The organism is Mucilaginibacter roseus (genome assembly GCF_021215455.1).
GTDB lineage: Bacteria > Bacteroidota > Bacteroidia > Sphingobacteriales > Sphingobacteriaceae > Mucilaginibacter > Mucilaginibacter roseus.
Genome location: NZ_JAJPWV010000006.1, coordinates 115,343 through 173,013, shown reverse-complemented (window position 1 = coordinate 173,013; position 57,671 = coordinate 115,343). Strand labels below are relative to the sequence as shown.

Here is a 57,671-nt window from a genome sequence, read left to right as displayed (position 1 = left end):
CTTTAACATATTTCAACACCACACCTGATAAATTAACGCCCGATCAGGCGGCATTACTGGTAGGTATGGTAAACGGGCCGGGCATCTACTCCCCTATCAATCACCCGGATAATGCCATTAACCGCCGTAACCTGGTGCTGCGCCGCATGGCACAGGTAGGTTACCTGAGCGATGGGCAGGTTGAAGAATTTAAGCAAAAACCGCTTGGCCTGAGCTTTCACCCCATTAACCATAACGAGGGTTCGGCACCGTATTTCAGGGCGATACTGAAAAGAGAAGTACAAAAGATATTAGTCGACAAATCAATATTTAAAGAGGGCGACGTTCCGTATGATCTGGATCGCGATGGTTTAAAAATTTACACCACTATTGATGCTACCATGCAGCGCTATGCCGAAGAGGCACAGAAGGAATACATGCGTAACCTGCAGGCCCAATTCAATAATCATTGGAAAGGCCGCAGCCTGTGGAAAGGTATCAATAATTTCCAGCTACTGCTAAAACAGGGCATGCAGCGCAGCGACAGATACAAAGCGCTTAAACTGGCCGGAAAATCAGACGAAGAGATAAAGGAAGATTTTAATACTCCTGCTAAAATGAGCCTGTTTACCTGGAAAGGTGATATCGATACCACGATGAAGCCTATTGACTCCATCGTTTACCATAAAATGATGCTGCGCAATGCCATGATGAGCATGGACCCAACAACCGGCTACATTAAGGCCTGGGTTGGTGGCACCAACTTTGAGCACTTTAAGTATGACCAGGTGCGTATGGGTACCCGCCAGGTGGGCTCTACGGCCAAACCATTTACTTATGCAGTTGCTGTTGATGCCGGCTTTTCACCTTGTATGGAGGTAGCCAACGTACCCGTAACCATCACCGGTTACGGCGAACCGTGGACACCGCGCTCAACAGGCACTATACCGGGAGTACTAACCCTGCGCAAGGCTTTGGCGAACTCTCAAAATTACATTACCGCATATGTAATGAACGAGGTTAAACCACAGCCGGTAATGGATCTGATCAAAAAAATGGGGGTAAATAGTCCGGATATAGGGCCTTACCCATCTATATGTTTGGGTACATTTAATGCCTCAGTATTTGATATGACCGGCGCCTATTCAGCCTTTGCCAACCATGGCGTATGGACGGAACCAACCTTCCTGTTGCGTATTGAAGACAAGAACGGTAACGTATTGTACGACCACCACGCTACCGTACGCCAGGCGCTTAACGAGCAAACCGCTTACGTAATGACCTATATGCTGAAGGGCGTGGTTGATGAAGGTACAGGCTGGCGCTTGCGTTCAAAATATAAACTAACCAACCCTATAGGCGGTAAAACCGGTACTACGCAATCAAACTCCGATGGCTGGTTCATCGGCATAACACCACAATTGGTAACCGGCGTTTGGACAGGTTGTGAGGACCGCGATATACACTTCCGCTCAACCAACCTGGGTGAAGGGGCAAATACCGCGCTGCCGATATTCGCATTATACATGCAAAAGGTTTATGCTAACCAGGCATTAGGCATCAAAAAGAATGTCGACTTTGATCCGCCGAAATCGGGAGTGAGTATAACGCTGGATTGTAAATCGTACCACCAGCAGCAGCAACCTGATAGCACCGGGGTAGAAGAGCGGCTGGAATTTTAGGCTCCGAATTTTATATTTTTGCATCAAACACCGCTTTTTTGCGTTAACAATATTATTTATCTGATTCCCCCTTTAGGGGGTTAGGGGGCTAATGGAGCGATTTGATTACAGAGCAGCACTAAAGAATATACCACACCGGCCGGGTGTATACCAGTTTTGGGATAGCGAGAACGAACTGATCTACATCGGCAAGGCTAAAGATTTGCGCAACCGCGTTACATCCTACTTTAATAAGGATTTGAACGTGAATGCCAAAACGCGGGTGCTGGTATCAAAAATACGCAACATCACCTTTACCATTGTTGATACCGAGGTGGATGCCTGGCTGCTGGAGAACAGCATGATCAAGAAGCATCAGCCGCGCTACAATGTGATGCTGAAGGATGATAAGACCTATCCCTGGATCATCATCAAGAACGAAAACTTTCCACGCATCTTTTGGACCCGCCGCATTGTGCGGGATGGCTCTAAATACCTTGGCCCTTACGCCTCGGTAAGCATGATGCACACCATACTGGATCTGATACGTGAAACTTATCCCCTGCGTACCTGCAACCTTGCGCTAACCCGCGAGAACATTGACAAAGGAAAATTCAAGGTTTGTCTGGAATACCAATTGGGTAACTGCAAAGGCCCTTGTCAGAATTTTCAGACGGAAGAGGACTACGATAACAGCATAGAGGAAATAAAGGACATTCTGAATGGCAAGATCAACAATGTAGTACGTGAAATGAAAGCCGAAATGGATGCCGCCGTTGCTGACATGAATTTTGAGCTGGCGCACAAGCTCAAACGCAAGTACGATCTGCTGGAGAAATACCAAAGTAAATCAACCGTAGTAAACTCGTCTATCACGGATGTGGATGTATTCAGCATCGCGTCCGAAGAGAAATATGCCTTTGTTAACTTTTTAAAGGTGATGAATGGCACCATTATCCAAACGCAAACCATTGAATTGAAAAAGCGCCTCGATGAAAGCGACGAGGAGCTGCTTACCCTGGCCATATTTGAGTTTAGAAGCCGATATAACAGCCATTCCAAAGAAATCATTGTTCCGTTTGATGTGCACCTGGAAGATGCCAGCATAAAATTCACTGTACCCAAGCTGGGAGAAAAGAAAAAGCTGCTTGACCTGTCGCAAAAGAATGTACAATTCTTTAAACGCGAAAAGATAGATCAATACGAAAAGCTGAACCCTGAAGTACGCACCGAGCGCCTGCTTACGCAGATGATGAAGGATTTACGGATGAACCAGCTACCACGCCATATTGAGTGCTTTGATAACTCTAACTTTCAGGGTAAGTACCCGGTTTCGGCCATTGTGGTATTTAAGGATGCAAAACCATCAAAAAAGGATTACCGCCACTTTAACGTAAAAACCGTTGAAGGTCCTAATGACTTTGCAACCATGGAAGAGGCCGTACACCGCCGTTACCGCCGTATGCTGGATGAGGGCACCGAACTACCACAGTTGATTATTATTGACGGTGGCAAGGGCCAGTTATCATCGGCCATGAAAAGCCTCAAGCTGCTGGGTATCGAAAAACAGGTAACGGTTATAGGCATTGCCAAACGACTGGAAGAACTCTATTATCCCGGCGATCAATACCCGTTATATCTCGACAAAAAATCGGAAACGCTGAAAGTAATTCAGCAACTGCGCGACGAAGCACACCGTTTCGGTATCACCTTTCACCGCAAAAAGCGGGATAAAGGTACCCTGGCCACCGAGTTGGAACTGATAGAAGGCATAGGCAAAACCACTGCCGAGAAACTGCTGAAATACTTTAAATCCGTTAAAAAGATACGTGAGGCCAAGCAAGAGGAATTAATGGAAGTGGTGAATCTGAAACAAGCTAAAGCTATACTTACCTACTTTGCACCGAGGTTACCGGAGCATGTGGAAAATGCGAATATGGAATAGACATACTACATTAAATAATATGGTTTTTGAGAGGGGCTTGATTCACCATTGATAATATGAAAGATTATATTCTGTTTATACCACCAGAGGAAGTTTCAGCGATTAAGGCCCGTCTGTGGACCACAAAACAAGCTAAGACTTATTTTGATTGGCTTATGTCTGTAAAAGATGATAGGGTAGATTATTTACTTACTTGTATCGATGAAAGTTTAACAGGCGATCATAAAAATGATATTGAAAGAGTATCTAAAAAAATAACTTATATCCTTAAGAAGCCCGTATTTTCAGAGTTAAAAGAGGGAGATGCCATTATTACAAATAGGGGATTGGCGATAGTTGCTGATTTATCGCTGCTTATTTCAAAATTAATAATCAACACGCACCCGCAACTAAAATGGAAAATTGTTAAGCAACCTAAAAGGGATATTTCTTACAACTTACCTGCACTATTTGAATTTCCAATAATTAGGCATATCGAGCTGATGGGAGGCTGTATAGCAGAAGCTAAGGCAATATTGAGAGGTGAAAAATCGGAATCGATATGGTTAGAAATATATGAGTACGCAACAGGCTTAATTAAATAATTGATTCACTATATTGAGGTGCTTTGATCAACGGATTTACTTTAATTATCGTTAGCCTGCTCTTGGCCGCATAGGCCAGTTACTTAGTTTTAGACACAAAGTAACCGAAGTCAACCTTCATCCGCACAGGCCATACTCCCGGCCCGGTTTTCCGGCAGGCCCACGCTTTTTTATTTGATTCTATGACTGAAGTTGAATGTATTAATCACAAACCGTAAATAAGCTCAATGTCCGGCATCAGGAATGCCCGGAGTAGCACAGGCGTAGCCAAAGCAGAAACTTTCACCGGGCAGGACGTAGCCGGCGATTTTTGTTTCTTTTGATCGCTCAAAAGAAATTCAGGACAGGTAACGAACTGTAGGAATACCTCAAGAGATTTCTCGCTGTCGCTCGAAATGACAGGATAATTAATTTTTTAAAAGCTTTTTATAAGCCCTTGTCAAAATAAAATCGCCGTAAAAAGTTGCACTTGCTATAGCGTTATATCCATGTAAGGCAAAAACCCTGCTCACGTCAGGCAACTTACTTACCGGTATCGGGCTGAACATTTTGAAAAATGTATACATGCTTTTCAGTAACAACGGCTGCCACCATTTGCCGGTAAGCTGAAAATCGGTATTGAGCCACAGGCCGCCGGGTTTTAAAGCGGAATTGATATGATCAAATGTTAAGGGCAGATCAGCATCGGGATAATTATCAAATAAAAAGCCGGTAATTATCACATCAAAATTGGCGGCTAACTGCACTTGCTCTATAGCGTCCACAATAAAAGTTACCCGGTTATTACCTGCATTACGTTTTTGCGCAAGGGCAGTCATGTTAGCGGATATTTCCACGAAAGTGATATCCAAACCTTCATATTGCAGGTTGGCCAGATCTTCGAGCGTTTGCCCGGTGCCGCCGCCTACAATTAATATCCGTGCGTTTTTAGGCACCAGCGGTAGCAAATGCTTTTGCGAACTTTTTAGCGTGCTGCCAAACACCAGCCGGGCAAGGCTATCATAAAACCAGGCCGTGTTGTTATAGTTAGCCGCCATAGGTTTTCAGCATGCTAAAAGCGAGCACCATTACATATTGCAATATGAGCACCCCATCGAGATAAAAGAAATAATAGTATTCGTTTTTCTCCCAGGTTGATTTAAATATAAGCCAGCCGGTGAGCAGGGCGGTTAGTGTGAGCCCGAAAAAGTCGGCATTGAAACCATTATGCCGGAACATGAACAGCAGCAATATGTAACCCGCCAGCAAAACCTGACAAAAGAGATAAGCCTTCCGTTCGCCCCAAACAACGGGGATGGTTTTAAGCCCGGTTTGCCTGTCCTGAAATAGATCGCGGATATCAAATGGTACGGTTAAAGCCCCGATGAACAAAAAACGCTTAGCAGCCAGGATCACCGTATCGCGCATGGAAATATCGGTAAGATGCCGACCCTGCGCTTCTAACACAGGCAGCAGCACACAACTGGCTACCCACACTACGGTTATCAATATGGCCTTTAAGCCGGGTATATTGCGTAAGCCAAACTTTTGCGAACCCAGTGTAAACAATGGCAGTCCATATAACACAGATAACGTTCCCATAAAAACCAATAACAATTTTGACGGCAGCGTTACCATAAAAAACAACGGAATAAGTGACAGCAGGCAGATAATGGTGAATGAAACCATTAACCTGTAATGACTAAAAAACCAGCGTACCCGCACATATGGCGATTGCATGGGCGCTTTAGGCCGGGTTATCAGGATACAGAAGTTATAAATGCCAAGTGTTGAAGTGAACAGCAGCGCCAGCACCGGGTAAACAGGTTTTGAGCCGATTAAATGAAACGTTACTAACGCCTGGGCCACGGCGCACAAGGCCATAAATACATTGCTGAAAAGCAAAAAGTTGAGCACCGGCTGGAGCAGTTTTTTCATTTGGTTGATACGGCCGGTGGCGGTTTTATATCCACGCAGGGTTTGGATCGTGCCCGGCTTTTAATTCAAATATCGTTATCTCGGGCAAAATACCAATACGCCCGGTATAACCAATAAAGCCGTAGCCCACATTTACATATAATTGCTGGTTATTTTCATGGTAGTGGCCGGCCCACTCGTTATACACATATTTTATCGGGCTCCACTGGTACTCCTCGGTACGTACGCCGAATTGCATCCCGTGGGTATGGCCTGAGAACATGGCATCAATCTGCGGATATTTTGGCAACACTTCGGCGCGCCAGTGCGAGGGGTCATGCGAGAGCAGTAGTTTTACCGGCAAGTCATCAGTATTTTTTGTAGCCAGATCCATACGGCCATAACGCGGAAAACGGCTGATAGCCGCCCAATTCTCGATCCCTAAAATGCCTATTTCCTCACCATCAACCTTCAGGCGGCGATGGGTATTCATCAGCAAATCCCAACCCATATTTTTGTGCGTGGCTTTCAGGTCGTCGAGGTTCTTCTTTTTCGCCGCGGCATCAGGCCACCAGGCATAATCACCATAATCATGATTACCCAGCGTGGAGAACACACCCAGCGGTGCTTTTACTTTGCTGAATATGTCCTGGTAATCGCGCATTTCGGGCGCTATGTCGTTCACCAGGTCTCCGGTAAAAAATATCAGGTCAGGTTTTTCGGCAAGCAGCATTTCTACACCGCCTAAAACAGCCTTCTTTTTATAAAAACTACCGGAGTGAATGTCTGATATCTGCCCTAACAGTAACCCGTCAAATTTTTTGGGCAAATTGGGCAGGTATAATTTGCGGCGGCGTACCTGGTAGTCGTACACGCTTGTCATGGATGAATAGCCCATGGCCGCCAGCGGTACCATACCGGCCAGCAAACCGGCTTTCAACAGAAATTCTGAGCGGGGTATAGCTGGCAGCTTATTCTCCGGCTCGTTAACCGGCGCGGGTACTTCCTCCGGTTGCTTTTTATCGCGAATGAACAAGCGTTTGATGAAACGCCTGATATCATCCATAAAAACAAACAGCACAAATACCGCCTTAACAATAGCCTGTAAAAAAAACACCAGCATCAGTGCGGCACGCACGCCAACGTTTATTTTTATATAAACCCCCACATACAGCGCAATAATGAGCAGTACCGAAAGGGTTAAAAAGATGGTAGTAAAACTCTTTTTTTGTACAAACCGCCATTTAGGGAATGCCCCCCTTATACCGCTTATTACGTATACATCGGCTACTAAAAGTACAATACTAATTAAGGTGACGGTCAGGATCTTTGCTTGCATGTTAATTGTTATACCTATCGTCGTCGAGGTCTAAATCATCGTCCTCGTCGTCGGGCTGCAAATTAAACAAACTGTTGAACATGTCCGAAAAGGCAAAGCCATTATCCAGAAAACCTTTGTTCAATTGCGAAAACTCGGCCAAACCATGCAGCACAAACTCCATCAGCAGCAATTGCTGGTTTTCGCTCAGTCGAGGATGGAACTGTTTCACAAATGCTTTCAATCCCGGCACTTGGTTGAGCAGTTTTTTGTATTCAGCAGCGGGCAAGTCATCAATCAATGCAATAGTGTTTCCGTTACCAAACCAATTCACTATTTCGGCATACGGGTTAGGCGATTTCGATTTTTTGGCTTTCTCCGGATCAGGGAAGAAGGTCAGCATTAAAGTTTTGATGGCTTTGCCGATCAGCAGGTTGGCCACTTTCGCCGGGCCTTCCAACTCGCCCTCGTAAACCAACTCTATTTTACCGGTAATCGCCGGGATAACCCCTAAAAAGTCGGTAATGCGTACAAAGGTACTGGCTTCGCGGTTGATAATCATGCGTCGCTCGGCATTACTGATCAGGTTTTCATAAGCCGATATAGTTAACCGTGCAGACACGCCCGATTTTTTATCGATATACTCGGAGTTACGTGCCTCAAAAGCGATCTGCTCTACCAGGTCTTTCACCAATCCGTCGGCTTCAATAGCTGTTTTTTGCTCCGAAGTCAGCAGCGCTTCCTGCTGGGTAATTTTACGTGAGATCTCAACAGAACGCGGATAGTGCGTCAGTATCTGGCTTTCAATACGGTCTTTCAGCGGCGTTACTATCGAACCACGGTTGGTATAATCCTCCGGGTTTGCGGTGAACACGAATTGCAAATCAAGCGGCAGGCGCAGTTTAAAACCACGGATCTGTATATCTTTTTCCTGCAGGATGTTGAACAGCGATACCTGGATGCGTGCCTGTAAATCGGGCAACTCGTTAATCACGAAGATGCCCCGGTGCGCACGCGGTATCAAACCGAAGTGGATCACCCGCTCGTCCGAATACGTGAGCTTCATGGTAGCGGCCTTGATAGGGTCAACATCACCAATTAAATCGGCAACCGTAACATCAGGTGTAGCCAGTTTCTCAGTATAACGCTCGGAGCGGTGCAGCCAGGCAATCGGGGTATCGTCGCCCTTTTCGGTAACAATGCTATGGCCGTACCAGGAGATCGGGTTCAGGGGATCATCGTATAATTCTGATCCCTCGATGTACGGCGTATACTCATCAAGCAAGTTAACCAGCAAACGTGCGATACGCGTTTTAGCCTGCCCGCGTAAACCTAATAGTAATATGTTATGGCGCGACAGAATAGCCGTCTGCAGGTCAGGAATAACGGTATCCTCAAAACCGATAATCCCTTCAAATCCATCCTCACTTTTTTGTAGCTGTGCTATCAGATTAGCCCTTAACTCATCCTTAACCGAGCGGCTGCGGTAATCTGTTTGCTTTAGCTGGCCAAGTGTTTTTATTTCCAGTAATTTACTCATTATTATTTTATGATTGCACCGATTGATTTTTGATTTCACCGATGCGCTTTTATAGGCAGTGTGATTCTATGATTATTATAAATTTTTTAAATCCTTCATTCAAACAAGGAGCTCAAAAATTCTGCCCATTCCAAAATTCTGTAAATTCAGGTTCAGACTATCTCACTGTCCTTCTTCTGTTCCTGATATAATCTTCAAATATATATTCGCCTAAACCATTCAGCGAGCTGTAGAACGCCTTGCCGCCGTTAGTTTCGGTAAACTGGCGAACGAATTGCTGCAGGTATGGGTCCTTAGCGATCATGAACGTAGTGATCGGTATTTTCAGGCGTTTGCACTGGGCGGCCATATTCAGCGTTTTGTTTACAACCTTTCGGTCAAGCCCGATGCTGTTTTTATAATACCGCGTACCTTCCTTTAAGCAGGTAGGCTTACCATCGGTTATCATAAAAATTTGCTTGTTGTGTGTTTTGCGGCGGCGCAGAATATCCGTTGCCAATTGCAAACCCGCGTAGGTATTGGTATGGTACGGGCCAACCTGCAAATACGGCAAATCCTGTAAATTGATTGGCCAGGCATCGTTGCCAAAAACCACAATATCCAATGTATCCTTAGGGTATTTTGTACGGATAAGTTCCGCCAAAGCCATGGCTACTTTCTTGGCGGGAGTTATCCTGTCCTCTCCATACAATATCATGGAGTGCGATATATCGATCATCAGCACGGTTGAGGTGAGGGTTTTGTAGTCCATCTCCTCCACTTCGAGGTCGCGCTCGGTCATCATAAAATCGCCAATGCCATGGTTAACCTGGGCATTGTGGATGCTCTGCGTCATATCGATCTGGTCGAGACTATCGCCAAACTCAAATTCACGGCGTTCGGCGTTCTTTTCATCGCCCTGCCCCGATTGGGGCGAGCGGTGATTACCCTTACCTGATTTTTTTAGCTTGCCGAATATTTCCTCTAATGCTGACTGGCGAATGCTCTGTTCTGTTTTAGCGGTAATGCTGAACTGCCCGCTGCGGCCGTCTTCGTTTAAGTAGCCGCGATCCTTGAGTTCGTCAATAAAATCACCCATGCCATATTTGTCATTGGTGATGTTGTATTGCTTATCCAGCTCGTTTAACCAGGCTAATGCTTCTTCGGCATCGCCCGAGGTATAATTGAGCAACTCAAGGAATAATTTCAGCAGTTCGTCAAAGCCGCCTTTGGGCACCTGCCGGGGTGTAAACTGTGAAAAACCATAACCACGCATAATTGTCCTTTCCTTGAACTTAAATTAACGGATATTTTTTCTGAAAAGTTTAAGCCCCCTGCTTTTGTTAAACAGGTATGACAATGCCGCGGTTATTTACCTTCAGACAGCGCCGCGCGTATTGCCCGTATCTGCTCTTTAGTATATTCCGGGTTAGCGCCACGCCTGGTGGTTACGTAAGCGCCTACTGCGCAGGCTTTTTCCAATACCTGATCCATCGGCTTTTCTTTTAACAATCCTTTTATAAAAGTTGCTAAAAAAGCGTCGCCTGCACCAACGGTATCTTCAACCTCTACCTTAAAGCCCGGGTGTTCATAAAACTTTTCATCGTGCAGCACCATTGCGCCTTTGCCGCCACGGGTTACACATATAGTTTTAACATGATATTTCTTTTTAAACTCGATGATGCGCTCCTGCAGGTTCTCGCTATCCTTAGCACCCACCAGTAAAATGGCTTCTTCCTCATTCATCTTCACCACATCGGCCTTGGCGGCCAGGTTCTCAATGGTAGCCAACTCAAAGTGCGGGGCACGCAGGTTAACATCAAATATTTTTAGTGCTTTTGAATCATCAAGCAAGGTGCGCAAGGTGTCGCGGGTGGTTTTGCCGCGCGATGCCAGGCTGCCATATACAATGGCCGATACCTTTTTAGCGTGCTTGCGAAGCCCTTTTTCAGCCTTGATATTATCCCACGATACTGGCTCGGGTATAATGTATGTTGCCTGATTATCGGCATCCAACTCAACGGTCACCTCGCAGGTTGGCAGTTCATTATCAAATTGTATGCTATCGCCAAAAAGCTCGTTCTCCTTTAAGAAATGCGCAAGTTCCTTTCCGGATTGATCGTTACCGATGCGGCTTGCAAACGAAACTTCAACTTTTTGCTGGGCCAGGTGGCGGGCCACGTTCATGGGTGCGCCACCGGCTTTTTTACCATCGGCAAAAGTGTCCCACAAAACCTCTCCAAAACAAAGTACATGTTTCTTCATACCATAAACCAATTTGGTACAAAGCTACAAGGTTAATGTGAATTAATTGTTTTATTTTAGGGCATGAAACGTTTTTTGACGCTATTTATACTTCTTCTAAGTGTAATTGTTACACACGCACAGGACAAGCAGGCCATCCTCAAAGTGATGGATAAACAGCGTGAAGCCTGGAACAACGGCGACATTGAGGCGTATATGCAAACCTACTGGAAATCAGATTCGTTGACCTTTGTTGGCAAAAGCGGCGTTACCTACGGCTGGCAAAACACCATGGATAACTATAAGCGCGGCTACCCCGATAAAGCAGCAATGGGTTTCCTGACCTTCAAAATATTAAAAGTTAACCTGATAGATAAAACCAACGCCTTTGTATTAGGCGGCTGGAACTTGAAACGCGAAAAGGATGCGCCCGGCGGCTACTTCACCTTATGGTTCCGCAAAATAAAGGGCGAGTGGCTAATCGTGTGCGATCATTCATCATAAAACAATGGGGCAATTTCTTACCGAGCTATTTTTCGGCCCTCTGATTATTAACATGCTGGTTGGCGCCGTGCGTTTTATCGGTATATGTGTCCTTTACTTTTGGGGGGTGATAAGGCAATTATTTCAGCCTGACAGAAAATTATACTCCGTTAAAGAACTATGGAACGCCGACTTCAATAAAAAAGACCCGGTTATGATGAGCGCTGAAAAATCAGGACAAATCATAACCGGGCTATATTTTTCAGGCATTTGCCTGTTTGTTATACTTTATTGATCCACGTTAAAGCGGCAAGCCGTCAGCAAGCGCGCGTTCGGCACGTTTAATGGCTACGCCCTCACGGTATCTGGCATATTTTTCTTTAAAGGCCATTTTCAACACACTATCCAATCCACCTTTTACGGCCAGGTTATAAACGCTGGCCGCTTTACGGGTTATAGAGGCATCCCAAGCGCGCAGACTGAGTGAGAATGATCCGTCCAGGTACTTCATCCAGTGCCAGTAACCGGTTGGCATAAACAGCGTATCGCCGTGTTCTAAAAATACTTCCTGCCCCTCAACCCCATCCAATGCCGGGAATTTGCTGATGTCGGGATTAGCTACATCATAGTCTTCCAGTGCATAAGTAGCGTTAGGTAAACAGTATAAACGATCTTTCCACTTATTCTCAAATAATATAATATGCTTGTGGCCACCAAAATGAGTGTGGAAGATGTGCGGAAGGTCGATATCGTAATGCAAAAAGGTAACCGAGTTTGATCCACCGAAGAACATGGCCGGCATACTTTCTATAAAACCACCCATCAAATCCTTCGGCAATACAATATCGTCCAGCAGTTGCGGGGCGTGCTTAAAAATGTTAAAAAAGAAGATGCGCAGCTCAGTTGGTTGCGATTTGATCAGATCGATATACTCATTAAAGGGCATTACCGCTGCCGAAGTATTGATTGGCTTTGCCGGATCAGCCTTCGAATTATCATAAAGCGGAACGGTTTTGCTGCCTACAATTTCTTTCATGTACCCAGCGGTCCACTTTTCGCGCGCAGGCCAGCTATTGGTAAGGCCTTTGATCACCAGCGGACGGCGAGCGTCAAGATAATGCTTCTTAAAATCGGGAGCGGATATATGCTCAACCGTATCAACACCTGAAAGTTTGAAACCCATACAAATAACCGGATAAAATGTTTTTCCGGATTGTATAAAATTAGGCTTTTTATATTATCAAATAGTTAATTCCGAAAATAAAATAGGGATATCACCTTTAAATGACATCCCTATTACAACTATTATGTTTAAACTTTTCAAACGGGTTTACCTTCAGCCAGTGCCTTGTTAGCGCGTTTAATCGCAAGCTCTTCCTTCCAGTCCATATAACGTTTTTTAAAACGGCCTTTCATAAAATCGTCAAACTTGCGCTGTACGGTGAGGTTATATAAGCTATGCGCTTTAATGGCCCATGATTTATCCCAGGCGCGCAACGAAATGGAAAACGAACCGTCCAGGTACTTCATCCAATGCCAAAAACCGGTAGGCATGAACAGCGTTTCGCCATGCTCCAGTATGGTTTCCTGCCCTTCAATTCCATCCAGCGCCGGGAACTTTTCAAAGTCAGGGTTCGAAATATCGTAGTCTTCCAATGCGTAGGTAGCAAACGGCATACAGTATAAACGCTCGCTCCACTTTTGCTCAAACAAAATAATGTGCTTGCGCCCGTGAAAATGCGTATGGAAAATATGCGCCAAGTCAATATCGTAATGCAAAAAAGTTATTGAACCTGCGCCGCCAAAAAACATATTGGGGTATTTATCCAAAAAGCCGCCCATCAGGTCAGACGGTGAACGGTAATCATCCAGCAATTTGGGCGCAAACTTTATCGGGTCGAACAAAAATATACGCAGGTCTGTAGGCTGCTGTTGTATCAGATCAATATAATCCGCAAACTTCATTTCAGCGGCCGAGGCGTTTATCGGTGCCGCCGGATCGGCCTTTGAGCTATCATAAAGCGGCACGGTACGGTCGCCTACCACTTCCTTCAAATACTCAAAAGTCCACTTTTGCAGGGCAGGCCAGGTTTGTGTGGCCTTGCGTATAACCAAAGGTTTACGCGGTATTAAATAGTTGTTAATAAAATCGTCTTTCGTGATCGTATCAACCTTATCAATTTGGGTAAGAATAATGCCCATGTTCACAAATAATTAACAAGCAAAAATAATTAATTTACATACAACACTTGTTAGCGAAGGTAGTTTTTGACTTATGCCCAACAAAAAAGGGCCGGCAAAATACCGACCCCTTACTACGCTTATATTTGGTTAATTAAGGCATTAAAACTGTGTTTATTACGTGGATAACGCCATTGCTTTGGTTAACGTCAGCAATCGTCACCCATGATTTTCCACCTTTGGCATCAACCAGGTAAACTTTACCGGCATCAACCTTAACTGTTAGCTTTTCGCCCTGCACGGTGGTTAAAGTCGGGTTGGCTGATTTAGCTTTAGCCATTAAATCCTTAGCGCTCATTTTACCGGCAACCACATGATAAGTTAATATTTTGGTAAGCGTTGCTTTGTTTTCAGGCTTTACCAGGTTATCAACCGTACCGGCAGGCAGTTTATTAAAAGCCTCGTTAGTTGGGGCGAACACGGTGAACGGGCCTTTGCCTTTCAACGTTTCAACCAGGCCGGCGGCTTTAACAGCGGCAACAAGCGTAGTATGGTCTTTTGAATTTACGGCATTGTCAATAATATCCTTTGTAGGATACATGGCCGCGCCGCCTACCATTTTTGTTTGAGCATAAGTTTTAGGCGCAATTGCAATAGCTGCTATTGCAAACGCCGCGATGATTAGTTTTTTCATTTTCATTATAGATGTTACTAATCAATGTACGCCAGTGACGGCCGAAATGGATTTAACGAAAGATCGACAATATCTCAAAATTCTGATTTACAGATATTTATTACAACTCCCAAATAGAATAGTCGCTAAAAGAATAATTCAGAAGCAATGTGGTCGGCATATAGCTTGCCTTGAGGTGTGAGGTATAATGTATGCTCTTTTCGGGTGAGCCATTCCCGTTCAAAAAATTCGGCGGCACGCGGCAGCAGTTCGTCGGTGGCACCCGGGGCTATCAGGTTTAAGCTATCTAAACTTAAACCCCACATGGTGCGCAGCGAGGTCATGATGTATTCATTCAACCGGTCCTTTTCAGTAAGCACCTCGGTTTCGGCAGGTATAGTACCTAACTCCAACGATTGTATGTATTTGGCGTTATTGGCTACGTTCCACTGCCTTGTTTCGCCATTAAAAGAGTGGGCTGAAGGGCCAACGCCCAAGTATTTTATGCCTTTCCAATAATTAGAGTTATGGCGCGAGTAATGCCCGGGTTTGCAAAAGTTTGATATTTCGTATTGCTCAAAACCCTGCTTCTCCATCGCCTCTATCAGATAAGTAAATTGGGCGGCGCTTTGCTGCTCGTTCATCGGCGGCTGTTTCTTTTTACTGATGAAGGACGCCAGGGCAGTTTGCGGCTCCACCGTCATGGAGTAGGCTGATACATGCGGAACATCCAGCCCGAAAACTTTTTCGATATTGTGCTTCCACTTGGTATCGGTAAGTAAAGGGTAGCCGTAGATCAGGTCGACCGTGATATTTTCGAACCCGGCATCCTGCGCCCGCATTACCGATGCTTCGGCTTCCGATGCCTGGTGCGCCCGGTTCATCCAAAGCAGGTCATCATCAAAAAAAGATTGTATGCCGATGCTGAAGCGATTAATGGCTGTTTGCCGCAGGTCGTTCACTTTTTGCCTGTCCAGGTCATCGGGGTTGGCTTCCAGCGTGATCTCGGCATTAGCAGCAACCGTATGCAGGCGGGTAACGGCATCCAGCAAGCGATTGATCTCCGCGGCGCTTAAAAGAGACGGAGTACCACCACCGAAGTATATGGTTTCAATAGTTTCGCCTTGCAGATACGCTTTTTGCAGCTCCAGTTCCTTAAGCATGGCCTGCAACAGATCATCCTTGTACTGCAGTGATGTACTGAAATGAAAATCGCAGTAATGACATGCTTTTTTGCAAAAAGGTATGTGTAGATAAATTCCGGCCATTTGAACCACAAAAGTACCGATTGGCTGCCAATTAAAAGTTAATACACCGTCATTTACAAATAGCAGCCTAAACGCTTACCTTTGTGCCGGTTTGACACGCATATTCACCATATTATTTTTCGTCATGACGCTGTGCGGCTCCGCCTTCGCGCAATCGGACAGCACCGAAACGGAATACACGCCGGAGCCTGACACTGTTTACTACCAGGCACCGCGGCAATATCACATGCTCGATTCTGTAGCTTATGCCGCAAAATTGCAGGAACAGGCCGTGTCAGATTCATTGGCTATGGTCTTTATCAAAACACCAGACCCTGACCGCCCAAACCAGTTCGTTGAGCAAATGCTGGATAAGTACCTGTATAAAGGCTATGGTTTTTATGACATCAAACCCACCTCAAAAGCAACCGCGGGAACCGGCATTGGCCGGGCGGTACGCGGCCGCTGGGTAATAGGCATTGTGGTGGCCCTGCTTTTGTACGCGGGTATACTAAGGCTTACCATAGGCCGTGATGTTGACAACATTTTGCGTTCCGCATTTAAAATGCAGCTTTTTTCGCAAACAGATGAAGGCACCCCCATCACCTTTTGGACGTTTACCGGCTTGGTTGTTTTATTGGGCTTTACGTTTGGCTTGTTCCTGTACCAGCTATCGGTTTATTACCAGGTGTATTATGAGCTGGCTGGCATGGCGCTGTACTTATCCATTTCTATTGCTGTTTTGCTGCTGTTTGCCTTTAAAATACTGCTGTTAAAGTTTATAGGCTGGGTGTTTGTTATAAAAGAGATTGTTGAGCGCTACATTACCATATTGTGCCTTACCTATTTTACGGTAGCCATTTTGTTTTTACCGGTAGTGGTTTGTTTAACATTAATTAATCCGCAGTTAACACAAATAGTATTATTAATTGCGTTAGTGATGGCAGGCATAATTTTAATTTGGTTGTACCTGCGTAACAGCGTTATTATTATTTCAAGCTTTAAGTTTCCGAAATTTTATTTATTTATCTATCTTTGTGCCCTCGAAATTTGCCCTGTTTTAATATTGATAAAGGCACTTAATATATAATATAATTAGTTAGTTATTACGGAGATTGACTTTGGAAGACAGAAAAAAAAGGGTTAAAAGCATTTTGGTGACGTTGCCAAAACCCGAAAATGATAAAAATCCATACGCGGAGCTGGCAAAAAAGCTAAACCTGAAAATAGATTTCAGATCTTTTATCCACGTGGAGGGTGTACCGGCGAAAGATTTTCGTAAGGAGAAAATTAATTTAGCAGACTTTACTGCCGTTATCTTTACAAGCCGAAATTCAGCCGATCACTTTTTCCGTATATGCGAAGAGATGCGTTTTGAGGTTCCGGTGGATATGAAATATTTCTGTTTATCTGAAACTATCGCGCTGTACCTTCAAAAATACATTCAGTACCGCAAACGCAAAATATTTTTCGGCAAGCAAACCGCGTCAGATCTGGCCGAGGTTTTGAAAAAACACGCCGGCGAGAAGTTTTTATACCCTTGCTCAGACGTTGCTGCCGAAGAAACGCAGAAATTTTTGCTGGAGAACGGTTACAACTTTACACCTGCCGTGCTCTTCCGTACCGTATGCAGCGACCTGTCTGACCTGGCAGAAGTGTTTTATGACGTTATCGCTTTCTTTAGCCCGTCAAGCATCCAGTCGCTTTACAAAAACTTCCCTGATTTTAAGCAGAATAACACCCGCATTGCGGCCTTTGGCGCTACTACACACAAGGCTGTGTTAGATGCCGGACTTATTTTAGATATACCTGCTCCAACTCCTGCAGCCCCGTCCATGACGATGGCTATCGAGCAATACTGTAAGCAAGTTAATAAATAACGGTTTTTCAACTGTTATTTATTAACTTTTTTGCAACCCTTTCCCCTTTTTTTACGTTAATATCGTACTTACAGGCCCCTATTTGTAAACGTTTGATTTTTAGCATTATAGCCGAAAGCTAAGCAAACCCGACCGTATGGCTTGGTGTTGATGGTAATTTTTCGCTTTTTTGTTAAAAAGTTAAAACTATATATTCGGGAGTTTGTAAGTGTATGTTACAGACACGATAATTACTATATGAGAAAAATATACTTTTATATATTCATTGCCGGCTCCCTCTTATCTGCCTGTAAAAGCAGCGACCGCGGAGAAGTGACGGGTGTACCACAACGATCGTTCCGTTCAGAGGTGCCTTATAACATGGTGTATATACCGGGAGGCTCGTTCCTGATGGGGCAAACAGACCAGGACGTTACCTTTGCCCAGATAGCCCAAACAAAACAGGTGACCGTATCACCTTTTTTTATGGACCAAACCGAGATATCAAACACTCAGTACAAACAATACGTTAACTGGGTGCGCGACTCCATTGCCATAACCAACTATCTCAACGATCCTAAATATTTTATACAGCCCAAAGGCGCTAATGCCAATGCTGCTGCCGGCGGACGTAAATTCATCAACTGGGAGTACGTTAAAAAGAACCCGATCTGGAACTTCAGAGGCAACAACGCCGGTAATGCCGCTAAACTCGATGGCATGTATTACCAGGGCGACGACCGCGTGTTTGACCGTAATGAGGTGGATGTACGCCTGCTTAAATACAACTATTCTATCATGGTGCTGCGCGATGCCGCAAACCATAAAAACGACCGGAACGCCAAACGTTCTGATTTCATCTTCCGTGATACGGTGAATGTTTACCCGGATACCCTGGTTTGGCTGAGCGATTTCTCATACGCTGCCAACGAGCCTATGGTTGAGGGTTATTTTTCGCACCCCGCCTTCCGTAACTATCCTGTTGTAGGTGTTACCTGGCGCCAGGCACGTGCCTTTACGGTATGGCGCACCCGTTACAATGATGCTTATAAAGATTCGCGCCGTTTACCGCACCGCCTGCCATACAGCTTGCCAACCGAGGCGGAGTTTGAGTATGCCGCACGTGGTGGCCGTATAGGTACTGATTATCCATGGGGCGGCCCTTACGTAAAAAACGCCAAAGGCTGCTTAATGGCCAACTTTAAGCCTGGCCGTGGTAACTATACCGACGACGGGGGCGCATATACGGTTAACGTCCGCTCTTACTTCCCTAACGATTACGGCTTGTACAACATGGCCGGTAACGTTGCCGAGTGGACCGCATCAGCTTATGACCCATCTGCCTCAACCTTTGTGCATGATATGGCTCCTACCTTTAACTACGAAGCCAAGTCAACCGATCCTGAATCGCTGAAACGCAAAGTTGTACGTGGCGGCTCATGGAAAGATGTGGGCTACTTTCTGCAAAATTCAACCCGCAGCTACGAGTATCAGGACACAGCGAAATCATACATCGGTTTCCGTTGCGTGAGCCATTTTGTAGGCCGCGACATCCGCGACAAGCGATAATTCACTATTACGCCAACCTTATCGTACTTGCTTTGTATTGTACTTTGATAAAACAACAATAAAAATTCACACTAACATCAACTTATGGCTCTCAAGAAAAAACCATTCGGCATTGATAACATCATTTCAATTGGTGCAACCGTTGTAATTATAGGTCTGTTATTTAAAATTCAGCACTGGCCTTATGCCAGCACATTTATTACGCTGGGTTTAGGTACCGAGGCTGTATTGTTCCTGATTTTAGGCTTACAGCGCGATACGCAGGAGGTTGACTGGACACGTGCTTATCCAGAACTTAGTGAAGATTACAGAGGCGACCTTCCGGTTGCTACCGCACGTGTTGCCGCACCTGCCCCCACCGGTTTTTCAAATACCGCCGCGCTCGACAAGATGCTGAGCGATGCCAAGATCGGCCCTGAACTGATCAGCAGCCTTGGTGATAACCTGAGAACTTTTGGCGATAAGGTTGCAGCTATCTCAACCGTTGGCGATGCAGGTACTGCTACCAACGAGTACATCAGCAAATTAAAAACAGCTACTGCAAGCTACGACAAATTGAGCGCTTCTTTTGAAAAAGCATCAGCCAACTTATCAGAAATGGCTAACTCAAACATCGATTCAAAAGCATACCACGATCAGGTGAACAACCTGGCCAAAAACCTGAGCGCGTTAAACGCAGTTTACGAACTGGAGCTACAGGATTCAACTGCTCATTTAAAATCAATGAACACGTTTTACCACAACCTGTCGCTCACCATGCAAAACTTCAATGAGTCTATCGATGATTCAAAGAACTTTAAAGAGGAAGTTGGCCGCTTAGCTAAAAATCTGGCATCGCTTAACGCGGTTTACGGTAACATGCTTACCGCCATGAGCCAGCCACGTGTTTAATTGGAGTAATTAACAGAGTACACACATCAACCTACTATAACACGACAAACACATGGCCGGAGGCAAACAAACCCCCAGACAACGAATGATAGGCATTCTGTACCTGGTACTTTTGGGACTTATTGCCCTGAACGTGCCGGACAGCTTACTGGATGCCTTTAAAAATATAACAGACAGCTTAGACCACTCGCGCGAAAACGTTACAACCAGCATTGGCAATACCTACAGCGCATTTGAACAAACCAAGTTAAAAGAGCAGCCCGAGCGCGCCAAACCGGTTTATGATAAAGCAAAACAAGCCAGTAAAATAGCCGAAGACCTGAACAAGTATGTAGAGAGCCTAAAGGCAAAACTTATTCAGGAAGGCGGCGGTATAAACCAGGAGACCGGCGACGTTGATGCACGCGATAATCTTGATATATCGCCACGCATCATGATCAACGAAAAAAATGCCGAGGCTCTGAAAAAGAAAATTGAAGATACCCGTGCCCAGCTTTTAGGATTACTTGATGCTAAAGATCGCGAGGGAATAAATTTTTCGCTTGACGCCACAGCACCAAAGGCTAAAGGCGGCAACAAACAAAAAGAGTGGGGCGAGGCTTACTTTGGCGATGGTATTCCGTTAGGTGCATCATTAACCACTTTAGCTAAAATTCAGGCAGACGCTAAGAATGCTGAGAATGAAGTAGTTAAAAAGCTATTAGGTAAAGTTGACCAGGCCGTAGTAAACCTTGATAAATTTGCTGCTGTTGCAGTCGCTCCGTCAAGCTACGTAGTAGCCGGCCAGCCATACACTGCAGAGATATTCTTAACTGCCTATGACTCAAAAAGCAACCCAACAATCACCGTAAACGGATCGAACATACAAGTTTCTGAAGGCCGCGGTAAATACACTGTAAATACCAGCAGAGAGGGTTTCTTTAAATATTCAGGTACTATAAAAGTTGTTGGTACTGATGGTCAAACAAAAACTTATCAATTACCGGTGCAAGAATACCAGGTGGCTAAACCTTCAGCAGTAGTATCGCCTGATAAAATGAACGTATTGTACATCGGTGTACCTAACCCTATTTCGGTGTCAGCGCCCGGCGTTCCGCTTGAAAAACTGCGTGTGAGCATGTCGGGCGGCTCGGTAAAAGGCAGCGGGGGCAAATACACTGCCAGTGTTAGCTCAATAGGTACGGCAAAGGTTACCGTATCTGGCGAGGTAGCCCCCGGAAAAACACAGGTTTTAGGTGTAACCGAATTCCGTGTAAAACGTATACCTGACCCTAAGGCCATGTTTGCAGGCAAAAGCGGTGGCAGCACCAGCGCGGCTAACATACGCGGGCAGGACAGGCTGTTTGCCCGTTTAGAGAACTTTGAATTTGATGCCAAGTTTAATGTTACCCGTTTCAGCCTGCTGTTGGCTAAACCACGCCAGGATGTGATTAAAGTTACATCGACAGGCGGCACGGTTAGTGCCCAAATGCGTGCGGCCTTGAACACCGTAACTCCGGGAACAAAGGTTATATTTACCGATATTGTTGCCGTTGGTCCGGATGGCTCGCAACGTGGTTTGGATGATATTGTAATATCAGCTAATTAATAGAAAGAGATAAATGAAGAGATTGTTGATCATAGCATTGAGTGTAGTTTGCACAACAACGTTTGCGCAAACCACGCCGCAACCTGCCACTAACCCTGCTACGGGCGCTAATGCAGCGCATGCCGCCGACAGCGTAGCGCAGGGCTATGAGCGCCCGCTTGATGGCTATTATGAAAAATCGAGCTTTGAGGCACGCAAGCCTACGCCCTACCCTGCCCTGCGCCAGGCTGATGTTATATTTGCCAAGCGCGTGTGGCGTGAGATTGACGTTCGTGAGAAAATGAACCAGTATCTGGCTTCGCCAAAATCAAGGCTTATTGATGTGTTGATGGCAGCTATTGATGCAGGCGAACTTACAGCCTATGATCCATCACCAAATCCTACCAAAAACGATCCGAGCGGCGATGCTTTTTCAACACCGTTAACAGGCGGACAGGCTAAAGCCCGTATGGCCGATAGCGCCGTGGTTGACCAGTTTGATGCCGATGGTAATAAAATTGGCTCTAAAATACAAGCTGGCGAGTTTAACCCGGATAGCGTGGTTAAATTCCGCATTAAAGAGGATTGGGTGTTTGACAGGCAACGCTCGGTATTTGAGCCGCGCATTATAGGTATAGCGCCGCTAATTAAATTCCAGGTTGAAGGTTTGGATATGGATTACCAGCCGGCATTCTGGGTTTACTTCCCGGAAGCACGCCAGGTGTTAGCCACTAAAGAAGCTGTTAGCCGCAATAATGATGCAACAGGTTTGAGTTTTGATGATGTATTTTTAAAGAGGCTTTTCAGCAGCTACATTGTCAAGGTATCAAATGATAAGGACGAACGTATAAAAGATTATGCCCAGGGGATAGACAGGCTTTACGAGTCGGAGCGGATCAAAAAATCGCTTATGGACTGGGAGCTTACGCTTTGGGAATATTAAGAGCTACTAACCATCCAGCTATATATGTTAAGTTTAAGGCCCGGCGATGTTCATCTCCGGGCCTTCTTTTTATTCGTGCGAAAACTTGTACCCTATGCCTCTTACTGTTTGTAAAAACTGCGGCGAATCGGGGTTGTCCTCAATCTTTTTGCGTAAACGCACAATGTGCATATCCAGCGTACGGGTATTAACATCGGCATTGTAGCCCCAAACTTCCATCATCAGTTCCTCGCGGTTAATTACCTTGTTCTTGTTTTTCAGGAAGTAAAGTAAGATGCGGTTTTCCAATATGGTCAATTCTACCTTGCGGCCATCCTTGATCAATAAATGGGTGTTAGGATGATGCTCCATTCCCGCAAACCGATATGATTCGGCCTTATCGCTGTTCAACGAAAATTTGATCTTGTTATCAATCATCGCTATCAGCACATCCATATTAAAAGGCTTGGTGATATAGTCAGACACGCCAAAGTTATAGGCCTCTATCTTATCCACATCCTGCGCTTTTGCAGTCATCATAATCACCAGCTTATCAAAGCCCTGCTCGCGTATACTGCTGCACACGTCTGACCCCTGTTTGCCGGGCAGCATCCAATCCAGTAACACAATATCAGGCTGCTCAGCAATAATCAGCTGCTCGGCATCCTCACCATTACTCGCTTCCAGCACCTTATACCCTTCTGATTCCAGGCGCTCAGCTACCAGAAAACGCAGGTTTTCATCATCCTCAACCAGCGCTATTTTAATTTCCTTACTCATGTATTACGTTTGATATGGGAGTATAACAATAAATTCCGATCCATGGTTCACTTTACTTTTAACCACAATATCGCCATCCATAAAATTAACCAGTTCCTTGCAAAACGCCAAGCCCAGTCCAACGCTGCCATTTTGGTTGTACTGATTTTCGAGGCGGTAAAATTTCTTAAATATGTTACCCAATTCAGCTTTAGGTATGCCAATACCCTGATCGGTAAATGTAAATATAACGTTCTTTTTGTCGCGATAGGCTTTTATTGCCAGCACCTTTTTTTGTGGGTGCGAATACTTGTAGGCATTCTCAATCAAATTCTGAAACACACTACCCAGCATCACCGGATCGGCATAAAAATGATCTACGTCAGGCTCAATCTCCAGGCTTATCTTAAAATCGTGATATTTGATGCTGAAGGTTTCGATGTAACGCTTAATAAAGCTTTCAATATCGATACCTTCCTTTTTGGTGGCGATAGACCGGTTCTCCAACTGTGTGAACGATAACAGGCGGTTCATCAGCTCATTTAGCTTATCAGCCTCTTCATCCAATATGCGCCCGTAATGTTTAAGCTGCCTTTCGCTAAGCGGGTTTTCGCCGCGCAGGTTAGAACCGGCAATCTTTATAACACTTACCGGCGTTTTAAACTCGTGGGTAAAGTTGTTTATAAAATCGTACTGCAGCTTAAACAGCTTCATGTTCACATTCAGGTTGCGATAAATTAGCCATGCGGTAAGTAACAGGAAGAAATAGATAAGCAACGCAATACCGCCAATAGGCATAAAGCGGCGGTTGATCTCGTTATTCAGGTGCGACCTGTCTGAAACGAAGTATAGCTTATAATTTGAAAAAGCACCGGGTAAGGCTACTTCCGTTACTATCTTGCCCTGCTCAATATATAGCGGATCATACACCACCGGCTCAACGGATATCTTCTGATAGAGCTCTCCGTGCGGATTTTTTACCCGTATAAAAGCCGGATCGAGCAGGAAGGTCATCATGTTTTGTTTGAAAAAGGATTGCTGGCTGTTCTTCTGCATCTCCTTATACATTTTGATGTCCTGCCGGCGAGGTACGTTCAGGTAGGATATCTTATCGGGCTTTACATCGTAAAACGTACGGAACACCTCATTTTGAGAGGGCACATTTACCGTATCGGCACGATTAATAAACTCATTTAATCGCCCTGCCATCGCTCTGAAATCAGCCTCGTTAGCCGGGCTGTAGCGTTCAACAACGTTTACCTTAGGCCAATTGGGTGTATACTCGTATACGGATTGCACAAATATACCCAAACGGTTGCGCCTGGCCGGGCGCTTACCTATGCGGATATCATAAAATATTACCCGGCGAACAAACGCGTAATTGGTAAATACTGATGCGGCATAATTTGCAGCCGATGACGAATCCAGAAAACCCTGGTAAGATGTTACCTCCGGAATCTTATTCTGAAAAAAATCATTGTATGGCGATATGGTTTGCTCGAGCACATCAATCTTTTTTGAGGCAAACTCGTTCTCCACATATTTACCGGTAAGGCTGTAGGCGGTAATAAAGGCGATCACCAGCAAAATGGTTATCAGCACCATGAATATGATGATGAGCGAAAAGTTTTTTCGGTACAGATTGCGTTGTGCCTTAACCATAGCCCGGCTTAGTTTTTAGCCGATAAATTAGTTTCGAGAAACTTCTCCATTTCGGTATACATCAATATACGGTTGGCCTCGTTACGGAAGAAAGACCGCTCATCATTTTTAAGGATGTAATTTACGGGCACCTTCTTTTTGCGGAGCTCAAGCACAAACTGGTTGAGCTCGGTAATATTAGCCCTGATATCCTTGCCCCCCTGTAAAATCATGATTGGTACCTTTATTTTATCGGTATGGAAAACCGGCGATATTGCCCTTAAATGCTCGGCATCCGTTTCCGGATTGCCAACCATTTCATAGGTCATTTTAAGGTACGGCTTAAAAAATGGCGGTGCATCCTTTATAAAGGTGAAAAAGTTTATCAGTCCGTTTTGTACGATGGCACAACGATACATACCCGGGTGAAATGACACCCCATAAAGCGCCGAAAAACCACCAAAGCCGCCGCCATAAATTGCAATACGTTTAGGGTCAGCAATCTTTTGATCGATCAGCCATTTAACGCCATCCGTTATATCATCCTGAATTTTGCCACCCACCTGTTTAAAACCCGCATTGCGAAAAGCCTTGCCATAGCCTGCCGAGCCCCGATAGTTCATTTGCAGCACTGCATAACCGCGGTTAGCCAAAAACTGTACTTCTGCATTGTAGCCCCAGTTGCTGCGAGCCCAGGGGCCTCCGTGCGGCATTACCACCACGGGCAGGTTTTTACCATTGCTACCCAAAGGCAAGGTTAGGTAACCGTTTATTTCTAAGCCATCCCCCGCTTTGTACGACACCGGCTTCATTTCTGACATTTGGTCTGCTCGTATGCTTGAATTGCTCTCGCCAATACGCGTCAGCTTAGCGCTTTTGTAATCATACAAGTAGTACGAGCCCGGGTCGCGGTCGGAATAAGTATAAACAATGAATTTCTTTTCGGCACTGTCGCGGTCAATTATCCGGGTTTCGTTGCCCGCAAAATTACTGCTAATGCGGTCGTACAGCGCTTTTACGCTGTCGCTAAAAAAATGCTTTTGCGGCTTTGCGCCATCCCAGGCGGCAAAATCCATGCGGTGTTTATCTTTAAAATATTCCACATACATAATATCCGCGTCGTCTCGCTTAAATATTACAGAAAGCTGCTTTCCAGTTTGAGCATCTATTTTTACCAAAGCCATTTTATCCTGCGAGAGGTTAGATAAGGCGTAAAAATTCTCACCGTTGCCGGTGAGTGCAACCGGCCTTATAGCATCCCTAAAATTACTTACAATAACCGGCTTAAATGGCGCCTGCTCGGTAGGGCGGTATAGTATAGTGGTATTTACCCCATCGGACGCTCGGGCTAATAAAATACGGCCGTCGGTATCAGTAATCCAATCCGTTATGTCGCCGGGATTTGTTATGTATAGATCCAGCGCCCCAGTACGAATATTTAAATGGTACACATCAAATATACCTTCATCGCGTTTGTTAAGGCTTACGGTGAGCACATCAGGACTCGTACGGCTCCGGTTAAGTAACCTGAACTTAACTTTATGGCCCGAAAATATGGGCCGCGTTTTAAACGTATTTACGTCGAGCGCGAACATCTTCAGGCTATCGGCAGCAACCATGTCACGGCTGTAGATAATCTGGTTATTATAGGTCCAGAAATAGTCGGTAACCGGGTAATCACTGAACTCGGTAACCATACGGCCCTTACCATCAACCAGCGATTGTACAAATAAATTCTGCTTGCTGTTATGTGATTTTAAATAAGATATGTATTTGCCATCAGGCGATATGCGGAAGAACGACCGGTCGGGCGTTTTAAAAAAGTCAAGTACAGGTATTTTCTCCGGCGATTTTTCGGTACATGAAATCCCCCCGGCAAGTATCAGCAAAAAAAACAATAAGCGCCAAACACGCAACATTACACTCATCAGGCCCAGTTATAAAATGTTAAATTAAAGTATTTTAAAATTATCTGCTTAAAATGTCACCATAATTTTACCCGGGGCAACATAAATCAATGATGCACTGCGTTTAATGTTTGAAAAAGGTATTTTTGAAAATGATGTTTAAGCTGCGCGCCCTCATATTTACTGCCTTAATAATGTGCTGCAGCAATATATTGTATGCACAAAACAGTGAGTTGCGCCTGGCCCAGCAATACAGCGCTAATGGCGAACTGCAAAAAGCCTCAGACATCTACCAAAAATTGTATAAGCAAGGAAATGAGGCCTACTACCCCTTTTACGTGACTAACCTAATTGCCCTCAAGAACTTCGATGAAGCAGAAAGCATCACTAAAAAGATGATTAAAAAGTTTCCGGATGAGAGCGAATATAACCTGAAACTCGCCACTATATACGCACTTAAAGGTGACAATGACAAAGCCAATAACATTTACAATTCGCTGATTGATAAACTACCTGCCGAACCGGGCGCTGTATCCATGCTGGGTATGCAACTGTACCAGGGCGGCAGTATGGAATATGCCATCAAGGCCTTTAAACAAGGGCGTAAGTTGCTTAATAACAACACCGCCTTCGCAAATGAGCTAATTGCATTATACCGGTACAACCGCGATAAGGCATCGCTTACCGAGGAATATCTTAATTATCTGCCGCAAAATCCGGGTTATATTAATCAGGCTAAAAATACGTTGTCGGCACTTTTTGAGGATGCAGATTATGATGTTTTAAAAGCCGCTTTATTTAAGCGCATACAGAAGTACCCTGGCGAGGCAGCCTACACGCAACTGTTAACCTGGTTATTACTACAGCAAAAGGAATATGATCAGGCCGTTAACCAGGCCATAGCCCTTAACCGGCGCAGCAACGCCGATGGTGAAGATATTATTGAGCTTTGCCGCGTACTGGTTGAAAATAAGGCTTATGATGAGGCGATAAGAGGATATGAATACGTAGCAGGAAAGGGGCAGAACGACCGTTGGTTCATTACAGCCAAAATTGAACTGACCGATGCCAAGAGCCAAAAGATAACATCGGGCGTGTATACGGCGGCCGATTTGACCAGCCTGGAGCAGGATTATAAGGACCTGCTTAAGCAATTCGGTCAATCGGCGGCAACTGTTTTCGCTATGAAGAAGCTGGCCAACCTGCAGGCTTTTAAGTTGCATAAATTGCAGGAGGCGCAACTGCTATTGCAGCAGGCCATAGCATTACCCGGTTTAAAACTCCAGGCATTGGCCGCGTGTAAGCTGGATTTGGGCGACCTATATTTGCTTAATGGTAAGCCCTGGGACGCTACGCTGCTTTACAGCCAGGTTGAAAAGGACAAGCCTGATAGTGATACCGAACAGGATGCCAAGTTACGCAACGCTAAACTGGCTTACTACACCGGCGACCTGGAATATGCTAAGGGGCAACTGGGTATATTAAAAGCAGCTACATCAAAACTAATAGCTAATGACGCGCTTAACCTGCAATTGCTCATCACTGATTATTTAACCAGCGACAGCACCGGTGCGGCGCTTAAGATGTATGCACGGGCGGATATGTACATCTTCGCTAATCAACCGGAAAAAGCCATGCGTACGCTGGATAGTATCGACACAAAATATCCGGGCAACTCGCTTACCGATGATATACTGATGGCTAAAGCCCGCATCATGATTGGCAAAAAGGATTACGCCGGCGCAAGCACTAACCTTAAAACCATTGCCGATACCCATTCAACCAGTCTTTGGGCTGACGATGCCGTTTTTATGCTGGGCGACCTTTATGATAACAATTTAAATAATAAAGAGCTGGCGAAAGCATATTACCAGAAAATTATAACCGACTACCCCGGTAGCCTGTGGCTGAACGAGGCCCGCAACCGTTTCCGGGTATTACGGGGCGATAATCAGGGCACCTGATATTTTTGTATTTTTGCCGTATGATAATTTATAACGAGACCGTAATAGTGGAAGAAGGTACGCATACCGCATGGCTTGCCTGGCTGCAGCAAACCCATTTGCCGGCTATTATGGCAACCGGCCACTTTAAGCATTATAACATATTAAACGTGATGGACTCGCCTAATGAAGGCATTACCTATTGCGTACAATACCACGCGGATAAACTTGAAGACGTAGAGGCGTATTTTAACAACCATCTTGATATCTTTCAGGCGCAGCAACAGCAACGTTTCGAGAATAAGTTTGTAACCTTCAGCACGCTTATGCAAACCGTACCGACTATTTATTAAGTGCTGTTTGTATAGATACAAGAAAGGGATCGCTTTTTCAAAAACGATCCCCTTTTTTTGCCTATTTGCCTGATGTTATTTATTGTTAATCAGGTTATATAGTTCATCCAGTTTAGGGCTGAGTACAATTTCAATACGCCTGTTTTTGGCCAGCGCTTCAGGTGTATTACCCGGATCAATTGGCTGGAACTCGCCTTTACCGGTGGCTGTTATACGTGCAGGATCGATATGCTGTTCCTCAGTCAAAAAACGGCTTACCGAGGTAGCGCGCAGCACGCTTAAATCCCAGTTATCCTTTATTTGGCCAAGGTTTTTAATGCGCTTGTTATCGGTATGCCCTTCAACGGATATATTGATATCTGCCTCTTTATTTAATACAGCAGCCAGTTGCGTAAGCGCCTGTTTACCTTTTTCATCAATCACAATACTGCCCGATGGAAATAAAAGCTTATCTGTTAATGATACGTATACTTTACCGTTACGGATATCAACGCTTAAGCCGCTTTGCTGAAAGCCCAGCAACGCTTTTTGTAGTTTATTTTTTAGGGCGTTGGTAGCCTCATCGCGCTTGCGTAAAATCTCTTCAACTTCTTTCAGCCTGGCTTCACGTTTTTGCAGATCGCTTGACAGTTGGTTTACTTTGCTCGAGCTTGCGGTGTAATTGTTATTAAGTGTTTTGTAATTGCTGTTCAAGTCGGCCAGCTCACGGCTCAACCGCATCGAATCGCCTTTGAGGCGCGACAGTTCTTCTTCCAGCGTTTCTGACCGGCGGGTGAGCGAATCAATCTGCGCCAGCATAGCTTTATGCTTTTTAGGGGATAACACCACGCACGACTGTATGGCCAGTGCACCAAATAATAGAGCGAAAAGGTACTTTATCTTCATAGTTTAAACAATTGCGTTGTTAAGGAACAGGTTAAGCGGATAAATGTGGTTGCACAATGATGCAACTTTTGCCACCAGGTCTTTCTTTACCACCTCGGCATCAGTAAGTTTACGCCATGCTACAAAGCTTTTGAGTTTCAACAGCTCGATATTCTCGTTATCGGCGGCGTAATCGCGCGGGTTGGTTTTCAGCTTTTCCTGCTCGCGGAAATGGCCAAAAAGCTTAACGAATTCCGGCGCGTCAACAATGTCTTTCAGTTCTTGTGCGTTGTAATCTATCTCTTGCCGTATGGCTTTTAAATGATTGCCTTCGGGCATCCAATAACCACCTGCAACAAATGAATTGCCGGGCTCAATCTGCACATAATACTCAGAGCCACGGCTACCGTTAGGGTGCTGGCGCGGAATGGTTATACCGAAATTCTTTTTGTAAGGTGTTTTATCAGGACTGAAACGGATATCGCGATATATCCTTAAGACACACTTTTTAGGGTCGGCCTCTGTATTGATATCCGGATCTGATTTGCCTATCTCCTTTATAATTAAAGCGGCAAATTCAATAACATTTTCGCGTGCCGCGTCGTGCCTGGCTTTGTTGGCCATAAACCAGTCGCGGTTATTGTTTTGGGCGAGTTCCTTTAAAAAATCAAGCGTTTCCTTTTTTATCATAGGTAATTTTAAGGGCTGACCGCTTGCAGTAAGAGGGCAGATTTTTTAATTAAGATGCAGCTTTTCGTTTCGCATGTTTAGCTCAACGTTTTCTTTACGGCGATACTTTTTGTACCATATGTAGCCACCTATCGCGGCTGCTATGTAAGGCATGGCCAATAGATAAAGTATACCATTGTTAAGGCCTGCGGTTTCGTTGCCGCCATTTTGCGCGTCAGACTCTACAGTGGCCGAACACATGGCACATTGCGCCATCACCACATCGGTGCTCAGCAGTACTAAACCGGCAGCCAGGGCAACAAAAAACAATTTAAAAGCCTTCATACAACAAAGTTAACTAAAAATGATAATACGGAGATATCATCAGGTAAACTACTACGCCGGTTATGGTAACATAAAGCCATATCGGGAAAGTCCATCGCACGAGTTTACGGTGTTTTTCAACCTGCATTTGCAGGCCGCGATAAAAACTCAACAGTATTAACGGTAATACCCCGGCCGCAAGTATGATGTGCGTAACTAAAATTATAAAGTATACATAACGTATTCCGCCTGCCTGGGCTTTTTCGGCTTCAGAAACCAAGTGATCGCCGTTAATATCGCCAAACTTGGTTTCGGGTGCCAGGTAATGAAACAATATGTATGATACCAGGAATAATGATGACAAGCAAAACGCGGCAATGTTAACCCGCTTGTGCATAGCAATATTGCCCTTTTTGATAAAGTACAGCGATACCAGCAACAGTACCGAACAAGTACCGTTGAATATGGCGTTCAGTTTCGGTAAAAAGTAAGTAAATGACGGCAACTCGGCCGGTGCCGGTATTATTTTACGGTTCAAAACAATAACCACCAGCAGCACAAATATGGATACAGCAGCTACAAAACGGAATATGAACTTATCACTCATGTCAATAAAATCAATTAGGGGCTTTAATCTTACGCAGTTCCTCGGCTATCTGCACCTTAATCTCATCATTGAGTTTATTTACTTCGGGGGCAGATGTGCCGGTATAATAACCGCGTATATGTTTATCGGCATCTATCAGTATCAGCTTATCGCTAAAAACAAATTCTTTATCGTTAACCTTAAGCGCGTTAACCAAAAAACCTTTACGGGCAAGGTTGTATATTGAAGCGGTATCGCCGGTTAAAAACAGCCATTTGCCCGGGGGCACATCCTTGTAACGCAATGCGTACTCCTTCAATACTTCCGGTTTGTCCTGTTCCGGGTTTACCGAGACAGATAAAAAGTAAACCATATCGTTCTTGCGGTAGTTAAGCGCAAGTTTACGAATGTTGTCATTAATGCTCTTACAAACTTCGGGGCAACCGGTGTAGAAAAAACTTGCCACAAATATCTTTTTCTCAAAGTCGGCTGTAGTGACCGCCTCGCCGTTCTGGTCGGTTAACGAGAAAGCCGGAAGCTGATGGTAGGTGGTATCCGCAATCTTTTTGCCGTGAAACTTATGGAACGTGCCCGACAACGTTTTAGGGCCAAAGTAATTAAGCCCTTTATAACGGTTTTTACCGCCAACGGTAAGTAAATAATATAAAAATCCCGGTACTGCAAGTATGAGTACCAGGATTATCAATTTTTTTCCTAAGCCGGAATTGCGCATTATCTGATTAGATCGATCCAGTGGTGGCTTTCGTTTGTAAGTACCAGTATTAAACCGATAATGAACAATATAGGTACTACCAGCGAGTAGATCAGGCCTACCTTTTCAAATTTAAGGTGCATAAAGTAAGCTACAATGTAGAATGCTTTAGCCAAAGTAAGTATGATGTAAATAGGATTAGCCCATTCAATCTTCATACCATGCGGAACAAGATACAATGCTATGATAAACTCGATAACCGTAATACCAAGCAGGATGAAAAACACCTGCCAGATTTTACCACGGCTCATTGAAGCATGCTCTTCGTGGCCATGCTCATTATGCGCATGAGCTTCAGTATGTTGTGCTGACATAATTTCTTTTTTTATTTATCAGTGGATAAAATCAAACTAAATAGAAGAAGGTAAATACGAATACCCAAACAAGGTCTACAAAGTGCCAGTATAAACCAACTTTCTCAACCATCAGGTAATGACCGCGACGCTCGTAAGTACCTGCCAATACGTTAATCAGGATAATGATGTTGATAATAACACCGCTGAATACGTGGAAGCCGTGGAAACCTGTAATGGTAAAGAACAGGTTAGCAAACTGCTGTGTATATGTTGGTGATGCTGTACCGGCTTCTTTAAAAAAATGGTCTAATTCTTTTGGAATACTGCCCCACCAAAAACCTTCGTGGTGCAGGTGGCTCCACTCTAAAGCCTGGCAACCCAGGAACATAAAGCCACCAATAACGGTAGCTACCATCCACCAGGCTACTTCCTTTTTGGCGTTACGATGACCGGCCTCAACAGCCAACACCATAGTAACCGAGCTCATGATGAGTATAAACGTCATGATACCTACGAAAACCAGCGGGGCGCCGTGATCTATCATACCTGGCACTGATTGAAAAACCAGCTCGGCTGATGGCCATGCATCCGCGCTGAAGCGCAAAGCACCATAAGCTATTAACAACGATGAAAAGGTGAATGCATCCGACAGGAGGAAGAACCACATCATCATTTTACCGTACTCTACCGAAAAAGGTTCACGACCTCCGGCCCACGGCGTAGTTTTAACTTGATCAATTTGTGATACTGTTGTACTCATTTGTACTCGTTTGTAGAATTAATTATTTCTGGTTCAAAAGTAAAAAAACATACAGATAAATCCATATAATATCGACAAAATGCCAAAATATAGCCGACATTTCCATCCAAAAAACACGTTTTACCTGTGGTATATTACGGTAGCTCCCTACCAGTGAATTTAGCAACAACAACAACCCGGCCACTATGTGCAGCAAGTGCATCCCGGTAAACACATACATAAACGATTGACTGGCGTTAGGGTTTACAAAATAAACACCCATACCTACCAATTGGCTCCATCCGTTTACCTGCAAAGCGAAAAAGGCTATACCTAAGGCTATGGTAACCCATAAAAACAGGCGTTGAGTACTAAACTGCAATCGCTTTGCCGCTCTCGAAGCTAAAAACATACTTACACTGCTTAAAGCTATAGTAATGGTGCTGTACAAAAATATTGGTGGAATAGCGATATCAAGGCCCTTGCCTTTACCGCCCACATAAACTATAAAACCACTTGTTAACGCGGCAAACATCATGAACGATGAGAACACGATAAGCCACATTACAAACTTTTTGGGCGTATAGTCAACTCTATCTTTTTGTTGTTGTATCTGAGCCATCATCATTACACTTTTCCTATAAAATCAAATAAAAACATCAACTGTACCACCGGCAGGTATAAAAACGAGCCATACATCAGGCTTTTGGCCGACTTAATGTCGCGGTTGCGCATCAGCATAAAGCCCTGGTACAAAAATACTAAACTTAAAATTAACGATACCACGCCCACATAAATGCCGCCATACCCATAATAAGTAGGTAGTAAACTCACCGGCAACATAATAATAGTAGAAGCAAAAGCAAATACAGCACTTACAGTATCGCGGTTGCCAGATGGTAATAACCTAAAACCGGCCAGCTTATAATCATCATCCAACACCCAGGCGATAGCCCAAAAGTGTGGAAACTGCCAAACAAACTGTATAGCGAACAGCACCAAAGCTATTTCGTCAATTTTTGGATGCGCGGCTACATAACCAATAAGCGGCGGCAACGCGCCCGGTATAGCGCCGACAAATACGGCTATCGGCGATTTACGCTTTAAAGGCGTATAAGCAAAGGCATACAATAAAAGGGAAAATACGGAAAGAAAACCTGCTGTAGGGTTCAAACTGCCTAACAGGTAAGTACCGAATATGCCCATAAATAAACTCAATACTAACGCTTGCCCCGTAGTCATACGTCCGGCCGGGATTGGCCTGTCGGACGTACGTTTCATCAGCTTATCCAGGTCTTTCTCGATGATCTCGTTGAAACCGTTGGCCGCCGATGTAACCAGGAAACCGCCGATAATCAGCATACCCCAGTTTTTCCAGTCGATAACGCCATTAACCTTACTGCCGATCAGGAAGGATATGGAAGCGGAAAAAGTTACCAGGAAGGTAAGCCGCAGTTTAATCAGTTTTGAAAAATCCCCGGCCTTCATATCCTCCCCCCCTGCACATCAACCGAACGGTATAAGTTTAAAAACAAATAAAACTGCGCGCCGAACATTAAACTGGCTAATAATATATGCGACGCCTGCGCAAACGGCGGCAATGCCCAGTACGATAACACCACGCCGGTAACAATCTGCAGCATAATCAGCAAAAAGGTTATACTCATAAACTGCTGCTGTATGGAATGACGGCTAAAGTTCTTTCTGAGCAAAGCGTAAAGTAACACGTTTACAATTAGTACCAGCATAGCAAGCGTGCGGTGACTATGGAAGATTTCACCGGCATTTTCAACCCATGTTTCACGATAACCACCTAATAAATGATCGGCAACCGAATCTATTTTCTCGCGCACCTCAGTACCTATTGCTATTTGAATTAATGACAGGGCCAAAGCCAAAACAGTAATTACATAAATGATGCCCTTTTTGTGGATACGCGGCCTCCCTAAAGTTTTGGCCATGTGGTAGGTCGCTATGCTGATAGCTAATATGGCTATAGCAAGCAACATATGTACAGTCACGATCCAGGCCACCAAATTGGTTGACACCACTATCGACCCCAGCCAAGCCTGGTATATCACTAAAAACAGGTTAAATACGCTCAAAACCACAATCCATTTATTACTGCGCCAGTAGCTGAACGAATAAACAGCGCTAAGCAACAAGAATATGCCACATACTGCACCAACAAGGCGGTTAATATATTCTGTCCAGGTTTTGGTAGCATTAAATTCCTCGGGAATTAATATAGACCGATCTTCACGAATACGGCGAGCCATATCATTATAACCAAAAAGATCGAGCGTTTTAGCAAAACGCTGGTTTTTTAATTCGCGCTTCTTAACGTATTGCTCTTTGTAATCCCTGGGTAATTGCGATACATCTGTAGGCGGGATGTACTGCCCAAAGCACTTAGGCCAATCCGGGCATCCCATGCCTGAGCCGCTGCTGCGTACTACACCACCGGCCAGTATCGTCAAAAAAAGCAAAACAACAGTGATAAGGGTTATCTTCTGAAATCTGTTTCCTGCTTTGTTACTCATTATAATTCCTAAAAATTTAGGGTATCTGCCAGGGAATTCATTCCGGTACAGATACCCTAAAAAGATCAGATCAATATTTTGGAGAAGACAATTACTTTACTTCTTCGTTAGATCTTTGTGTATTTGTCCATTTGTTGTGCTCTTCCAAACCTATCGGGTTGTTCTCAAAGTCATGCGGAAGGTTTGAGCTCATAGTTTCAGAATAAGGCACTGTTTGTGGGATGAAATCCTCATCATGCCCAGGCTTACTGTAATCATAAGGCCAACGGTAAACAGTTGGTATTTCACCAGGCCAGTTACCGTGGATACGCTCAACCGGGGTTGTCCACTCAAGCGTATTTGAGTTCCATGGATTTTGCGGCGCTTTTTTACCGAAGAATATAGAGTAGAAAAAGTTGAACAGGAACGCAACCTGTGCCACAGCCGCCATAATAGCCGCCCAGGTGATAAAGGTATTTACTGACAACCAACGCTCAAAAGATTCAAACTCGGTGAAAGCATAGTAACGGCGTGGTACACCATCCAGACCCATAAAGTGCATTGGGAAGAATACCAGGTAAGCACCGATGAACGTAATCCAGAAGTGCAGGTAACCCAATTTCTCGTCCATTAAACGGCCGAACATTTTCGGGAACCAGTGGTAAACACCAGCAAGCATACCAAATATAGCTGCTGAACCCATTACAAGGTGGAAGTGAGCTACAACGAAGTAAGTATCGTGCAGGTTGATATCTAACGCGGCGTTACCCAGGTAAATACCTGTTAAACCACCGGAGATAAAGAATGATACCAGGCCGATAGCGAACATCATGGCCGGGGTAAAGCGAATGTTACCGCGCCACAAGGTTGCCAGATAGTTGAATGTTTTTACCGCTGATGGTACCGCGATGATCAACGTAGTGATCATGAACACACCGCCCAGGAACGGATTCATACCCGTAACAAACATATGGTGCCCCCATACGATGAACGAAAGTACGGTAATACCTACCAGTGAGTAAACCATTGCATGGTAACCAAATATCGGCTTACGTGAGTTAGTCGCGATGATTTCAGATGAGATACCCAGCGCAGGCATAATTACGATATAAACTTCCGGGTGACCCAAGAACCAGAACAAGTGCTGGAACAGGATAGGGCTACCACCTTCAAAAGGCTGAGGCACGCCACCCAATACAATGTCAGATAAATAGAAACTGGTACCCACGCTACGGTCAAATATCAACAACACCACACCGGCAACTAACACCGGGAAGGCCAGGATACCTAATATAGCGGTAAGGAAGAATGCCCAGATAGTTAACGGCATTTTCCAAAGGTCCATACCTTTTGTGCGCATATTCAATACTGTACTTACGTAGTTAATACCACCCATTAGTGATGAAGCGACGAAGAGCACCATACTTACCAGCCAGAAGGTCATACCCATATCTGAACCCGGCATTGCCTTTGGTAAAGCAGATAGCGGAGGGTAGATAGTCCAACCCGGACCGGCAGGGCCCTTTTCGATAAAGAATGATCCCAGCATGATAACGCTTGCGGTAAAGAACAGCCAGTAAGAAAGCATGTTCATGAAAGGCGAAGCCATATCGCGTGCACCAATCTGCAAAGGAATAAGCAAGTTACTGAAAGTACCGCTCAAACCCGCTGTTAGCACAAAGAATACCATGATAGTACCATGAATGGTAACTAATGAAAGGTAAAAGTTAGGATCCATACGTCCTTCCGGAGCAAAACGGCCTAATAAGGTTTCCATTAGAGGGAATGCCTTGTCAGGGTAAGCCAGCTGTATCCTGAATAATATTGACAATATCATCGCGATAACTGCCATTAAAATACCTGTAATAAGGAATTGCTTGGCAATCATTTTATGATCCTGGCTGAAAATATATTTAGTCAGGAAAGTATCATGATGATGTTCGTGACCGTGTTCGTCGTGATGTACTCCGTGATGATCCTGAACTGATAATGTTGACATAATCGCTAATTCTTTTATATTAATTGTTTAATGCTAACCTGTTTTCTGACTTCTCTTCTTTTTGCTCTGTTTCAGCAAATTTCAACTCTTTCTTCAATGCATCTGTCAGATAAGGTTTCTGCTGAGCAAGCCATGCCTGGTATTCGGCTTCGGTAACCACACGCACAACTTTTTGCATGTTGTAGTGGCCACCACCACAAATTTTGTTGCAGTAAAGCAAATACTCAAACTTGGCATTGTCTTCTTTAGCTTTCATTTGGCGGGTTGTAACCGTTGGCGTGAATTTAAAGAAGGTAGGCAAGCCAGGTACGGCATTTAACTGCACACGGAAATGTGGCATGTAAACACTGTGAATAACATCCTGAGCTTGTATATTTAAACGGATTGACTTGTTAACAGGAATCACCAAAGTATCGGCAACCAAGTCGTCCATTGAATGTGGATCTTTGAAGTTAACACCCACTTTGTTGGTGCCACTTACCAGCTTATAATTTATTTTACCAAGCTTTTGATCTTTACCAGGGTAACGTAGCTCCCAGGCAAACTGGTGGCCAACAACTTCTATATCTATTGAAGCTTTTTCACCCTCAGCATCAACGTGGTTAGTAATCTTTCTCCAGGTTGTGAAACCGAATACCACCAGTACGGTAAGTACAATGGCAGGAGCAATTGTCCATGCAGCCTCGATGGCGTTGTTATGTGGGTAGTAAGTAGCCTTACGTTTATCAGAACCACGGTATTGGAATACGAAACCGAAAAGCAATATCTGCGTAATGATAAATACAGTAACCGTAATACCAAAGGTTACATAGAACATGGTATCCAGTGATTCACCGTGTACTGATGCTGCGGATGGCAATATCATGGCACCCTGAGTGGTGAATGACCAGTATGAACCATATAAACCAAGTATCAGGAACAACAGGAATAATATACCTGTAATGTTGTTCCAGTTCATTGGCTTTTTGCCTTGTATCTGTTTGGTAAGATCATACACACGCAGGATCTTGCCTACTATAGCAACTGCAAAACATACTACTAAAAATAGCAGAACATAATACAACGGACCTGCCCACACGCTTGGCTTATCGGCAGCGTTGGCAGCAGCGGCTGGTGCACCTTCGGCGGCTTTGGTTGTTGATTCAACCTGTGCCATCAGCACCTGGGTGCCAAAAAGGGTCAGCATCGCAAATAGCGAAAGTAGTTTTTTAGAATTTATAAGTTTTTTGAATGCCATTTTACTGCTTTGTTTGGTATTCTGTAGTTTGAGTGCAAAGTTAACAATATTTATATGTGGTGGTGTAAGCTCTCCTCAATGAACGGATGTTTTTTAGGAAGCAACGATTTGAACTTGCTTAACGAGTTGAACGTGAAGAAAGTAAGCAAACCAACAAAACCTACAGCGATAAATATTTCCTGGATGCCGTACATATCCCATATGTGAACCTCATGGCCCGGATGACGGTGAATAGTACCCGGCATTACCATCAGGTAGAAATCTAACCAGTGGCCGATCAGGATAACAATAGCGGTTAGCTTTAACCTGCCGCCTAAACGCTTAGCATCACGAGACATTAACAATAATAACGGTGCTAAAAAGTTCAACACGATGTTTAACCAGAACCACCATTTGTATTCAGGCTCCCAACGTTTGTAAAAGTAAACAGTTTCTTCGGGCATATTGGCGTACCAGATCAGGAAGAACTGAGAGAACCAAACATATGTCCAGAAGATAGAGAAGGCGAACATCAGTTTACCTAAATCATGCAGGTGGTTTTCGGTAACCCATTGCATGTAACCTTTGTTACGCAGGTACAATACAATCAGGGTGATTACCGCTAAACCGCTTACGTGCATTGCAGCCAGGTTGTACCAGCCAAACATGGTTGAAAACCAGTGCGCCTCAAGAGACATCACCGCATCAAAAGCGAAGATCGGGAAGGTAAAACCGAATATCACCAAAAATATGCATGACATTTTGAAGCTTTTGTTGTAGTTGAACATACCACCCAACTCATCCTCATTGGTTGAATATTTAACCAGCAGGTGGCCAAACAATGAGTATAAAAAGGTTAAGCCTACTATTACGATAAAGAAGAACGGAACGTTGAGGAACGCTGACTTTCCGGCGATAAGCGCATCATAGTGCTCACTTTTAGGGTCGGTCAATCCGTGAGCTGCCCAGTGGCCATATAAATAAGGCATCACTTCTTCGTGGCCTTCTTCATTTATTACCTTATGTGTAGTGAACAAGCCTGCTGCAGCTACTATAATTAATATTACTGCCGCAATTGGTAATACTTTGGCAATAGCCTGTGGTACACGCAGTATTGATGCTGACCAGCCGGCCTGAGCCACATACTGGTAAGCTAAAAAGAACACAGCGGCTGTACATACACACGCAAAGTAATAGCTCATAAGCAATAGGTTACTGAACGTGCGCTGTACTGAATCGCCACCGGCCAGAAAACCGTAGGCAACTCCCACCACACCAATAACTATGGCTATTAAACTCCAGGTTCTTATTTTACCTGAAAATTCGTATCGTTCGTCAATACTTGTATGAGTACCCATTAATATAAAGTATTATAAAGTTTGTAAATGGTGAACATAGGCTACTACTTTCCAGCGCTCCTGCGGCGACAGTTGCGAAGCGTAAGAACCCATTGCGTTTACACCGTAAGTGATTGTATGATAAATTTTACCATCGGTAAGGTCTTTCATGGCACCACCACGTGATGACTGGCCTTTTGAGTACGATGGCGGCGCCGGATAACCGTGCGATACCACTAAACCATCACCCTGGCCTGTTTTGCCGTGGCATGGCGAGCAAAAGTGCTCATATAGTACTTTACCATCTTCAAAATTCTTTTTGTTAGCCGGTAACGGGTTTTTAGCCACAACACTCGCGCTATCGTAACCACCCCTGTCATTAGGGAAATCAAAACGGGTAAAACCTACTGGGATAGTACCCTTTGGCGGTACCTGTGCTGTTTTACCATCAGCAAAGTTAGGGTTAGCCTGATCAGGATCATAGGCTATGTGCCTGTACATATTGGGAGCATATTCCCAACCGGTACTTCTCTTATCTCTGCATGAGGTAACTAATATAGATGCAGCGATAGAAATGGCGGTTATACCCAATATCTTAATTTTATTCATAGCTAACATACTTCCTTTCGTTATGCTTAATTTCAACAGCTCCAGCTTCTTTTAATAAATTGGTGATATCCTCATGCGGAATGTTACCCTTAGCGTCAACGGCGATGATAAAACGGTCGTCAGTAGCGCGGAAGTCCATTACACGCGGAGCGCGGCCCGGGAACAGGTGTGTAGCAGCAAAAAAAGTAAACACCATACCAAACGCTGTCCAAAGAATAGTCCACTCAAAAGTGAACGGTACAAACACCGGCATTGGGAAGTTTGGCTTACCACCGATGTTCATCGGCCAGTCATGCACCAAAGTATAATAAACAATGCTGAATATTACAGAGGCACCCAGGCAGCCAAAGCAAAATGCGGCATAACCCAAACGTGACTCTTTTACACCCAACTTAGCTTCAATACCGTGTATAGGCATAGGCGTATACACATCATAAATAGGGATGCTGTTTTTTTGTAGCTTCTCGATCCCGTGCATCATATCATCCGGATCGTCAAAATGACCTAATATAAATTTAGTGCTGCTCATTATTTTATTGTTTGGTAGTCTGCCAGGTCAACACTGTCATACTTCTTTAACGCATCTGTATAATCTTTCACTTGCTCCGGATCAAGGTGTCCTTCTGCAATCAGTTTCTTTTTAGCCTGCTCGCTTGATGATTTCAGCAACAGCTTCACCTCGGCCATAGCCACTGAAGGCAGGAAGCGGATGAATAACAGGAACAAGGTGAAGAATAAACCGATTGAACCAATGAACACGCCCACGTCAACCCAGCTTGGATAGAACATTACCCAGCTTGACGGGATGTAGTCGCGGTGCAATGAGGTTACGATGATCACAAAACGCTCAAACCACATACCGATGTTCACTACGATTGACAATGCCCATGAGAATGGAATGCTGGTACGTAGTTTTTTGAACCAGAACAGCTGCGGAGAGATCACGTTACATGACATCATGCTCCAGTAAGCCCACCAGTACGGACCGGTTGCACGGTTAATGAAAGCGTATTGCTCATATTCAACACCTGAATACCAGGCGATGAAGAACTCAGTTAAATAAGCCACACCTACGATAGAACCTGTAAGCGTGATGATCTTGTTCATTGACTCGATGTGGAACATCGTGATATAATTTTCAAGACCCAATACCTTACGGGTTACCAGCAACAGGGTTTGTACCATGGCGAAACCAGAGAAGATCGCACCCGCAACGAAGTACGGCGGGAAGATGGTAGTGTGCCATCCTGGTTCAAGCGAGGTAGCAAAGTCAAATGATACGATGGTGTGTACCGAAAGTACCAGTGGTGTAGATATACCTGCAAGAATAAGCGATACGGTTTCAAAACGTTGCCAGGTTTTTACTGAGCCTGTCCAGCCGAACGATAATATCGAGTAGATACGACGGCGAAGGCCGGGTACCGCACGGTCGCGGATTGAAGCGATATCAGGTAATAAACCGGTGTACCAGAATACTAATGATACCGAGAAATAAGTTGAGATCGCGAATACGTCCATCATCAGTGCCGAGTTCCAGTTTACCCAAAGTACATACTGGTTTGGCAGTGGTAATGTAAAGTAAGCTAACCAAGGGCGGCCCATGTGCGCTACGATGTAGGTAGCGGCACAAACTACCGCGAAGATGGTCATCGCCTCAGCAGAACGGTTAATGGAGTTACGCCAGTTTTGACGGAACAATAACAATACCGCCGAGATCAGCGTACCGGCGTGACCGATACCTACCCACCATACGAAGCCGGTAATATCCCATGCCCAACCTACAGTTTTGTTAAGGCCCCACTCGCCCAAACCGTACCAAAATGTAAGGCTTATACTAACCACCCAAAGCAAAGCACCTAATACCGATACCACGAAACCTATCCACCAGGCTTTGTTTGGCTTATTTTCTACAGGGAGTAAAACCTCATTAGTTATCTGGGCGTAGGTAATGTTCTTGCCCGTAATTAATGGTTCCCTGATTATTGATTCACTGTGAGATGCCATATATATTTATATCTCTTTTGTAATAATTAAGCTAATTCGTTTTCAATAGTGTTCCTAACTTTAACCTGGTAACCAATACCCGGCTGTACGTTAAGCTCCTGTAACACGTAGTAAGTTCTTTCGCTCTTAAGTGCTTTTGAAAGCTCTGAGTTAGGATCATTAGCATTACCGAATATGATGGCGTTTGCTGTACAGGTTTGCTGGCAAGCCACTTTGATTTCGCCGTCAGTAAGCGGGCGTTTTTCAATTTTAGCTTTCAGTTTACCAGCTTGTATACGTTGTACGCACATTGAGCATTTCTCCATTACACCGCGGAAACGGGTAGTAACGTCAGGGTTTAACACCAGTTGAGTATGCTCATTTTGCAGGTAGTTATCAAAACGTGAATCGTTCCAGTAGTTAAACCAGTTAAAGCGGCGAACTTTATAAGGGCAGTTGTTAGCGCAGTAACGTGTACCTACGCAACGGTTGTAAGCCATCTGGTTTAAACCTTCTGATGAGTGTACGGTAGCCAATACCGGGCACACCGTTTCGCACGGAGCGTGATCGCAATGCTGGCAAAGCATTGGCTGGTGTACCACGGTTACGTAATCCAAGTTATCCAGCTCGGCAATCTGCTTTTCTTTGGTAACCATACCGGTTTCCTCGTCAGCTTCAGCCTTACCGTTTTTCTCGTAGCTGTAGTAACGGTCAATACGGATCCAGTGCATCTCACGGCGGCGGCGAACTTCATCTTTACCTACAACCGGAATGTTGTTCTCGGCGCTGCAGGCAACAATACAAGCACCGCAACCGGTACATGCGTTAAGATCGATGGCCATTTTCCAGTCGTAAACCGGGCGCTCATGCGCTTCCCACAGATCGTATGTTTTATGCTCCTTACCGTGGTCGGTACCTGCGGCAGGGTCTTTCAGATATTCCTTTAATGATACCTCGCGGATAACATCACGGCCTTCGTATGAATGGTGTGTTTGTGTTTGCGCAAGTGGTGATACGTCACCTGTTTTTGAAATAGTAGCTACCAGTGTTTTACCAACAGTACCGTTGCTGAAGCTGGCGAAAGGATAAGCGTTTTTACCTACGCTGTTACCTACAAGGCCTGAGTGTGTACGGCCATAACCAACGGCTATTGACACTGTGCCCTGAGCCTGGCCTGGTTGTAATAGTACCGGTAACTCAACCGAGTAGCCGTTTGCTTCAATTTTAACTACATCACCTTCTTCAACACCAAGCTTTTCAGCATGTTTTGGCGCAAGGGCGGCATAGTTATCCCAGGTAACTTTTGATACCGGATCAGGCAACTCCTGTAACCATGGGTTATTGGCATAGCTGCCATCACCTATAGCAGTATTCAGGTAAAGCTGAACTTCCACTTTATCATCACCGCTGGCCGCAAGTTTTGCACTGTTTGCAGCTACTAACTGGGCAGCAGCACCAACGTTTGCAGCGTTAGCAACCGGCGCGGCAGCTTTTGGAGCTACTTTAACAAAACCGGTTTGTAACAAAGTTTCCCAACCACTTTGGCCTGACAGACCGCCTAAAGTAAGCAGGTTGCTGATCCAGTTATTACGAACGTAAGCGTAATAATCAGTAGTAGCATTCTCGCTCCAGATAAGCAAGCTTTGCTCAGCCTGGCGTGTGTTATATACCGGGTTGATAGTTGGCTGCATGATGGTGTAGTAACCTGATACAGCGCTATCATCACCCCACGACTCCAGGTAGTGGTGGTTTGGCGCTATAACAGTACACAGATCAGCAGTTTCATCCTTCTGTCCGGCGAAAGAAACTTTGAGCTTTATTTTGCTTAATGCTTCTTTTACTTCTTTAGTATTGAAATAATCATAAGCAGGGTTAGCGTTCAGGAAGATGGCTGCACCAACTTCGCCGCGTTTTGCTTCATTTAAAAAGGCTACGAATTGTGCATCGTTACCTTTGTATTGGTTTGATGGATTATCCAGATCAATAGTAGCACCATAGCTGCCTAACAAAGTGTTGATAGCATTTGCAACAACCTGATTAGCTACCTCGTTTGAACCTGCCACCACAAGCGCTTTACCTTTAGCGGCAAGCAACTCTTTAGCGGCAAGTGTAACTGCTGTAGCAGCTTTAGCATTCTCCAGTTTTTTGGTACCCGGCAGTGTAGTGCCTGAAATTGCATTGTATAAAGCTATCAGTACTAAACCTTCTTCAGATACTTTTACAGGGATACGGGCATCGGCGTTAGTACCGGTGATACTCATGCCGCTTTCAAACTGGATGTGGCGCGACATTTTTTTAGACTCAAGCGCCTTGCTGCCACGGTTAGATACGTATTGTTTGGTGAACTCCTCGCCTGATATCCATGAACCCAGGAAGTCGGCACCAACGCTAACAATTACGTCAGCTTTGTCAAAGTTATAGTGTGGCAATACCGCTTTACCAAAGCTTTGCTGGTTAGCCTGTATAATACCTGTGTATGAAAAAGCGTCGTAGTTAATATGTGCCGCAGCCGGATATTTAGCTACGAAATCATTGATAACCGCTTGCGTTGATGGGCTGTGTACAGTTGAACTGATAATGCGGATTTTTTTGCCGCCAGCCTGCGCTGCCGCAAGCTGTTGTTTTACAAAACTATCAATGGCATCCCAGCCTGCATCGCCACCGTCCATTTGCGGATCTTTAAGGCGATTGGTATCATACAGGTCAAGTACTGATGCCTGCGCCTGCGCGCTCAAACCACCGCCGGCTAAAAGGTCGCCAGGGTTACCTTCAACTTTAATAGGGCGGCCTTCACGGGTTTTAACCAGGATGGCGTGGCCATTGTAAGTTGATGTATAGTAGTTAGCCACACCCGGAGTTACCTCCTCTGGTTTTATAAGGTATGGTATTGATTTATGAACAGGAACTTTTTGGCAGGCAGCCAGTGTTACGGCACCCACACCAAAGCCCAGCGCTTTAAGGAAATCACGGCGCGGAGTTCTTGAGGCAAGGCCTGCACCGCTCAACACTTCCTCAATCGGAAGCGGCTCAGCAAACTCATGCTTGTTTTTCTCAACAAATTCCGGCGTTCTGTTTAGCTCTTCTAAACCTTTCCAGTATTTTTTATTGCTATCCATTTAAGCTATATAAACTGTAATTGCTAAGTTTTAAATCTCTGATATTAATAGTGGCACTTAGAGCACTCTAAACCACCCATTACGGCTGCAGATACTTTCTGACCTTTTTTGATCATGTCATGCACCTGAGTCATCTTATCATAATACGCGTTGCCTTTAAAGTTAACCTCGGTACGTTTGTGGCACTGTATACACCATTTCATGGTTAGTGGCGAGTACTGGTAAACTTCAGACATGGTTTCGATAGGGCCGTGGCATTGCTGACATTTAACACCGCCAACTACTACGTGTTGTGAGTGGTTGAAGTAAGCAAAGTCAGGCAGGTTGTGTATGCGCACCCACTGGATAGGCTTAGCCTTAGTGGTATCGTAAGTACCTTTATCCGGATCGTAACCCAGGGCATCGTAAATTTTGTGTATTTCCGGCGATTCCGTCTTAACCACCTTGTGGCAGTTCATACAAACGTTAAGCGACGGAATTGATGCATTTTTTGATTTGTACGCTCCTGAGTGGCAGTACTGGCAATCAATCTTCATGGCGCCGGCGTGCAGCTCGTGCGAGTATTTAATAGGCTGAACCGGTTGGTAACCCTGGTGCATGTTGGTATTCCACATGGTTACCCAGCTCCAGCTACCCATCGCGATAGCGCCGCAAAGCACTACGAAGAATACCAGCTTTTTATTTTTTGCCAGTTTTTTGATGCCGGCTAAGCGGTCAACAGGCTCGCCTTCAACTTCAGGCTCTTCATCAATTACCAGGTTTTTGTTTTTAAGTAACAGGCGCTCTAAAGTGCCGATTACCTTGTTCAATACCAGGATAACGATAAATGCGATAACGATAACGCCAATCAAACCCCAAATCAGCAGGCTGCTTGGGCCGGTTTCGGCAGGCGCTTCGGTCTTTTTATCACCACCGCCTTCAGTAAGTTTCTTCTGTTCTGCACGGGCGTAAGCGATAATGTCAGTAACATCAGCGTCAGACAGCTCGGGGAAAGCCGTCATCGGGATCTGATTGTACTCATTGTAGATCTTAACCGCTTTAGGATTTTTAGCAGCAACCAGCGCCTGGCTGTTCTGTATCCACTTGATCAGGTACGCATCGTCAGTTTCCGAAGTGATCTGTGGACCCAAAGCCGGACCTACCAGCTTCGACTCGATCTTGTGACAGGCAGTACACTTGGCTTTAAAAATAGTTTCACCCTTTGCCGGATCGCCCTGAGCGTTGGCCGCAGTGGTCAGCGCTGTAAGGCCCGCAAGCAGTAAAACCGTTCTCGAAAATTGTTTAAATAGTAATGAGATATTTCTCATAAAGCGTGTTTATGCTGAATTATATTTATTAATATTTTAAAAACCGGCGGCGTTTAGTGCCGTTTATCCAATTTTTACAGCCACAAAAGTAAAATTTATTACAGTATGGCTGACAAAGAAATGACAGTTATCAACAATTTATAATCGTTCTAAACAAGATAAAAAACGGCTTTTTGAAGCCGTTTTAACGTTTTTTTATTATGAGTATTAATAAACACCCCTCGGGTTGATAAAAATCATTTTTGATTTTTTGTTTATTGTTTTAATATCCACGCAAAAATCAATGGCGCAACAATCGTCGCGTCAGACTCTACAATGAATTTCGGCGTGTTGATATCCAGCTTACCCCAGGTGATCTTCTCGTTAGGTACTGCGCCTGAGTATGAACCGTATGAAGTGGTTGAGTCAGATATCTGGCAGAAGTAGCTCCAGAATGGTATGTTTTCCATTTCCATATCCTGGTAAAGCATCGGCACTACACATATCGGGAAATCGCCCGCTATACCGCCACCAATCTGAAAAAAGCCAATGCCTTTACCTTCGGAGTTCTTTACATACCAATCAGCCAGCCAGGCCATATACTCAATACCACTCTTCATGGTAGTGGCCTTAATTTCATTCTTGATTACGTATGAGGCAAAGATGTTACCCATGGTTGAGTCTTCCCATCCAGGTACGACAATCGGCAGGTTCTTTTCAGCAGCTGCCAGCATCCATGAGTTTTTAGGGTCGATCTCGTAATATTGTTCCAGCTCGCCGCTCAGCAATATCTTATACATGTACTCATGTGGAAAGTAGCGCTCGCCGGCGGTATCAGCATCTTTCCATATTTTGTGGATGTGCTTTTGCAAACGGCGGAAAGCTTCTTCTTCGGGTATGCAGGTATCGGTAACGCGGTTATAATGGTTCTCTAACAAGTCCCACTCATCCTGCGGACTCAGATCGCGGTAATTAGGTACACGCTTGTAGTGCGAGTGCGCTACCAGGTTCATGATATCCTCTTCAAGGTTGGCTCCTGTGCATGATATTATATCTATTTTATTCTGACGGATCATTTCAGCCAGCGAAATACCCAGCTCGGCAGTACTCATGGCGCCGGCAAGGGTAACCATCATTTTACCGCCTTCGGTTAAATGGGTTTCATATCCTTTAGCGGCATCAACTAATGCCGCAGCATTAAAATGCAGGTAATTCTTCTCGATAAACTGAGATATCGGGCCTCTTGCTTCTGTACTCATGATGGTTACTTGTTAATTTTTTGCAAAAGTAGCTATTTTGTTGAGATGCGTATTTTAAAATTCTGAATTCCGCCCAAAGCAGTTTCGTATTATAATGATAACATCATTTTAAGCAACCCTTAAAACAAAACAAGGTTTTGCTGTTATAATAAATTTGCATCTTAGCGGCGTCTTTATCTTTACTGATGAAAAGAGTTTTTATAGCGCTCATGCTGATCATGGGCCTGCAACCTGCCTTTGCGCAAATGCGTTTTTTGCCAAAGTTTGTACGTAAAATGCTGTTTGAGCAGGACAGCAGTAAACACAGCAGCTTTTTTATTTTACCCGTACTCAGCTCCGCGCCCGAAACAGGCTTTGAGGGCGGCGGCTCCGCACTGTACTCTTTTTATACCGATACGCTGAACGAGGGTACGCGCGTATCCAACATATTTGGCTATGCTACTGTAACCACCAAAGGGCAAAGCCGTTTTAGCCTGAGCACTAACTATTGGACACCGCAAAACAAATATCACTACACCGCCACCATCAGCTATATTAACTTTCCGTTTGATTATTTTGGAACCGGCAACGAAACCAATAAGGCCAACCTTGACCGCCTTGGCCAAAAGCGGTTGCGCATAAACCTTACTGCCGAGAAGCGGGTAAGCAAGAATATTTATTTAGGCTTATCGGCAGGCGGGCTTGATTATAAGTTTACCGATAAGGAACCCGGCGGCATTTATCAAAACCTGCAACGCTCTGAACAACCGGGTGGCGGCAGCATATTATTTGCCGGCCCAAGTTTCGTTTTTGACGACCGCAACAACAATACCTACACCACCAAGGGCGCCGTAGTTACCGCTTACTTTAACTTTATGAAAGGCATGTTCAGTAATAACGATTACCGCGGCGGCCTGTTCAATATTGAGTATGCGCAATTTTTTCCGCTCAGTAAAAAACTGGTTTTGGGCTTCAACGCGCAGGAACAAAGTTTGGTTGGCTCGCGCGAGCCGTTTTACCTGCTGCCGGCTTTAGGCAATGATGAAATTATGCGCGGGTATTACAATGGCCGCTTTCGCGACAGAAACCTGATTGCCGCACAAACCGAGTTGCGTTACCGTATAAGTAACCGTTTTGGCATTGTAGGCTTTGGCGGTGCAGGCAAAGTATTTAACAACTCCTTTAATTTTGACGGGCTAAAGCCAAGCTACGGCCTTGGCGGCCGTTACTTTTTTGATGTGGAAAAGGGCCTGAGCATGCGTGTTGACTACGCTCTCGGCGAAAAACGTCCGGGCGAAAGCAGACAAAGCGGCTTATACCTCAGCCTGGCCGAAGCTTTTTAATAAAAAATATTTTATGAAGTCCTCCCCCTCGGGGAGGATTTAGAAGGGGTAAAACCTTCTCATGATTGTAATGTTTTTGTTGCATGTTGCACTTTGCGTGCAATCTCCGTCTATAGCTATAAATATATATACACGACCATGAAGAGATTAATGATGATGGTGGCCTTTGTTGCCGCAACATATGGAGCCTTTGCCCAAACAGCCGATCTGCGCCGTAAAATTGAAGTAACCGGAATAGCCGAAAAGGAAGTAACACCGGATATTATCAACGTATCTGTCTCGCTCCGCGAGTATATGGACGGTAAAAAGAAGATCAACATAAGCGAACTGGAAAAGCAACTGGAGAAAGCAGTATCTGCCGCTGGCATCGCTAAAGAAGATTTTACCGTTAACAACGTTTCCAGCTGGAATATGGCTACCGAAAAGAAGAAAAACCCCGACTTTTTAGTAAGCAAACAATACAGCATTAAGTTTCGTGAGCTGAATAAATATAACCAGATATTGAGCAAGATTGACCCTAAGGGCATCCAATCCACCAATATCGACAGCTACGACTACTCCAAAATAAACGAGCTAAAAAAGGAATTGAAAGTACAGGCGCTTTTATCGGCCAAAGAGAAAGCTACTTACCTGGTAACTGCTTTAGGTGATAAGCTGGGCAGCGTTATCAATATATCAGAAACTGATAACAGCAGCTTTCCGCAGGCGCGCATGTATGCCAATATGAGCATGAGGGGCGCCGCTGAAGCCGCTGACGTAGCCGAGTCTGACATCGACTTTAAAAAAATAAAGCTGAGCTTTCAGATCAACGCGGTATTTGAGATCAAGTAATTTAAAGCCAACACAGATAGCGCAAAGGCGGCTTCCTTATACGGGAGCCGCCTTTGTTTTTTGTTAAACGCTTAACGGATAAAATAAATATATTTGATCATTAACCTTTATTATGAAACTACTTGCTTTACCCATATTTGTATTACTGGCCGTGAATGTATTTGCGCAAAAACAAAACCCGATAAAGCTATATCCTGACGGAGCGCCGGGCGCAAAACCCACACCTAAAACCTATCAGGAAAAAACAGAGAATGGCAGCTGGATTTTAAAGGTTAGCATTCCAACACTTACCCCTTACTTACCTGCTGCTGGTACAGCCAATGGCACAGCTGTAATTGTATTACCCGGCGGTGGTTACGCCGGCCTGGCATCGGCACATGAGGGCGATGCCATAGCCCGCGAGTTTAACAAGATAGGCGTTACCGCGTTTTTGCTTAAATACCGCTTGCCCAGTGATTCTATCATGACCGATAAAAAGATAGGGCCACTACAGGATGTGCAGCGAGCCATACAAATGGTACGTGAACGCGCCGCCGAGTGGAAGATAAACCCCGACCGGATAGGCATTGTTGGCTTTTCGGCAGGCGGGCATTTGGCGTCTACCGCTATTACGCATTTTCAAAAAGCGGTCATCCCCAATAAAAACAATACTAACCTTCGCCCTGATTTCGGAATGTTGATTTACCCGGTGATCAGCTTTGGCGAGTTTACACATCAGGGCTCAAAGGAAAACCTGATCGGCAAAAACCCATCACCTGAGCTGGTTAATAAGTTCAGTAACGAGTTACAGGTTACAGCCCAAACACCACCTACATTTTTAATTCATGCTGAGGATGACACTGTAGTGCCTGTTCAAAACAGCCTGCTGTTTTACAACGCGCTGCTTGCTAACAAAATAAAAGCTGAAATGCACCTTTACCCGGCAGGTGGCCACGGCTTTGGGTTGATAAACCCCACAACCAAAGAGCTTTGGTTTAGCAGCCTTACCAACTGGATGGCCGCTAACGGCTGGCTCACCCGATAAGTTCACTTAGCAGCGGGCAGTTGGCAGTTTACAGTAAACATGATAACTAATACCAACTGCACACTGGCAACTGAAAACTGCCTACTGTTCAACAATGTCCAGCAGCTCATTCAATTCATCTACCTTATCGACGGAACCTAACTGCTCATACGCGCTGATAAGGTTGCGTATTACGCGCTTAACAATCTCGGTGTTTGAGCAAGGCTCGTAAAATTGCTTATCGGGCGTTAGTTTTAACTGCTTCAAAAACATATCTACATCGCGCCTGCCAAATATAAAACCCTTGTTAAAAGCGTTTATGTAGAACAGGATGCCGCTTTCAAACTCGCTTTGCATACCTTCATCCAGGTAGGCCAAAATAAAATGCTGCGGCAGGTTAACGCCATACACCGGTATATCCAGCTTTTGCGCTACGATAGAGTAAATAATGGCCAGCGATATCTGGTTGCCCTTTTTTGTTTCGAGCACCTGGCTGATGTAACTATTTTGCGGATCCTGGTGATTGGCGGTATTGCCGCTAAAGCCGTAAATATTGTAAAACACATGATTGATCAGCTTTACCTGTTCAACCGGGCTGCCTTCATTCATCATCTGCAACCATATATCGCGCTTAATGGCCTCTATCTGGTTAATTACCTTTTGCTCATCAAGGTCAGGATATTGATATCGGTTTATGATGAGTGCGCCCTGCAATAAGTCAAACGCGCCGCTGTGTATCCACAATTTCAAATCGTTTTTTAACTGGCCGAACTGTATTTCGTGCACCAGGTTGGCAATACGCTCCTGCAACAGCGGATCAAAAGCCTCGGTAAAAGCCGCCTCAAGCGGCTCTATGGCGCTGCCTCCTAATGACAGCAGCTTACCATGCACATGCTCAAATACCTCTGCGTCCGGGTCGTCGAGCAATTTTATCAATGAGTTTATTTCGGATGTATTTAACATGCTTATCAGTAAAGTATTACTATTTATCTATTTTTACAACCATGTTTAACATAAGGTTTGCTGCCGACTACCTGCGGCATCGTTTTAACGCTAAAACCCGCCATGGTATCCACTCCCCTTTTGTATACAATTTGGTTGATAAGGTAATATACGATTTTGAGCCCAAAAAAGTGTACGCCGGCATAGAGGAGGTTCGTAAACATTTACTCGCCGATGACCGGACCATCACGGTGACCGACCTGGGCGCCGGTTCGCACGTAAATAATAATAAGCAGAAACGCGTTAGCCAAATTGCCAAAAACGCGCTTAAACCACCTAAGCTGGCTCAGCTTCTGTATCGCCTGGCTGCCTATACCAACCCGGATAGCATTATTGAATTGGGTACCTGCCTTGGCGTTACTACATTGTACCTGCAACAGGCCGCCCCTAAGGCAAAAGTATACACGCTTGAGGGCTGCCCACAAACGGCTGCTGTAGCCGGGCAACAATTTTTAGGTCAACAGCTCAATGATATCGCGTTAACTGTGGGCAACTTTGATGATACACTTTACAGCGTGATCAACAGCTTACCCAAACTTGATTTTGTGTTTGTAGATGGCAATCACCAAAAGGATGCTACGCTGCGCTATTTTGAATGGTGCCTGCCGCATGTGCATGAAGATACGTTGTTGATTTTTGACGATATTTACTGGAGCGAAGGCATGAAAGAAGCCTGGGTACAAATAAAAGCACACCCGCAGGTAACCGCTACGGTCGACCTGTTTTGGATTGGACTGGTTTACTTCAAAAAAGGGCAGGCCAAGGAAGATTTTCTGGTGAAGTTTTAAATGACGCTTCACCCCTGCCTGGTTTTACGTCAGGCCAACGTTTCTTTATATTTAGCTGATCCTATGTTTGCATAAGATTCGACCGAGGGATGAAAAGAAATCTGTCGCCGGACTATTGAACGCCGACAGATTTGTCGCTATCGCTCGATACGATATAGCATGTAGAACTTTAAATACTACTTAATCCACTCAAACTTAGTATAAGGCACTAATGCCTCCGGTATTTTGATACCTTCTTCTGTTTGATTATTTTCTAATAGCGTAGCCACAATACGCGGCAAGGCCAGTGCGCTACCATTTAGCGTGTGAGCCAGCTGTGTTTTGCCCTCGGCGTTACGGAAACGTAGTTTAAGGCGGTTACTCTGGAAAGTTTCAAAATTTGATACGGATGATACTTCCAGCCAGCGTTGCTGCGCAGCGCTCCAGGTTTCCATATCGTAAGTTAAGGCTGATGCAAAACCCATATCACCACCACAAAGGCGCAGCACCCGGTAAGGGAGGCCAAGTTTTTGCAGCAGGCCTTGCACATGCAGGCTCATATCCTCTAACACATCATATGAATTATCCGGATGTACTACCTGTACTATTTCCACCTTATCAAACTGGTGCAGGCGGTTAAGGCCACGTACATGGGCACCGTACGAACCCGCTTCGCGACGGAAACATGGTGTATAGCCGCAGTTTTTAACCGGCAGTTCTTCGCCCTTTAATATTACGTCGCGGTACAGGTTGGTAACCGGTACTTCGGCGGTAGGTATTAGGTACAGGTTATCAACACCAACGTGGTACATCTGCCCTTCCTTGTCAGGCAACTGCCCGGTGCCAAAACCTGATGCCTCGTTAACCAGTAACGGAACAATCATCTCGCTGTAACCGGCCTTTTCAGCCTCATCTAAAAAGAAACTGATAAGCGCGCGTTGTAACTTAGCGCCTTTACTTTTGTATACCGGGAAACCGGCACCGGTTATTTTAACACCCAGTTCAAAGTCGATCAAGTTATATTTTGCGGCCAGTTCCCAATGTGGCAAAGCGTTGCCCGGCAACTCCGGCTTGGAGCCATGCTCAAGCACGATCTCGTTCTCCTCCGGCGTTAAGCCTTTAGGTACTGAGCTGTGCGGCAGGTTGGGCAGCAATACCAGCTTTTGCTGCAATTCAGCTTCAAGGGCGGTAAGCTGCTCGCCGTATTGTTTAATTTCTTCCTTCCATTTACCGGTGTTGGCTTTTATAGCTTGGGCCTCTTCTTTTTGGCCGGTGCGCATCAGTTCACCAATTTTTTTGGCAGCGGCATTTGCTTCGGCGGATACACTGTCGGACAGGTTTTGAGTTTGCCTGCGTTTTTCGTCAAGCTCAATAATGTTGTCAACCAGTTCGGGCTGCTTAAAATTTTTAACAGCCAGGCGTTCCAGCACTTGTTCCCTGTTCTCGCGGATGTAATTTACCTGAAGCATTTTTTTATAGTATGATTTTGGGCAAAGATATAAACTTAAAGTGTTTGCACGGGCAGCAACTCAAATGTATAGCCCTGGCTTTTCCAAAAACCCAAAGCCCGCGGCAATACATACTCCAAACGGTTAAAAGCCTTTAAACTATCATGAAACACCACAATTGATCCCGGGCGGGTATACTTTAACGTTTTTTTCAGGCAGCGCTCGGGCTTAAGCGTCATATCAAAATCGCCGCTTAGTACATCCCACATCACAATATCAAGTTCCGGGTTTAATGCTTTTAGCTTTTCAGCCTGCGAGCGCTTGATGCGCCCGTATGGCGGCCTGAACAGGTTGGTATGCAGCATTTCATCTGCCTGTTTAAAGTTTTCGATGTAGGTGTCGTCATCCGTTTTCCATCCTTTTAAATGATTAAAGGTATGGTTGCCTATAGCATGCCCCTCGCGTTTTACCTGTTCAAAAATATCCGGATGCTTGCGTACATTGTCGCCAATGCAAAAAAAGGTAGCCTTTGCGCCGTACTCTTTTAAAATTTTTAACACATAAGGTGTAACAATAGGTATAGGCCCATCGTCAAAGGTCAAAAAAATGCTTCGGCTACTCGTTTTAATATCCCATATTAGTTTTGGATAGAGCCATTTTAGCAAACGAGGAGTTTTAAACAGGTACATAAGTACAAATTAAGCTAATTGTTTCATTTTTAACAGAAGTTGAGTACAGGTATATTTAAATGCCTTATTACAAAATATTTATGAACCGATATATACTCAAACGTTCCGGGCTTAAACTTTTGATGTTGGCGCTCTTTATGCCGGCGGCAAGTGTTTTTGCGCAGGAGAAGATAACCCTGCAACGGGCTGTAGAACTCGCGCTTGAGCGTAACCTTACCATTAAGCAAGCACAGCTCAGCGAAGCGCTTACAGGCGAAGACCTGAAGCAATCAAAATATAACCGTTTGCCTGACCTGAATGTAAACACACAGGGCTCATTCAACTGGGGCCGAAGCTTGGACCAGTCCACCTACTCCTTCACCAACCAGCGTATATTTACCGCGTTTGGCTCGTTAACATCACAAATTGTGCTGTTTCAGGGCGGGCAGTTGCGTAACCAGATCATCCAGAACAAAATACAGCTGGAGGCCGACCGTACCAATACTACCAAGGTTAAAAATGATTTGATACTGAACGTGGTTACTACTTATCTGACCGTGTTGACCAACCAGGACTTGGTAAAGGCGGCAGGCCAGCAAATAGATATTTCAAAGCAAACGCTTGATCGTGCCAACATCAGCTTTAAAGCCGGTAACCAAACCGTGGCTGACCTTTCGCAAGCTAAATCACAACTTTCAACTGCTGAACTTAACCGTACCGACGCGCAAAACCAGCTGGAGCTTTCTATACTTACGCTGAAGCAGTACATGGAGATGCCGCCGGAGACACCTATAGAGGTGGTAAGGCCCGATGTGAGCCAGCTTTCAGTACAATCCATTTTTAACGCGCAGGAAGTATTGAACACCGCCCTAAACGTTAACCCGGATGTTCGCCTGGCGGAATTACAGCGCGATGTATTAAAGCAAGCTGTTAAAGTAGCGCAAGGCGCTTACTATCCAAGTTTGGTACTATTCGCTACTTTAGGTTCAAACTACTCCAGCATTTACCAGCGGGCAGGCCGCCCGTATGCTACAGGCGAATTTAACCCGATAGGTGTGGTTAACAACGCAACGCGCGATACGGTGGTTACACCGGCTTTCGCAACGCCGTTCAACAAGCCTTCAGTATTCGGGCAGTTGAGCGATAACTTTTACCAGTCGATAGGTTTAAATTTATCTATACCTATCTTCCGTCGCTTTGCTACACGCACTGCGGTACGTAAGGCTAAAATTCAATACCAGAATGCCGAAGTTCAAGCACAATTATCGCGGAACAATTTAAGCAAGATCATCTACCAGGCTGTGTGGGATGCCCAGGCTGCGCAAAAGCGCTATATATCGGCACAGCAAACCTACCAAGCCAATAAGGATGCATACAATGCCATTTTGCAACGCTTTAACGTAGGTTTAGTAAATTCGCTTGATCTGAATACATCGCTAACCAATTTTAACAAAGCCGAATTTGATATGATACAGGCGCGCTACCAAATGGTATTCAGAAGCAAAGTGATTGACTATTATCTGGGAAAACCTATTTCGCTATAACTATTAATTTAAATCATGGGAAAGACTACAAAATATATTCTGATCATCGCCGGGGTGCTTGCACTGCTGCTGATTATAGGTAAAGTGACCGGCTTTTTAGGCGGACCAAAGAAAACACAGGTGGCTACTGAAAAGGCTGCCGAACGTACCATAACCGAATCGGTATCGGCAAGCGGAAAGGTTAAACCGCACGTTGAGGTGAAAATAAGTGCCGAGGTATCAGGCGAGGTGGTTGACCTGCCGATTAAGGAAGGCGACGTGGTAAAAAAAGGCCAGCTGCTATGCCGCATCCGTCCGGATATATTGCAATCGGGTTATGAGCGCGCCGTGGCATCTTACAACACTCAAAAAGCTACCGTTGGCAATTC

At 44.8% G+C, this 57,671-nt stretch carries 54 protein-coding genes (2 of these 54 running past the window's edge); 19 read left to right on the top strand and 35 right to left on the bottom strand.

Annotation, left to right across the window (positions count from 1 at the left end):
• The 3 genes from LT679_RS17420 to LT679_RS17410 all read left to right on the top strand — a co-directional run.
• Positions 1-1,661 carry the 3' portion of a penicillin-binding protein 1A gene (locus LT679_RS17420; RefSeq protein WP_232178951.1) on the top strand. It extends 577 nt beyond the left edge of the window, so only the last 1,661 of its 2,238 coding nucleotides appear in the window; the start codon falls outside the window, past its left edge; it ends in the stop codon at positions 1,659-1,661.
• Between the two features lie 91 nt (positions 1,662-1,752).
• Positions 1,753-3,585 carry an excinuclease ABC subunit UvrC gene (gene uvrC / locus LT679_RS17415; protein ID WP_232178950.1) on the top strand — a complete coding sequence of 611 codons (1,833 nt, stop codon included), beginning with the start codon at positions 1,753-1,755 and terminating at the stop codon, positions 3,583-3,585.
• Between the two features lie 56 nt (positions 3,586-3,641).
• A complete protein-coding gene (locus LT679_RS17410; protein ID WP_232178949.1) occupies positions 3,642-4,169 on the top strand; it encodes a hypothetical protein in 528 nt (175 codons plus the stop codon).
• Between the two features lie 407 nt (positions 4,170-4,576).
• Here LT679_RS17410 and LT679_RS17405 read toward each other — a convergent pair whose 3' ends face one another.
• The 6 genes from LT679_RS17405 to LT679_RS17380 form a co-directional block, all read right to left on the bottom strand.
• Entirely contained in the window at positions 4,577-5,206 is a 630-nt protein-coding gene (locus LT679_RS17405; protein WP_232178948.1) for a class I SAM-dependent methyltransferase, read from the bottom strand.
• A complete protein-coding gene (locus tag LT679_RS17400) occupies positions 5,196-6,086 on the bottom strand; it encodes a UbiA prenyltransferase family protein (RefSeq protein ID WP_232178947.1) in 891 nt (296 codons plus the stop codon). The genes LT679_RS17405 and LT679_RS17400 overlap by 11 nt, the downstream gene beginning before the upstream one ends.
• A 25-nt stretch (positions 6,087-6,111) precedes the next feature.
• Complete coding sequence (locus LT679_RS17395) at positions 6,112-7,404, bottom strand: metallophosphoesterase (protein ID WP_232178946.1); 1,293 nt, start codon at positions 7,402-7,404, stop codon at positions 6,112-6,114.
• A 1-nt stretch (position 7,405) separates the two neighbouring features.
• Positions 7,406-8,923 (bottom strand): sigma 54-interacting transcriptional regulator, encoded by a 1,518-nt coding sequence (locus LT679_RS17390; protein ID WP_232178945.1) that lies wholly within the window; start codon positions 8,921-8,923, stop codon positions 7,406-7,408.
• Positions 8,924-9,080: 157 nt separating this feature from the next.
• The gene (locus tag LT679_RS17385; RefSeq protein WP_232178944.1) at positions 9,081-10,178 is read right to left on the bottom strand and encodes a vWA domain-containing protein; all 1,098 of its coding nucleotides are present in this window, start codon (positions 10,176-10,178) and stop codon (positions 9,081-9,083) included.
• A gap of 92 nt (positions 10,179-10,270) precedes the next feature.
• A complete protein-coding gene (locus LT679_RS17380) occupies positions 10,271-11,167 on the bottom strand; it encodes a carbohydrate kinase family protein (protein WP_232178943.1) in 897 nt (298 codons plus the stop codon).
• Between the two features lie 63 nt (positions 11,168-11,230).
• Here LT679_RS17380 and LT679_RS17375 point away from each other — a divergent pair, with 63 nt between their 5' ends.
• Together LT679_RS17375 and LT679_RS17370 are read left to right on the top strand one after the other, a co-directional pair.
• Positions 11,231-11,650: a YybH family protein gene (locus LT679_RS17375; protein WP_232178942.1), complete on the top strand. Its 420-nt coding sequence runs from the start codon at positions 11,231-11,233 to the stop codon at positions 11,648-11,650.
• Positions 11,651-11,654: 4 nt separating this feature from the next.
• Positions 11,655-11,924, top strand: a complete 270-nt coding sequence (locus tag LT679_RS17370; protein WP_232178941.1) for a hypothetical protein — start codon at positions 11,655-11,657, stop codon at positions 11,922-11,924.
• 6 nt (positions 11,925-11,930) lie between these two features.
• On the opposite strand, the gene LT679_RS17365 is transcribed toward LT679_RS17370, so the two are convergent.
• The 4 genes from LT679_RS17365 to hemW form a co-directional block, all read right to left on the bottom strand.
• The gene (locus LT679_RS17365) at positions 11,931-12,812 is read right to left on the bottom strand and encodes a cupin-like domain-containing protein (protein WP_232178940.1); all 882 of its coding nucleotides are present in this window, start codon (positions 12,810-12,812) and stop codon (positions 11,931-11,933) included.
• A gap of 137 nt (positions 12,813-12,949) precedes the next feature.
• Positions 12,950-13,831 carry a cupin-like domain-containing protein gene (locus LT679_RS17360; protein WP_232178939.1) on the bottom strand — a complete coding sequence of 294 codons (882 nt, stop codon included), beginning with the start codon at positions 13,829-13,831 and terminating at the stop codon, positions 12,950-12,952.
• A 133-nt stretch (positions 13,832-13,964) separates the two neighbouring features.
• A complete protein-coding gene (locus tag LT679_RS17355; protein WP_232178938.1) occupies positions 13,965-14,504 on the bottom strand; it encodes a fasciclin domain-containing protein in 540 nt (179 codons plus the stop codon).
• A gap of 125 nt (positions 14,505-14,629) precedes the next feature.
• Positions 14,630-15,751 carry a radical SAM family heme chaperone HemW gene (gene hemW, locus LT679_RS17350; protein ID WP_232178937.1) on the bottom strand — a complete coding sequence of 374 codons (1,122 nt, stop codon included), beginning with the start codon at positions 15,749-15,751 and terminating at the stop codon, positions 14,630-14,632.
• 124 nt (positions 15,752-15,875) lie between these two features.
• Between hemW and LT679_RS17345 the strand changes: the two genes are divergently transcribed.
• The 6 genes from LT679_RS17345 to porN all read left to right on the top strand — a co-directional run bounded on the left by LT679_RS17345 (position 15,876) and on the right by porN (position 22,559).
• Complete coding sequence (locus tag LT679_RS17345) at positions 15,876-16,820, top strand: DUF4271 domain-containing protein (protein ID WP_232178936.1); 945 nt, start codon at positions 15,876-15,878, stop codon at positions 16,818-16,820.
• Positions 16,821-16,845: 25 nt separating this feature from the next.
• Positions 16,846-17,610, top strand: coding sequence for a uroporphyrinogen-III synthase (locus LT679_RS17340; RefSeq protein WP_232178935.1), 765 nt, complete (start codon positions 16,846-16,848; stop codon positions 17,608-17,610).
• A gap of 237 nt (positions 17,611-17,847) precedes the next feature.
• Positions 17,848-19,158, top strand: coding sequence for a T9SS ring complex lipoprotein PorK/GldK (porK, locus tag LT679_RS17335; protein WP_232178934.1), 1,311 nt, complete (start codon positions 17,848-17,850; stop codon positions 19,156-19,158).
• Positions 19,159-19,242: 84 nt separating this feature from the next.
• Entirely contained in the window at positions 19,243-20,049 is an 807-nt protein-coding gene (porL, locus tag LT679_RS17330) for a type IX secretion system motor protein PorL/GldL (protein ID WP_232178933.1), read from the top strand.
• A gap of 52 nt (positions 20,050-20,101) precedes the next feature.
• Complete coding sequence (porM, locus tag LT679_RS17325; protein ID WP_232178932.1) at positions 20,102-21,637, top strand: type IX secretion system motor protein PorM/GldM; 1,536 nt, start codon at positions 20,102-20,104, stop codon at positions 21,635-21,637.
• Positions 21,638-21,650: 13 nt separating this feature from the next.
• Positions 21,651-22,559 carry a type IX secretion system ring subunit PorN/GldN gene (porN, locus tag LT679_RS17320; RefSeq protein WP_232178931.1) on the top strand — a complete coding sequence of 303 codons (909 nt, stop codon included), beginning with the start codon at positions 21,651-21,653 and terminating at the stop codon, positions 22,557-22,559.
• Positions 22,560-22,628: 69 nt separating this feature from the next.
• Here the strand turns inward: porN and LT679_RS17315 are convergent, their stop codons facing one another.
• The 3 genes from LT679_RS17315 to LT679_RS17305 are packed head-to-tail and all read right to left on the bottom strand — an operon-like array spanning position 22,629 to position 26,866.
• Positions 22,629-23,318 (bottom strand): response regulator transcription factor, encoded by a 690-nt coding sequence (locus tag LT679_RS17315; RefSeq protein WP_232178930.1) that lies wholly within the window; start codon positions 23,316-23,318, stop codon positions 22,629-22,631.
• 3 nt (positions 23,319-23,321) lie between these two features.
• Positions 23,322-24,959 (bottom strand): sensor histidine kinase, encoded by a 1,638-nt coding sequence (locus LT679_RS17310; RefSeq protein WP_232178929.1) that lies wholly within the window; start codon positions 24,957-24,959, stop codon positions 23,322-23,324.
• 8 nt (positions 24,960-24,967) lie between these two features.
• Positions 24,968-26,866, bottom strand: coding sequence for a S9 family peptidase (locus LT679_RS17305; RefSeq protein ID WP_232178928.1), 1,899 nt, complete (start codon positions 26,864-26,866; stop codon positions 24,968-24,970).
• A 110-nt stretch (positions 26,867-26,976) separates the two neighbouring features.
• On the opposite strand from LT679_RS17305, the gene LT679_RS17300 reads away from it, so the two are divergent.
• Together LT679_RS17300 and LT679_RS17295 are read left to right on the top strand one after the other, a co-directional pair.
• A complete protein-coding gene (locus LT679_RS17300; protein ID WP_232178927.1) occupies positions 26,977-28,809 on the top strand; it encodes a tetratricopeptide repeat protein in 1,833 nt (610 codons plus the stop codon).
• Between the two features lie 20 nt (positions 28,810-28,829).
• The gene (locus LT679_RS17295) at positions 28,830-29,141 is read left to right on the top strand and encodes a DUF4286 family protein (protein WP_232178926.1); all 312 of its coding nucleotides are present in this window, start codon (positions 28,830-28,832) and stop codon (positions 29,139-29,141) included.
• A gap of 75 nt (positions 29,142-29,216) precedes the next feature.
• On the opposite strand, the gene LT679_RS17290 is transcribed toward LT679_RS17295, so the two are convergent.
• The 19 genes from LT679_RS17290 to LT679_RS17200 all read right to left on the bottom strand — a co-directional run bounded on the left by LT679_RS17290 (position 29,217) and on the right by LT679_RS17200 (position 48,718).
• Positions 29,217-30,026 carry an OmpA family protein gene (locus LT679_RS17290; RefSeq protein ID WP_232178925.1) on the bottom strand — a complete coding sequence of 270 codons (810 nt, stop codon included), beginning with the start codon at positions 30,024-30,026 and terminating at the stop codon, positions 29,217-29,219.
• A 3-nt stretch (positions 30,027-30,029) separates the two neighbouring features.
• A complete protein-coding gene (locus LT679_RS17285) occupies positions 30,030-30,695 on the bottom strand; it encodes a DUF2461 domain-containing protein (RefSeq protein ID WP_232178924.1) in 666 nt (221 codons plus the stop codon).
• 45 nt (positions 30,696-30,740) lie between these two features.
• Positions 30,741-31,019, bottom strand: a complete 279-nt coding sequence (locus tag LT679_RS17280) for a hypothetical protein (protein WP_232178923.1) — start codon at positions 31,017-31,019, stop codon at positions 30,741-30,743.
• A gap of 13 nt (positions 31,020-31,032) precedes the next feature.
• On the bottom strand, positions 31,033-31,605 hold the full coding sequence (locus tag LT679_RS17275; protein ID WP_232178922.1) for a DUF420 domain-containing protein: 573 nt from the start codon (positions 31,603-31,605) through the stop codon (positions 31,033-31,035).
• 10 nt (positions 31,606-31,615) lie between these two features.
• On the bottom strand, positions 31,616-32,317 hold the full coding sequence (locus LT679_RS17270) for an SCO family protein (protein ID WP_232178921.1): 702 nt from the start codon (positions 32,315-32,317) through the stop codon (positions 31,616-31,618).
• On the bottom strand, positions 32,317-32,670 hold the full coding sequence (locus LT679_RS17265; protein ID WP_232178920.1) for a cytochrome C oxidase subunit IV family protein: 354 nt from the start codon (positions 32,668-32,670) through the stop codon (positions 32,317-32,319). The genes LT679_RS17270 and LT679_RS17265 overlap by 1 nt, the downstream gene beginning before the upstream one ends.
• Before the next feature lie 31 nt (positions 32,671-32,701).
• Complete coding sequence (locus LT679_RS17260; protein ID WP_232178919.1) at positions 32,702-33,412, bottom strand: cytochrome c oxidase subunit 3; 711 nt, start codon at positions 33,410-33,412, stop codon at positions 32,702-32,704.
• A gap of 22 nt (positions 33,413-33,434) precedes the next feature.
• Positions 33,435-34,019 carry a cytochrome c oxidase subunit 3 gene (locus LT679_RS17255; protein ID WP_232178918.1) on the bottom strand — a complete coding sequence of 195 codons (585 nt, stop codon included), beginning with the start codon at positions 34,017-34,019 and terminating at the stop codon, positions 33,435-33,437.
• Complete coding sequence (gene cyoE / locus LT679_RS17250) at positions 34,019-34,879, bottom strand: heme o synthase (RefSeq protein WP_232178917.1); 861 nt, start codon at positions 34,877-34,879, stop codon at positions 34,019-34,021. The genes LT679_RS17255 and cyoE overlap by 1 nt, the downstream gene beginning before the upstream one ends.
• Positions 34,876-35,934 (bottom strand): COX15/CtaA family protein, encoded by a 1,059-nt coding sequence (locus LT679_RS17245; RefSeq protein WP_232178916.1) that lies wholly within the window; start codon positions 35,932-35,934, stop codon positions 34,876-34,878. Before LT679_RS17245 ends, cyoE begins: the two co-directional genes overlap by 4 nt.
• A gap of 91 nt (positions 35,935-36,025) precedes the next feature.
• Positions 36,026-37,912 carry a cytochrome c oxidase subunit I gene (locus tag LT679_RS17240; protein ID WP_232178915.1) on the bottom strand — a complete coding sequence of 629 codons (1,887 nt, stop codon included), beginning with the start codon at positions 37,910-37,912 and terminating at the stop codon, positions 36,026-36,028.
• Positions 37,913-37,931: 19 nt separating this feature from the next.
• Positions 37,932-39,149 carry a cytochrome c oxidase subunit II gene (locus LT679_RS17235; RefSeq protein WP_232178914.1) on the bottom strand — a complete coding sequence of 406 codons (1,218 nt, stop codon included), beginning with the start codon at positions 39,147-39,149 and terminating at the stop codon, positions 37,932-37,934.
• Between the two features lie 50 nt (positions 39,150-39,199).
• On the bottom strand, positions 39,200-40,486 hold the full coding sequence (locus LT679_RS17230; protein ID WP_232178913.1) for a quinol:cytochrome C oxidoreductase: 1,287 nt from the start codon (positions 40,484-40,486) through the stop codon (positions 39,200-39,202).
• Positions 40,487-40,498: 12 nt separating this feature from the next.
• Positions 40,499-41,074, bottom strand: coding sequence for a c-type cytochrome (locus tag LT679_RS17225; protein ID WP_317206553.1), 576 nt, complete (start codon positions 41,072-41,074; stop codon positions 40,499-40,501).
• Positions 41,067-41,603 (bottom strand): DUF3341 domain-containing protein, encoded by a 537-nt coding sequence (locus LT679_RS17220; RefSeq protein ID WP_232178911.1) that lies wholly within the window; start codon positions 41,601-41,603, stop codon positions 41,067-41,069. The genes LT679_RS17225 and LT679_RS17220 overlap by 8 nt, the downstream gene beginning before the upstream one ends.
• The gene (gene nrfD / locus LT679_RS17215; protein ID WP_232178910.1) at positions 41,603-43,078 is read right to left on the bottom strand and encodes an NrfD/PsrC family molybdoenzyme membrane anchor subunit; all 1,476 of its coding nucleotides are present in this window, start codon (positions 43,076-43,078) and stop codon (positions 41,603-41,605) included. Before nrfD ends, LT679_RS17220 begins: the two co-directional genes overlap by 1 nt.
• Before the next feature lie 26 nt (positions 43,079-43,104).
• A complete protein-coding gene (locus tag LT679_RS17210) occupies positions 43,105-46,173 on the bottom strand; it encodes a TAT-variant-translocated molybdopterin oxidoreductase (protein ID WP_232178909.1) in 3,069 nt (1,022 codons plus the stop codon).
• Between the two features lie 44 nt (positions 46,174-46,217).
• Positions 46,218-47,480: a c-type cytochrome gene (locus LT679_RS17205; protein ID WP_232178908.1), complete on the bottom strand. Its 1,263-nt coding sequence runs from the start codon at positions 47,478-47,480 to the stop codon at positions 46,218-46,220.
• Between the two features lie 254 nt (positions 47,481-47,734).
• The gene (locus LT679_RS17200; RefSeq protein ID WP_232178907.1) at positions 47,735-48,718 is read right to left on the bottom strand and encodes a deoxyhypusine synthase family protein; all 984 of its coding nucleotides are present in this window, start codon (positions 48,716-48,718) and stop codon (positions 47,735-47,737) included.
• 185 nt (positions 48,719-48,903) lie between these two features.
• Between LT679_RS17200 and LT679_RS17195 the strand changes: the two genes are divergently transcribed.
• From LT679_RS17195 to LT679_RS17185, 3 genes are all read left to right on the top strand, one after another.
• A complete protein-coding gene (locus LT679_RS17195; RefSeq protein ID WP_232178906.1) occupies positions 48,904-50,040 on the top strand; it encodes a BamA/TamA family outer membrane protein in 1,137 nt (378 codons plus the stop codon).
• A 138-nt stretch (positions 50,041-50,178) separates the two neighbouring features.
• On the top strand, positions 50,179-50,871 hold the full coding sequence (locus LT679_RS17190; protein ID WP_232178905.1) for an SIMPL domain-containing protein: 693 nt from the start codon (positions 50,179-50,181) through the stop codon (positions 50,869-50,871).
• A 112-nt stretch (positions 50,872-50,983) separates the two neighbouring features.
• Complete coding sequence (locus LT679_RS17185) at positions 50,984-51,895, top strand: alpha/beta hydrolase (protein WP_232178904.1); 912 nt, start codon at positions 50,984-50,986, stop codon at positions 51,893-51,895.
• Positions 51,896-51,976: 81 nt separating this feature from the next.
• Here LT679_RS17185 and LT679_RS17180 read toward each other — a convergent pair whose 3' ends face one another.
• Entirely contained in the window at positions 51,977-52,837 is an 861-nt protein-coding gene (locus LT679_RS17180) for a transglutaminase-like domain-containing protein (RefSeq protein ID WP_232178903.1), read from the bottom strand.
• 41 nt (positions 52,838-52,878) lie between these two features.
• Between LT679_RS17180 and LT679_RS17175 the strand changes: the two genes are divergently transcribed.
• Positions 52,879-53,664, top strand: a complete 786-nt coding sequence (locus tag LT679_RS17175; RefSeq protein WP_232178902.1) for an O-methyltransferase — start codon at positions 52,879-52,881, stop codon at positions 53,662-53,664.
• Positions 53,665-53,840: 176 nt separating this feature from the next.
• Here LT679_RS17175 and serS read toward each other — a convergent pair whose 3' ends face one another.
• Together serS and LT679_RS17165 are read right to left on the bottom strand one after the other, a co-directional pair.
• Positions 53,841-55,112 carry a serine--tRNA ligase gene (gene serS, locus LT679_RS17170; RefSeq protein ID WP_232178901.1) on the bottom strand — a complete coding sequence of 424 codons (1,272 nt, stop codon included), beginning with the start codon at positions 55,110-55,112 and terminating at the stop codon, positions 53,841-53,843.
• A gap of 35 nt (positions 55,113-55,147) precedes the next feature.
• Positions 55,148-55,780, bottom strand: a complete 633-nt coding sequence (locus LT679_RS17165) for a polysaccharide deacetylase family protein (RefSeq protein WP_232178900.1) — start codon at positions 55,778-55,780, stop codon at positions 55,148-55,150.
• 80 nt (positions 55,781-55,860) lie between these two features.
• Here LT679_RS17165 and LT679_RS17160 point away from each other — a divergent pair, with 80 nt between their 5' ends.
• Together LT679_RS17160 and LT679_RS17155 are read left to right on the top strand one after the other, a co-directional pair.
• Positions 55,861-57,303, top strand: coding sequence for a TolC family protein (locus tag LT679_RS17160; RefSeq protein ID WP_232178899.1), 1,443 nt, complete (start codon positions 55,861-55,863; stop codon positions 57,301-57,303).
• A 15-nt stretch (positions 57,304-57,318) separates the two neighbouring features.
• Positions 57,319-57,671: the 5' portion of an efflux RND transporter periplasmic adaptor subunit gene (locus tag LT679_RS17155; RefSeq protein ID WP_232178898.1), read on the top strand. The gene runs 988 nt beyond the window's last position; 353 of the gene's 1,341 nt are visible here — the first part of the coding sequence; its start codon is at positions 57,319-57,321; its stop codon lies beyond the right edge, outside the window.

What these genes read in the sequence shown, in the direction of transcription:
- uvrC (WP_232178950.1), top strand. Translation starts at nt 1,753, where the DNA reads ATGGAGCGATTTGATTACAGAGCAGCACTAAAGAATATACCACACCGG.
- LT679_RS17410 (WP_232178949.1), top strand. Translation starts at nt 3,642, where the DNA reads ATGAAAGATTATATTCTGTTTATACCACCAGAGGAAGTTTCAGCGATT.
- LT679_RS17405 (WP_232178948.1), bottom strand. Translation starts at nt 5,206, where the DNA reads ATGGCGGCTAACTATAACAACACGGCCTGGTTTTATGATAGCCTTGCC.
- LT679_RS17400 (WP_232178947.1), bottom strand. Translation starts at nt 6,086, where the DNA reads ATGAAAAAACTGCTCCAGCCGGTGCTCAACTTTTTGCTTTTCAGCAAT.
- LT679_RS17395 (WP_232178946.1), bottom strand. Translation starts at nt 7,404, where the DNA reads ATGCAAGCAAAGATCCTGACCGTCACCTTAATTAGTATTGTACTTTTA.
- LT679_RS17390 (WP_232178945.1), bottom strand. Translation starts at nt 8,923, where the DNA reads ATGAGTAAATTACTGGAAATAAAAACACTTGGCCAGCTAAAGCAAACA.
- LT679_RS17385 (WP_232178944.1), bottom strand. Translation starts at nt 10,178, where the DNA reads ATGCGTGGTTATGGTTTTTCACAGTTTACACCCCGGCAGGTGCCCAAA.
- LT679_RS17380 (WP_232178943.1), bottom strand. Translation starts at nt 11,167, where the DNA reads ATGAAGAAACATGTACTTTGTTTTGGAGAGGTTTTGTGGGACACTTTT.
- LT679_RS17375 (WP_232178942.1), top strand. Translation starts at nt 11,231, where the DNA reads ATGAAACGTTTTTTGACGCTATTTATACTTCTTCTAAGTGTAATTGTT.
- LT679_RS17370 (WP_232178941.1), top strand. Translation starts at nt 11,655, where the DNA reads ATGGGGCAATTTCTTACCGAGCTATTTTTCGGCCCTCTGATTATTAAC.
- LT679_RS17365 (WP_232178940.1), bottom strand. Translation starts at nt 12,812, where the DNA reads ATGGGTTTCAAACTTTCAGGTGTTGATACGGTTGAGCATATATCCGCT.
- LT679_RS17360 (WP_232178939.1), bottom strand. Translation starts at nt 13,831, where the DNA reads ATGGGCATTATTCTTACCCAAATTGATAAGGTTGATACGATCACGAAA.
- LT679_RS17355 (WP_232178938.1), bottom strand. Translation starts at nt 14,504, where the DNA reads ATGAAAAAACTAATCATCGCGGCGTTTGCAATAGCAGCTATTGCAATT.
- hemW (WP_232178937.1), bottom strand. Translation starts at nt 15,751, where the DNA reads ATGGCCGGAATTTATCTACACATACCTTTTTGCAAAAAAGCATGTCAT.
- LT679_RS17345 (WP_232178936.1), top strand. Translation starts at nt 15,876, where the DNA reads ATGACGCTGTGCGGCTCCGCCTTCGCGCAATCGGACAGCACCGAAACG.
- porK (WP_232178934.1), top strand. Translation starts at nt 17,848, where the DNA reads ATGAGAAAAATATACTTTTATATATTCATTGCCGGCTCCCTCTTATCT.
- porL (WP_232178933.1), top strand. Translation starts at nt 19,243, where the DNA reads ATGGCTCTCAAGAAAAAACCATTCGGCATTGATAACATCATTTCAATT.
- porM (WP_232178932.1), top strand. Translation starts at nt 20,102, where the DNA reads ATGGCCGGAGGCAAACAAACCCCCAGACAACGAATGATAGGCATTCTG.
- porN (WP_232178931.1), top strand. Translation starts at nt 21,651, where the DNA reads ATGAAGAGATTGTTGATCATAGCATTGAGTGTAGTTTGCACAACAACG.
- LT679_RS17315 (WP_232178930.1), bottom strand. Translation starts at nt 23,318, where the DNA reads ATGAGTAAGGAAATTAAAATAGCGCTGGTTGAGGATGATGAAAACCTG.
- LT679_RS17310 (WP_232178929.1), bottom strand. Translation starts at nt 24,959, where the DNA reads ATGGTTAAGGCACAACGCAATCTGTACCGAAAAAACTTTTCGCTCATC.
- LT679_RS17305 (WP_232178928.1), bottom strand. Translation starts at nt 26,866, where the DNA reads ATGAGTGTAATGTTGCGTGTTTGGCGCTTATTGTTTTTTTTGCTGATA.
- LT679_RS17295 (WP_232178926.1), top strand. Translation starts at nt 28,830, where the DNA reads ATGATAATTTATAACGAGACCGTAATAGTGGAAGAAGGTACGCATACC.
- LT679_RS17290 (WP_232178925.1), bottom strand. Translation starts at nt 30,026, where the DNA reads ATGAAGATAAAGTACCTTTTCGCTCTATTATTTGGTGCACTGGCCATA.
- LT679_RS17285 (WP_232178924.1), bottom strand. Translation starts at nt 30,695, where the DNA reads ATGATAAAAAAGGAAACGCTTGATTTTTTAAAGGAACTCGCCCAAAAC.
- LT679_RS17280 (WP_232178923.1), bottom strand. Translation starts at nt 31,019, where the DNA reads ATGAAGGCTTTTAAATTGTTTTTTGTTGCCCTGGCTGCCGGTTTAGTA.
- LT679_RS17275 (WP_232178922.1), bottom strand. Translation starts at nt 31,605, where the DNA reads ATGAGTGATAAGTTCATATTCCGTTTTGTAGCTGCTGTATCCATATTT.
- LT679_RS17270 (WP_232178921.1), bottom strand. Translation starts at nt 32,317, where the DNA reads ATGCGCAATTCCGGCTTAGGAAAAAAATTGATAATCCTGGTACTCATA.
- LT679_RS17265 (WP_232178920.1), bottom strand. Translation starts at nt 32,670, where the DNA reads ATGTCAGCACAACATACTGAAGCTCATGCGCATAATGAGCATGGCCAC.
- LT679_RS17260 (WP_232178919.1), bottom strand. Translation starts at nt 33,412, where the DNA reads ATGAGTACAACAGTATCACAAATTGATCAAGTTAAAACTACGCCGTGG.
- LT679_RS17255 (WP_232178918.1), bottom strand. Translation starts at nt 34,019, where the DNA reads ATGATGATGGCTCAGATACAACAACAAAAAGATAGAGTTGACTATACG.
- cyoE (WP_232178917.1), bottom strand. Translation starts at nt 34,879, where the DNA reads ATGAAGGCCGGGGATTTTTCAAAACTGATTAAACTGCGGCTTACCTTC.
- LT679_RS17245 (WP_232178916.1), bottom strand. Translation starts at nt 35,934, where the DNA reads ATGAGTAACAAAGCAGGAAACAGATTTCAGAAGATAACCCTTATCACT.
- LT679_RS17240 (WP_232178915.1), bottom strand. Translation starts at nt 37,912, where the DNA reads ATGTCAACATTATCAGTTCAGGATCATCACGGAGTACATCACGACGAA.
- LT679_RS17235 (WP_232178914.1), bottom strand. Translation starts at nt 39,149, where the DNA reads ATGGCATTCAAAAAACTTATAAATTCTAAAAAACTACTTTCGCTATTT.
- LT679_RS17230 (WP_232178913.1), bottom strand. Translation starts at nt 40,486, where the DNA reads ATGGGTACTCATACAAGTATTGACGAACGATACGAATTTTCAGGTAAA.
- LT679_RS17225 (WP_317206553.1), bottom strand. Translation starts at nt 41,074, where the DNA reads ATGAATAAAATTAAGATATTGGGTATAACCGCCATTTCTATCGCTGCA.
- LT679_RS17220 (WP_232178911.1), bottom strand. Translation starts at nt 41,603, where the DNA reads ATGAGCAGCACTAAATTTATATTAGGTCATTTTGACGATCCGGATGAT.
- nrfD (WP_232178910.1), bottom strand. Translation starts at nt 43,078, where the DNA reads ATGGCATCTCACAGTGAATCAATAATCAGGGAACCATTAATTACGGGC.
- LT679_RS17210 (WP_232178909.1), bottom strand. Translation starts at nt 46,173, where the DNA reads ATGGATAGCAATAAAAAATACTGGAAAGGTTTAGAAGAGCTAAACAGA.
- LT679_RS17205 (WP_232178908.1), bottom strand. Translation starts at nt 47,480, where the DNA reads ATGAGAAATATCTCATTACTATTTAAACAATTTTCGAGAACGGTTTTA.
- LT679_RS17200 (WP_232178907.1), bottom strand. Translation starts at nt 48,718, where the DNA reads ATGAGTACAGAAGCAAGAGGCCCGATATCTCAGTTTATCGAGAAGAAT.
- LT679_RS17195 (WP_232178906.1), top strand. Translation starts at nt 48,904, where the DNA reads ATGAAAAGAGTTTTTATAGCGCTCATGCTGATCATGGGCCTGCAACCT.
- LT679_RS17190 (WP_232178905.1), top strand. Translation starts at nt 50,179, where the DNA reads ATGAAGAGATTAATGATGATGGTGGCCTTTGTTGCCGCAACATATGGA.
- LT679_RS17185 (WP_232178904.1), top strand. Translation starts at nt 50,984, where the DNA reads ATGAAACTACTTGCTTTACCCATATTTGTATTACTGGCCGTGAATGTA.
- LT679_RS17180 (WP_232178903.1), bottom strand. Translation starts at nt 52,837, where the DNA reads ATGTTAAATACATCCGAAATAAACTCATTGATAAAATTGCTCGACGAC.
- LT679_RS17175 (WP_232178902.1), top strand. Translation starts at nt 52,879, where the DNA reads ATGTTTAACATAAGGTTTGCTGCCGACTACCTGCGGCATCGTTTTAAC.
- serS (WP_232178901.1), bottom strand. Translation starts at nt 55,112, where the DNA reads ATGCTTCAGGTAAATTACATCCGCGAGAACAGGGAACAAGTGCTGGAA.
- LT679_RS17165 (WP_232178900.1), bottom strand. Translation starts at nt 55,780, where the DNA reads ATGTACCTGTTTAAAACTCCTCGTTTGCTAAAATGGCTCTATCCAAAA.
- LT679_RS17160 (WP_232178899.1), top strand. Translation starts at nt 55,861, where the DNA reads ATGAACCGATATATACTCAAACGTTCCGGGCTTAAACTTTTGATGTTG.